This is a genomic window from Mycobacterium sp. E2989 (assembly GCF_001667595.1).
Classification (GTDB): Bacteria; Actinomycetota; Actinomycetes; order Mycobacteriales; family Mycobacteriaceae; genus Mycobacterium.
Map to the genome: position 1 here is coordinate 57150 of NZ_LZJX01000017.1, position 55385 is coordinate 112534.

Here is a 55385-nt window from a genome sequence, read left to right on the forward strand (position 1 = left end):
TCCGCGGTGCCCATCGCCTGGTATCTGGCGGTGACCGCGGCGGTCAGCGCGCTGGCCGTCCTGGCCGCGGCCGAGACGAAGGGCGTCGACCTAGCGGCGATCGACCTCGCCGACGCCGGCCACCGGAAGGCGGGCCCGGAGCCCACCGAACTCGTGGAGGGGGCCGCCTGAACCCCGGCGCCGAACGAGGTTGTGTCCGCATGTTTGTGTACGGCCGTACGGGGCAATGTTCCATGAGAGGCGCACGCGTCGGCCGGCCTTCGCGTTCGCCTAGGTCCCGTCGGTTCAGCCCGAGAGCCGACGGGGCCGCCCTCTTTTTGGCGAACCCTTCCCCGCGACCGCTCGCGGATACGCCTGAACCACGGGGCGATCCAGGAGTACCGTGCGGCGTATGGATGGCTCGTCAGGCGTGTGGATCCTGGGCGGTTGGCAAACCGATTTCGCTCGCAACCTCACCAAGGAGGGCCGCGACTTCGCCGCCCTGACCGCCGAGGTCGTCGAGGGGATGCTCGCCTCGGCGAAGGTGAACGCCGCCGACATCGAGGTGGTGCACGTAGCGAACGCCTTCGGCGAGATGTTCGCGAGCCAGGGCCACCTCGGGGCGATGCCGGCCACGGTGTGCGCCGACCTCTGGGACACGCCGGCGTCCCGGCACGAGGCGGCGTGCGCGTCGGGCAGCGTCGCGACGCTGGCGGCGATGGCCGATCTGCGGTCGGGCGCCTATGGCACGGCACTGGTGGTGGGGATCGAACTCGAGAAGACCGTGCCCGGTGACACCGCCGCCCAACACCTGGGTGCCGCCGCGTGGACGGGACACGAGGGGGCCGGCGCGCGGTACCTGTGGCCGTCGATGTTCGCTGAGGTCGCCGACGAGTACGACCGGCGCTACGGCCTGGACGACGCGCACCTGCGGGCCATCGCGCAGCTGAACTTCGCCAACGCGCGGCGCAACCCCAACGCCCAGACCCGCGCATGGACCGTCCCCGACCGCATCACCGACGACGACGCAACGAACCCCGTCACCGAGGGCCGGCTGCGACGCTACGACTGCAGCCAAATGACCGACGGGGCAGCGGGATTGGTCTTGGTCGGCGATGCCTACCTGCGCGACCATCCCGACGCGCGACCCATCGGCCGCATCGACGGCTGGGGGCACCGCACGGTAGGGCTGGGACTGCGACAGAAACTGGACCGGGCAGCGGACGACCCGTACGTCCTTCCGCATGTGCGGGCGGCGGCGCACGACGCGTTGCGGCGCGCGCGGCTGACCCTCGAGGACCTCGACGGGTACGAGGTGCACGACTGCTTCACCCCCAGCGAGTACCTGGCCATCGACCACATCGGGCTGACCGGCCCCGGCGAGTCCTGGAAGGCCATCGAAAACGGTGAGATCGAGATCGGCGGCCGGCTTCCCATCAACCCCAGCGGCGGACTGATCGGCGGCGGCCACCCGGTCGGGGCCTCGGGCGTGCGCATGCTGCTCGATGCGGCCAAGCAGGTCAGCGGCGCGGCCGGCGACTATCAGGTGGAGGGGGCCAACACGTTCGGCACCCTCAATTTCGGCGGCAGCACCGCCACGACCGTGAGCTTTGTTGTCAGCGCGGCGGAGGGGGCCTGACATGGACGTCGAGATCGTCGGCAAGTTCCTGTCCACGCTGCCCGAGGACGACGACCACCCGTACCGGACCGGGCCCTGGCGCCCGCAGACCACCGAGTGGGACGCCGACGACCTCACCGCCGTGCAGGGCGAACTCCCGCGCGACCTGGACGGCATCTATCTGCGCAACACCGAGAACCCGCTGCACCCGGCGCTGAAGACCTATCACCCTTTCGACGGCGACGCCATGCTGCACATGGTCGGCTTCCGCGACGGAAAAGCCTTCTACCGCAACCGTTTTGTCCGCACGGACGGGTTTCTGGCGGAGAACGAGGCCGGCGAACCGCTGTGGCCGGGGCTGGCCGAGCCGGTGCAACTGGCCAAGCGTGACGAGGGTTGGGGCGCCCGCACCTTGATGAAGGACGCGTCGAGCACCGACGTCATCGTGCACCGCGGCGTCGCGCTGACCAGCTTCTACCAATGCGGCGACCTGTATCGCGTCAACCCATACTCCGGCGAGAACCTGGGCAAGGAGAGCTGGAACGGGCGCTTCCCGACCGATTGGGGGGTGTCCGCGCACCCGAAGGTCGACGGCAAAACCGGCGAATTGCTGTTCTTCAACTACAGCAAGCGGGACCCGTACATGCGCTACGGCGTCGTCGACCAGAACAACGAGCTGGTCCACTACGTCGACATCCCGCTGCCCGGGCCCCGCCTACCGCACGACATGGCGTTCACCGAAAACTACGTGATTCTCAACGACTTTCCGCTGTTCTGGGACCCCAGGCTGCTCGAGCAGGACGTGCACGCGCCGCGCTTCTACCCCGACATCCCGTCCCGTTTCGCGATCCTGCCTCGCCGCGGCGGCACCGCCGACATCCGTTGGTTCGAGGCGGACCCGACGTTCGTGCTGCACTTCGTCAACGCCTACGAGGAGGGCGACGAGATTGTGCTCGACGGTTTCTTCGAGGACGATCCCTCCCCCGCCGACACCGGTGGATCGAAGTGGGACAGGCTGTTTCGCTTCCTCGCGTTGGACCGCCTGCAGTCGCGGCTGCACCGGTGGCGTTTCAACCTCGCCACCGGTGCCGTGCGCGAAGAGCGGTTGTCGGAGTCGATCACCGAATTCGGCACCATCAACCCCGATTACGCCGCCGACGACTACCGCTACGCCTATGCCGCCACCGGCAAGCCGGGCTGGTTCCTGTTCGACGGGTTGGTCAAACACGACCTGCGCACCGGAAGCCAGCAGGCGTTCTCTTTCGGCGACGGGGTCTACGGAAGTGAAACGGCGGTGGCGCCACGCGTCGGCGCCACCGGCGAGGACGACGGTTATCTGGTCACCCTCACCACCGACATGAACGCCGACGCCTCCTACTGCGTGATCTTCGACGCGGCCCGGCTCGAAGACGGGCCGGTGTGCAAACTCCAACTGCCGGAACGCATTTCCAGCGGAACCCATTCGACGTGGGCGCCCGGCGCGCAGCTGCGGCGCTGGGATACCGCGGAGTCGGCGGCGAGCGCGGTGGGGCTGTGATGGACGAGCACCGGCGCCACCGCACGCACTGGCCGGCGCAGCTGGCCTCGATCGGCGGCATCCGTTTCGCGCGCCGGTCGGCCAACTTCAAAGAGACCGTGCGCTTCTACCGTGAGCTCGTTGGGCTGCCGCTGTTCGAGACGTTCGGCGAAAGCTACGGCAGCAACGGCGCGATCTTCGGCCTGCCCAGCTGGAACCTGACGCTGGAGATCGTGGAGTCCACCGAACCCGTCGCGGTGGACCATCACGAACAGCTGTGCCTGTACTTCCCCGACCGGCAGGCGCAGCAGGCGGCGATCGCGCGGCTGCAGGAGGCCGGCCTGGAACCCACCGAGCAGCACCCGTATTGGGAGGCGACGGGCGCGGTCACCTACCGCGACCCCGACGGCCGCGAAATCGTGTTCGCTCCCTTCGTGTTCGGCGTCAACGAGCCAAGCGACAGCGCGGCCTCGGGCACGCACGAGTTCCCGTCGAACTAGCGCCCGGACCGACCCGACACCAGGGCCGCGACGACCGCCGCGATCGAGCACACCACCGCCCCGGCCTCCGCCACCGCGCCCACGTAAAAGCCATACTGCGCCGAGACCGGCGGATTGACGTTGAGCTTGTAGTACCACGCCGTGAGCGCGACAATCAACAGCGAAATCAGAAGTGCGCCAACCGAAGCGAGTCGCACCGACAGGCCACGGCCGACCATCGCCCCGGTCACCAGCAGCGCCGAGGACAGCAAGACGATCAGCTGGCCGGCGCCGAACCCGCGGGGAAGTTCGAGGTTGCCGTGCGCGCCCCCGATGGCGTTGGCCCAACCCCCGCCGTTGACCGCCGTCGTCAACCAGGGCAGCCACGCGCTGGCCGAGATCACCACCGCGAACAGCGCCACCAGCCAACCCGGGCGCAGAGTCATGTAAGCGAGATTAGCCGACCGGGGAGCGGCGATCGCGGCGATCAGTGGCCAACGCCGCCGTGTCCATTCATGCCCGGGTCGGGCCTGGTGAACACCGTGACGAAGTTCTGCAGCGACGCGTCGATGTCGCCGCGCAGCGCGGCCGCGACGATCATGCCGATCGGCCCGAACAGCGCCGGGCCGCCGAGGTGCACGTCGAAGCTGACGATGGAGCCCTCCTGCGCGGGCTGGACTTTGGCCATCAGCTTGACCTTGACGCCACCGACGCCGTCGCCGTTGAGGGTCATGCCCTCCGGCGGCTTGTACCGCACCACCGTCCACTTGATCCGGTTGTACATGCCCTTGACTTCGACGATCGACTCCACGACCGTGCCCTTGTCGATGTCGTCGGGCAGTTTGCTGCGCCACACCCGGTGAATGGTCAGCCAGTCCTTGTACCGGGACAGGTCCGAGGCATGCTTCCAGGCCACCTCGGGGGGCAGCGGGACGTCGATGGATCCGGAGAGTTTCGCCATGAGCTCAGTTCTCGTTGTCGCCTTTTGCGGATTCGGCCGCCTTCTTGACCTCGTCTTGCACTTTGTGGATGGTGTCGGAGTACTTGCCCTGCGTCTTGTCGTCGACGAATTCGCCGGCCTTGTCGATGACCGTCTCGACCTTGTCGGCGTTCTGCGACAGCAGCTCTTTGGCCTTGTCCAGGAATCCCATGTACCCCGTCCTTTCCCCGCCGAAATCCTACTAACCCTTCGGGTCCGCGCTCGCCGGTGGTCAGCGCCACAACCGCGGCTGCACGCCCAGCATCCGGGCCCGGATCCACCACATCGCCTCCACGGCGGCGACGCCCAGCACGCCGATCCCGACGGCGGTTGACGTCACCGCGATGTTCGAGGGGTCCAGCAGGAACGCCTTGCGGGCCAGCGGGATGCTGAAGATCACCACGTAGGCCAGCCCGGAACCGATGACCAGCGCGACCCGCCACCACTGGTAGGGGCGGGCCACCACCGCGAGCACCCACAGCGCGGTCATCAGCAGCGTGATCAGGGCCGCGGTCGACGCCTGCTCCTGTTGCTGGAACGTCGCGTGCCGGCCGTGGTAGGCCAACAGGTACGACGCGAACGTCGCGGTGCCGACAATTAGCCCCGAGGGCAGCGCCGAGCTCAGCACCCGCCGCACGAACCCGGGGTTGGCGCGTTCGTTGTTGGGGGCGAGCGACAAGATGAACGACGGGATCCCGATGGTGAACCACGCCGCGATGGTGACGTGGATCGGCTGGAACGGGTAGAGCAAGGGATCGGCCTTGATCACCTTGGAAAACAGGCATTCGATGCCCACCAGCAGCGCCAGCAGCACCGAGTAGACCGTCTTGGTCAGAAACAGGTTGGCGACCCGCTCGATGTTGCCGATCACCCGCCTGCCCTCCGCGACCACGTACGGCAGGGTGGCAAACCTGTTGTCCAGCAACACGATCTGCGCGACCGCACGCGATGCCGGGCTGCCGGCGCCCATCGCGACGCCGATGTCGGCGTCCTTGAGGGCCAGCACGTCGTTCACGCCGTCGCCGGTCATCGCGACGGTATGCCCGTGCGATTGCAGGGCATGCACGATCGCGCGCTTCTGGTCGGGTCGCACCCGGCCGAAGGTGGTGTAGGCGTCCAGCGCGTCGGCCAGTTGCGGGGGCTCCGACGGTAGGTTGCGCGCGTCCATCGTCTCGCCGCGCAGCCCGAGCTTGTCGGCGACGGCACCGACCGACACCGCGTTGTCGCCGGAGATCACCTTGACCGAAACCCCTTGCTCGGCAAAATAATCCAGTGTTTCCGCCGCGTCCGGACGCACCCGTTGTTCGAGGACCACCAACGCGGCGGGGGTGACGCTGCCCGGGGCGTCCGGGTGGTCGACGGGCACGTCGCCGGTGCCGAGCAACAGGACCCGCAGCCCCTGCGCGCCTATCCGCTCGGCCTGACCGGCGGCCGCCGACGCCGGATCGAGCAGCACGTCGGGCGCCCCGATCACCCAGTTGCCGTGCTCGGCGTAGGACACCCCGCTCCACTTGGTGGACGACTTGAACGGCGCTGTCGCCGTGGCGGTCCAGCCGGGTGGCCGCTGGTAGATCTCGGCGATCGCCTGCATGCTGGCGTTCGGGCGCGGGTCGGCGGCGGCCAGCGCCGCCAGGGCGTCGGCGACGCGGTTGCGCTGTGCCGCTTCGAATTCCTCGACGCCCGCCACGCGCATGCCGTTTTCGGTCAGGGTGCCGGTCTTGTCCGCGCACACCACGTCCACCCGGGCCAGCCCCTCGATGGCGGGCAGCTCCTGGACCAGGCACCGGCGCTGGCCCAGCCGGACCACCCCGACGGCGAACGCGACCGACGTCAGTAGAACCAGGCCTTCGGGCACCATCGGCACCAGGGCGCCCACCGTCCGCAGCACGGATTGCCGCCAGCCCGTGTGCGTGGTGAACAACTGGGTGTAGATCGTCAGCAGACCGGCGGGCACCAACAGGTAGGTGATGAACTGCAGGATGCGGTTGATGCCGTTGCGCAGTTCGGATTTGACGAGGGTGAACTTGCTGGCCTCCTCGGCGAGCTTGGCGGCATACGCCTCCGGCCCGACCTTCGTGGCGCGGTAGGCGCCCGTTCCGGCGACGACGAAGCTGCCCGACATCACGGGGTCGCCGGTGGCCTTGCCGATCGGGTCCGCCTCGCCGGTCAGCAGCGACTCGTCGACCTCCAGGTTCGTCTCCTCGACGACCTGGCCGTCGACGACGATCTGGTCGCCCGGGCCGAGCTCGATGATGTCGTCGAGCACCACCTCGGCGGGCGAGCGGGTGCTGGTCCCGGATTGCCTGCGCACCAACGGTTTCGCCTGCCCGACGATCGCCAGGGCGTCCAGCGTCTGCTTGGCGCGGATTTCCTGGACCATGCCGACGACGCTGTTGGCGACGATGAGCAGGCCGAACATCCCGTTGATCAGCGAACCCGTCGCCAGCACGATCAGCAGCAACACCCCCAGGATCGCGTTGATCCGGGTGAAGACGTTGGCCCGCACGATGTCCGCGATGCTGCGGGTGGCGCGTTCGCGGACCGCGTTGCTCTTGCCCTCGGCGACCCGCTGCGCCACCTCGGCATCGGTCAGGCCGGCGATCATCGGGTGAACGTTCCCAGCTTGTCCGAGTCGTAGTACTCCAGGTTCAGGGTGTTCCCGGCGAACACGGCCTTGGAAATCGTTCCGGGCGGGGCGTTTTCGTCGGTCAGACCGAAGGTGAAGGTGTCGCCGTCCCAGTGCGTCAGGGCGACCGTCCGGTTCTTCGGTCCCATCGCCAGTTGCAGGGCGCCGTCGCGTTCGGTGACGATGGCCGGGCCCCAGTAGTCGCTGGCGTAGACGCCCACGTAGTCGCCCAGCGGTTTGGCCGGGCCGGGGTTGGCGGGTGGCTGCTTGCCCACCAGCGAGCCCTCCGGATTGTTCAGCCAGCCGATCGCCTTCTTGTAGAGGGCGGCCCAATCCTCGCGAATCTGGCCGTATTGCACGAGGTCCATGAACTGGGCGGTCAGGGTTTCCGGGATGCCGTAGGGGGCGCCGTTCGTCAGCGCGACGATGCCCAGGTCTTCGGAGGGCAGCACCACGAAGTTGGTCGCCGCGCCCAAATCGAAAGCGCCGGAATGGCTGTACTCGGTGCGCCCCGAGGAGTCCACCGACGCGTTGAAGCCGTATCCGTAGAAACCCGAGCGCCCCTTGGGCGTCGACGCGGGCGCCGACACCGTCTGCGGGCTGATGGCCGGCAGCAAGGCCTCCGCCGACGCGACCCGCTGTCCGTTGTAGGTTCCGTTGCCCAGCAACATCATCAGCCAACGGGCCATGTCGTTCACCGACGAACTCACGCCCCCGGCCGGCGACTGGGGATCGGGATCGCGCTGGAATCGGGGCTCCCACTTGTCGGCGACCTTGATGTGGTTGACCGCGCGGTTGGGCCGCGCGACGAAGTCGGCGAAGCGCGAACTGGTCGACGTCATTCCCAGCGGGCGGTAGAGCACCTCGTCCGACAGGTCCTCCCACGATTTGCCCGCCGCGGCGGCCACCGCCTCGGCCGCGGCGGTCACGCCGTAGTTGGTGTAGGCGTAGCTGGCCCGAAAAGGGGCGAGCGGCAGGTACTTCAGCCGCTCGAGGGTCTGGCGACGGTCGTAGCCGAGGTCTTCGAGTTTGTCACCGGCGTGATCGGGCAGCCCGGAACGGTGCGAGTACAGGTCGCCGACGGTCACGTGGCCGGTGACGTACGGATCGCTCAGCGCGAACCACGGCAGCCTGGACGTGACCGGGGTGTCCCATGCGACGACGTGGTCGCTGACTTCGTGCGCGACCACCGTAGCGCCGACCGATTTGGAGACCGAGGCCAACTGGAAGACGGTGTCGGCGTCCACCTTGTTGTCCTGCCCCTGCCCCCTGCTGGCGTCTCTGAGTCCGAAACCCTTGGCGTATAGCACTTTCCCGCCGTGGACGATCGCCACGGCCATCCCGGGGACGCCGGTGGCCTTCATCAGGTCGCCGACCAGGCCGTCGACCTTTGCGACGGCGTCGTCGATGCGGCCGGCGGGGATCGCCAGGCCGGACACCTCGTTGGGCGGCGCGTCAGAGAGCGCGGGTGGGCTGGATGCCGGCTGCGCGGGCCCGCATCCGGTCAAGCCGAGCAGCACCGCGGCGGCGGCCGCGGCCGCGCGTTCCGTCATGGCCGAACCTTAGCCTGGGGAGGTCGCCGGGCCCCCGAATCAGAGCCGCCACCAGGGATTCGATTTCACCGCCGCGGGATCGACGCGTTGCCCGGGGGCGGGGACGGCCACATTGACTTGTTCCGTTCCCGCGGCGACGAGCAGGCGTTCCACCGGCTCGGCCCACGGGTGCGGGGCCAGCCGGAAGGTGCCCCAGTGGATCGGGACCAGCAGGCCGGCGTCGGTGAGATCCAGGTGTGCCCGCACCGCCTCCTCGGGGTTCATGTGCACGTCCGGCCACGCCGTGTTGTAGGCACCGATGGGCAGCAGGGTCAGGTCGAACGGTCCGTGCTCTTCGCCGATGTGCGCGAAGCTCTTGGTGTAGCCGGTGTCCCCGCCGAAATACGCCCGATGGTTCGGCCCGGCGAAGGCCCACGACGCCCACAGCGTGGTGTTGCGGTCCAGGAAGCGGCCCGAAAAGTGCCGCGCCGGCATGCAAGTGATGGTCAACTGGTCGACCTGCTGGCTCTGATGCCAGTCAAGCTCGACGATGCGGTGCTCCGGGATGCCCCACGCGCGCAAGTGGGCACCGACGCCGAGCGGCACGAAGAACGGGGCCCGCTGGGTGCGGGCCAGCGCGGCCACCGTATCGATGTCCAGGTGGTCGTAGTGGTCATGGCTGATCACCACCGCATCGACGGCGGGCAGCCCCTCCAGCTGCACCGGCGGCGGATGCAGCCGCTGCGGCCCGACGATGTCCGAGGGCGAGCATCGGTCGCTCCACACCGGGTCGGTGAGCACCCGGTAGCCGTCGATCTCCAGCAGCGCCGTCGAGTGACCGAACCAGCTGACGGCGAGCCGGCCGGGATCACCGTCGAAGATCGCCGGCGCGGCCAACGGGATCGGCGCCGCCGGCCTGCCCACGCTGCGGTTCGCGATCAACTCCCACAGCACCAGCCGCAGTTCCTCGCGGTCCATCGTCGACTCGGAGGCGGGCTCGAGATTGACGAAGACACCGTCGCGGTAGTTCGGTGACGACTCGGTCACCGCCCGGATCGACGCGGGGTGAGCGCCGAGGGCCGCCGGCGCGCCGTGCAGCGCCCGCACCACCCAACCACCGGCCGCCAGCGACGCCGTACCGGCGGCCAGTCGCAGCGCCCCCCGCAGCATGACCGTCAGGCCCCCTGGAACTTCGGCGGCCGCTTCTCGATGCGCGCGACCTGGGCTTCGATGACGTCCTGGCTGCCCCAGGCCCGGTCGAAGAGCTCCTTGTGCTCCGGCGCGGCCTCCTCGATGGCGCCGTCGTCGTTCAGGACCCGCTTGGCGTGCTGGATTGCCAACGGCGCCAGGCCGGCGATCTCGGCGGCCCAGGCCTGGGCGTCGGCCAGCGTCCCGATGCGGTTGGCCATGCCGGTCTGCAGCGCAACGTCGGCGGTGAGCTTCTCCGCGGTCAGCAGCATGGCCCGGGCACGGCCGTGACCGACCAGCGATGACAGGCGCCGGATGCTCCAGTTGTCAAGGGCCAGGCCGTATTTCGATGTGGGGAATTGGAAGAACGCCTCCGGCGCGACGACCCGCAGATCGCATTGCATGGCCAGTTGCAGGCCCGCGCCGATCGCAGGGCCGTTGACGGCGGCGATCACCGGGATCAGCGTCGTGTCCATCACCTTGTGCAGCTCGATGAGCCGGTCGGGATAGTCGGCGGCGAACGCGTCGCCACTCAGGTCGGCGCCGGCGCAGAACGCCGTGCCCTGGCCGGTCAGCACGATGGCCCGGACGGTCCCGTCGCTCGCCTTCTGGAAGGCCTCCCGCAGCTCCTCCACCAGCTGGGAGTTGAGGGCATTGCGGCGTTCGGGCCGCTGCAGCTCAATGGTCAGCACGGCTTCGGCCTGGGTAACACCGATCATGGCAGCCACCCTATATAGCCTCGTCTCGTGAGTCGTATCACGGCTGCTCAGCTGCGGGACGCGGTGCTGGATGAGGGCTCTTTCGTCCGCTGGGACAGCGAGCCGCTCGCCATCCCGGTCAGCGAGGCGTACGCGCGAGAGCTGGCCGACGCGCGTGCGGCCAGCGGCCTGGACGAATCGGTGCTGACCGGCGAGGGCCGGATCTTGGGGCGCCGGGTGGCGGTCGTGGTCTGCGAGTTCGGCTTTCTCGGCGGCTCGATCGGGGTGGCGGCCGCCGAACGGATCACCGCCGCGGTGCAACGGGCGACCGCCGAGGGGCTCCCGCTGCTGGCGTCGCCGAGCTCCGGCGGCACCCGCATGCAGGAGGGCACGGTCGCGTTTCTGCAGATGGTGAAGATCGCCGCCGCCGTCCGCCTGCACACGCTTGCCCACCTGCCCTACCTGGTCTACCTGCGCAACCCGACCACTGGCGGCGTGTTCGCGTCGTGGGGTTCGCTGGGGCACGTCACGGTCGCCGAGCCGGGCGCGCTGATCGGGTTCCTCGGGCCGCGGGTGTACCAGCTGCTCTATGGCGAACCCTTCCCCGAGGGCGTCCAGACGGCGGAAAACCTGCAGCGCCACGGCGTGATCGACGGCGTCGTCCCGGTGGGTGAGCTGCGCCGGATGCTGGACCGCGCGCTGACGGTGATCGCCGACCCGCCCCAGCCCCTGCCGGCGGCGCCGCCGCCCGAGCCGATCCCCGACGTGCCGGCGTGGGACTCGGTGGTGGCCTCCCGCCGCCCGGACCGCCCGGGGGTGGGGCTGCTGCTGCGCCACGGCGCCACCGACCCGGTGTTGCTGTCGGGCACGGAACAGGGCGAGGCGGCGACGACGCTGTTGGCGCTGGCCCGGTTCGCCGGCCAGCCCGCGGTGGTGCTCGGCCAGCAGCGGGTGACGGGCGGGATGGTGGGGCCCGCGTCGCTGCGCGAGGCCCGGCGCGGCATGGCGCTGGCCGCCGAGCTGCGCCTGCCGCTGGTGCTGGTGATCGACACCGCCGGCCCCGCCCTGTCGGCCGAGGCCGAACAGGGCGGGTTGGCCGGGCAGATCGCCCAGTGCCTGGCCGAGCTGGTGACCCTCGACACCCCGACGGTGTCGGTGTTGCTCGGGCAGGGCAGCGGCGGGCCGGCGCTGGCGATGGTGCCCGCCGATCGGGTGCTGTGTGCGTTGCACGGCTGGCTGGCGCCGCTGCCGCCGGAAGGCGCGAGCGCGATCGTCTTCCGTGACACCGACCACGCCGCGGAACTCGCTGCGGCGCAAGGCATCCGGTCGGCCGACCTGCTGGCATCGGGCATCGTCGACGCAGTCGTGCCCGAGCATCCCGACGCGGCCGACGAGCCGGTCGAGTTCTGCCGGCGGCTCTCGCGCGCCATCGCCGCCGAACTGCGGGGGCTGAGCGCGCTCCCCGGCGACGAGCGCCTGTCCGCCCGACTGCGGCGCTACCGCCGCATCGGGCTGCCGTGACGCCCCGACGTCTCGCGACTCAGCCCTCCGGCAGCCCGAGGTAGCGCTGGATCGTCGGGCCCAGCCACTCCACGATCTCGTCTCGGCTCATCTCGACGACCGGCGGCAGTCGTAACACGAAGCGGCACAAGGCCATTCCGAGGATCTGCGTCGCGATCAGCCCGGCCCGCACACCGATGTCGCTCGGCGGCACGAAGGACGCCACCAGCGGTTCGATCTGGCTTCCGAAGATCTCCTGCATCCGTTGCGCCGCTTCGCCATTGGTGGCGCTGGACCGCAACAGGATCACCAGCGCCTCGTCACCCTCCCAGCGTTCGAGAAAGTGCCGGACCAGCGAGCGCCCCACCTGCACCGGGTCGGCCGCGGCCAGGTCGGGAAAGCGCAAGTCGAACTCGGCCGCGGCGGCGAACAGTTTGTCCTTGCTGCCGTAGTACCGCATGACCATCGCGGGATCGATCCCGGCGTCCGCGGCGATCGCCCGAATGGTCGCGCCCTGAAAACCCACGGCGCCGAATCGCTCGCGGGCCGCCGCCAGGATTACCGCCTTCGTCTCGTCCGACGACCTTCTCATGCCAACGACTGTAGGCCAACAACTGTTGACATCGCGCGACCGGCGCGCCAGCATGGAGGTATGTCAACAAGCGTTGACCAACTCACGAGGAGAGGAGCCGGCCATGCAAGACACCGATGTCCTGGTGGTAGGCGCAGGTCCGACCGGTCTGACGCTCGCGGCGGCACTGCTGCGCCGCGGGATCGGGGTGACCGTGGTCGACAAAATGGCGGACGGCGCCCACACGTCGCGCGCCGCCGCCGTCAACGCCCGCACCCTGGAGGTGCTCGAAGAGCTCGACGTGTCCCGGCGGATGGTCAAGGCGGGGCTGATCGCACCGCGATTCACCATGCGGCAGGGCCGGCGCATCCTGATGCCCGTCGACTTCGACCAGCTGCCCTCGGCCCACCCGTACACGCTGATGCTGTCCCAGGCCGACACCGAGCGGCTGTTGCTCGAGCGGCTCCACGAACTCGGCGGCGACGTCGTCCGGCCCAAGGCGCTGAGCCGCATCACCCAGGACGCCGACGGTGTCACGGCGACGTTCGATGACGGCGACACCATCAGGGCGCGTTATGCCGTCGGCACGGACGGCATGCACAGCACCGTGCGCGCGCAAGCCGGAATCGGCTTCCGGGGCGGGGAATTCGCCGAATCATTCACGCTCGCCGACGTCCGGTTGACCGGCGAGGCGCCGCGCAACGAGGTGATCCTGTTCTACGCCAAGGATGGCCTGACGGTGCTGGCGCCGCTGCCCGGCGACATCTTCCGCGTCGTCGCGCCGACGGCCGACGCGCCCGAGCGGCCGTCGGCCGAGTTCGTGCAGGCGCTGCTGGACGCCCGGGGCTTCGGGCCGGGGCGAACGGCGGTCACCGAACTGGTCTGGGGCTCGCGGTTCCACATCCATCACCGCGTCGCCGACAGCTACCGGGCCGGCCGGCTCCTGCTGGCCGGCGACGCGGCCCACGTGCACAGCCCCGCCGGGGGCCAGGGCATGAACCTGGGCATCGCCGACGCGTCGGCGCTGGCCGGGGCGCTCGCCGAGGTCCTGCGCGGCGGCCCGGAGGCGGCGCTGGACGCCTACAGCGCCACCCAGCGCGAGCGCGCCGAGCGTGTGCTGAAACTGACGGGGCGGCTGACCCGGGTCTCGACCCTGCCGCGCCCGTTGCGTCCCCTGCGCAACGCGGGAATGCGGCTGGCCGCACGGTTTCCCGCGGTGCGGCGGCAGCTGGCGCTGCGGTTGAGCGGGCTCGCGGCCCGATAAGCCAACTCCGCATCAGCCCGGCGTGACCCGCCGCATCCGAGCGAATCCCGAAGGCCGGCACCCCATTTCGTCCGCACGCCGATACCAGCGGGCAGTTGCGGCGCAGCGTCGAAACCGTAACCTTTTGGGCACCGGCGGCCCATCCTGGGCGCCGCCGCCGCGAACAATCAGGCAAGATGGGCGGCATGGACACCGGTGGGATCTCACCTCGCGTCTTGGTCGTCGACGACGACTCCGATGTGCTCGCCTCGCTCGAGCGCGGCCTGCGGCTGTCCGGGTTCGAGGTGTCGACCGCGGTCGACGGCGCGGAAGCCCTGCGCAGCGCCACCGAGACCCGGCCGGACGCGATCGTGCTGGACATCAACATGCCCGTCCTGGACGGCGTCAGCGTCGTCACAGCGCTGCGGGCGATGGACAACGACGTCCCGGTCTGCGTGCTCTCCGCCCGCAGCTCGGTCGACGACCGCGTGGCCGGGCTCGAGGCCGGCGCCGACGACTACTTGGTCAAGCCGTTCGTGTTGGCCGAGCTCGTCGCACGGGTCAAGGCGCTGCTGCGCCGCCGCGGCGCGACGGCAACCTCGTCGTCGGAAACCATCACCGTCGGTCCGCTGGAGGTGGACATCCCCGGCCGGCGCGCCAGGGTCAACGGCGTCGACGTCGACCTGACCAAGCGGGAATTCGACCTGCTGGCGGTGCTGGCCGAGCACAAGACCGCGGTGCTGTCCCGCGCGCAGCTGCTGGAGCTGGTGTGGGGTTACGACTTCGCCGCCGACACCAACGTGGTCGACGTGTTCATCGGTTACCTGCGCCGCAAGCTGGAGGCCAACGGCGGTCCCCGGCTGCTGCACACCGTCCGCGGAGTTGGGTTCGTGCTGCGCATGCAGTAACCAGGTCGAGCGACCATGAATTTTCTGTCCCGGATCCTGACCCGTACGCCCTCGCTACGGGCCCGGGTGGTGGTCGCGACGGTCATCGGGGCGGCGATCCCGGTGCTCATCGTCGGCGTCGTCGTCTGGGTGGGCATCACCAACGACCGCAAGGAGCGGCTGGACCGCCGGCTCGACGAGGCGGCGGGCTTCGCGATCCCCTTCCTGCCGCGCGGCCTCGACGAAATTCCCCGCTCCCCCAACGACAACGACGCGATCATGACGGTCCGCCGCGGCGACCTGATCAAGTCGAACACGGACGTGACGCTGCCCAAGCTGGACGTCGACTACGGCGACGCCTACGTCAACGGCGTGCGCTACCGCGTGCGCACGGTCGAGATACCCGCGCCGGAGCCCACATCGCTGGCCGTGGGCGCCACGTATGACGCGACGCTCGCCGAAACCAACAATCTGCACCGACGAGTGCTGTTGATTTGTGGCTTCGCCATCGTCTCGGCGGCGGTGTTCGCCTGGCTGCTGGCCGCGTTCGCGGTGCGGCCGTTCAAACAGCTCGCGCAGCAGACCCGATCGATCGACGCCGGGGACGAGGCCCCGCGGGTGGAAGTGCACGGCGCCACCGAGGCCGTCGAGATAGCCGAAGCCATGCGGGGCATGCTGCAGCGAATCTGGAACGAGCAGAACCGCACCAAGGAGGCGCTCGCGTCGGCGCGCGACTTCGCCGCGGTGTCGTCGCACGAGCTGCGCACCCCGCTGACCGCGATGCGCACCAACCTCGAGGTGCTGTCCACCCTGGACATGTCCGACGATCAACGCAAAGAGGTGCTCGGCGACGTCATCCGCACCCAGTCGCGCATCGAGGCCACCCTGAGCGCCCTCGAACGGCTGGCCCAGGGCGAACTGTCGACGTCCGACGACCACGTGCCGGTCGACATCACCGAGTTGCTCGACCGCGCCGCCCACGACGCGATGCGCATCTACCCCGACCTCGACGTGTCGCTGGTGCCGTCGCCAACGTGCATCATCGTCGGACTGCCCGCCGGATTGCGCCTGGCGGTGGACAACGCGATCGCCAATGCCGTCAAGCACGGCGGCGCGACGCGGGTGCAGCTGTCGGCGGTGAGCTCGCGCGCCGGGGTGGAGATCGCCATCGACGACAACGGCGGCGGCGTTCCCGAAGAGGAACGCAGCGTGGTGTTCGAGCGGTTCTCCCGCGGGTCGACCGCGTCGCATTCGGGGTCCGGGCTGGGGCTGGCGCTGGTCGCCCAACAGGCCCACCTGCACGGCGGGACCGCCGCACTGGAGAGCAGCCCGCTGGGCGGCGCGCGGCTGGTGCTGCGCCTGCCCGGCCCGAGCTAAACGAGTTCGCTTGGGGCGCAAGGCTTTTGACCGGCTCCGCGCCCAGGCCCGCCCGACCGGCGCGGTCCGCGGAGGGTCGGGCACACTGGAGCGATGGGTAACGGCAACAAACCGACCGACAACGACACGCTGGCACACATCCGCGACCTGGTCGCCGAGGAGAAGGCCCTGCGGGCGCAGCTGCAACAGGGCGACATCTCCGAGTCGGAGGAACACGATCGCCTGCGCCGGCTCGAGGTCGAGCTCGACCAATGCTGGGACCTGCTGCGACAGCGCCGGGCGCTGCGCGACACCGGTGGTGACCCGCGGGAGGCGGAAGTGCGTCCGGCCGACGAGGTCGAGGGCTACCTGAACTGAGCGGCGACGCGGCAGACGTCGACGCCGTAGTCATAGGCGGCGGCCACAACGGCCTGGTGGCGGCGGGATACCTGGCGCGGGCGGGTCTTCGGGTGCGGTTGCTGGAGCGGCTGGGGCACGTGGGCGGGGCCGCCGTGTCGGCGCAGGCCTTCGACGGGGTCGGGGTCCGGCTGTCGCGGTACTCCTACCTGGTCAGCCTGCTCCCACCCCGCATCGTCGACGACCTGGGCGCCGCGGTGCGGTTGGCGCGCCGACGTTATTCCTCGTACACGCCGGACCCGGAGACCGGTGGGCGCCGTGGGCTGTTGATCGGCGCGGGCGCCGACACGTTCGCGGCGATCGGCGCCGACACCGACGCGCGCGGGTTCGCCGCGTTCTATCAACGCTGCCGCCTGGTGACCGGGCGGCTCTGGCCGACGCTGCTGGAGCCGTTGCGCACCCGCGAGCAGGCCCGCCGGCACGTCGTGGGCGACCCGGAAACGGCGGCCGCGTGGCACGCCCTGATCGAGGAGCCGATCGGGCATGCCATCACCGCGGCCGTCGACAACGACGTGGTGCGCGGGGTGATCGCGACCGACGCGCTGATCGGAACGTTCGCCCGCCTCGACGACCCGTCGCTGATCCAGAACGTCTGCTTCCTGTATCACGTGCTCGGCGGCGGGACCGGGGACTGGGATGTCCCCGTCGGCGGGATGGGCGCGCTGACCGACGCCCTGGCCAGGGCCGCCGTCGGCCACGGCGCCGAAATCACCACCGGCGCAGAGGTTTACGCAGTCGAACCGGACGGCCTGGTCCGTTATCGCGCCGGGGGCAAGGAGCGACTGATCCGGGCCCGGTTCGTGCTCGCCGGGGTCACGCCGGCCGTGCTCGCCGGGCTGCTCGGCGAACGACCGCCCGCCCCCGTCCAGGGCGCGCAGGTCAAGGTGAACATGGTGCTGCGGCGCCTGCCCCGGTTGCGCGACGGCGGCGTCACACCCGAGCAGGCCTTCGCCGGGACGTTCCACGCGAACGAGACCTGGGCCCAGCTGGACGGCGGGTATGCCGACGCGGCCGCCGGGCAGATCCCGGATCCCCTGCCCTGCGAGGCGTATTGCCATTCCCTGACCGACCCGAGCATCCTGCCGGCCGACCTACGCGAATCGGGCGCGCACACCATGACCGTGTTCGGCCTGCACACCCCCCACTCGCTGTTCGACGGCAGCTACTCCGGCGCCCTGCGCGACCGGCTGACCGAATCGGTGCTGGCGTCGGTGAATTCCGTTCTGGCCGAACCGATTCAGGACGTCATGATGGACGACGCCCAGGGCCGGCCATGCATCGAGACGACGACCACCCTGGACTTGCACCGCACGCTAAGGATGACCGCCGGAAACATCTTCCACGGCGGCCTGGCGTGGCCCTTCGCCGACGACGACGACCCGCTGGACACGCCGGCGCGGCAATGGGGGGTGGCCACCGCGCACGAGCGGATCATGCTGTGCGGCTCCGGCGCCCGCCGCGGCGGCGCGGTGTCGGGCATCGGCGGGCACAACGCCGCGATGGCGGTGCTGGCCTCGCTGACTGGCTAGCGGGCGTCGATCGTCTTGTAGTCGCGCTCGGTGTAGCCGGTGTAGATCTGGCGGGGACGGCCGATCTTGCTGTCGCCCTCGTCGTGCATCTCGCGCCAGTGCGCGATCCAGCCCGGCAGCCGGCCCAACGCGAACAGCACGGTGAACATCCGCACGGGGAAGCCGAGCGCCCGGTAGATCAGCCCGGTGTAGAAGTCGACGTTCGGGTACAGCTTGCGCTCGACGAAGTAGTCGTCGGTCAACGCCGCCTCTTCCAACTCCTTGGCGATCTCCAGCAGTGGGTCGCCGCCGAGCTTGGCCAGGATCTTGTCGGCCTGTTCCTTGACGATGCGGGCGCGGGGGTCGTAGTTCTTGTAGACCCGGTGACCGAAGCCCATCAGCTTGACGCCCTCTTCGCGGTTCTTGACCTTGCGGACGAACTCGCTGACGTCGTCGCCGCTTTCGCGGATCTGCTCGAGCATCTCGAGCACCGCCTGGTTGGCACCGCCGTGCAGCGGCCCCCACAGCGCGTTGATGCCACCGGAGATCGACGTGAACAGGTTGGCCCGCGAGGACCCCACCAGCCGCACCGTCGACGTCGAGCAGTTCTGCTCGTGGTCGGCGTGCAGGATGAGCAGCATGTCGAGAGCCCGGACCACCTCGGGATCTGCCTGGTACGGCTCGGCCGGCAGCCCGAACGTCATCCGCAGGAAGTTCTCCACCAGCGACAGCTTGTTGTCCGGGTAGAGGAACGGCTGCCCGACGGACTTCTTGTAGGCGTACGCGGCGATGGTGGGCAGCTTCGCGAGCAGGCGGATGGTCGACAGCTCGACCTGCCGGTTGTCCATCGGGTCCAGCGCGTCGGGGTAGTAGGCACTCAGCGCGTTCACCACGCTGGACAGCACCGGCATCGGGTGCGCGTTGCGCGGGAAGCCGTCGAAGAACCGCTTCAGGTCCTCGTGCAGCATGGTGTGCAGCTGGATCCGCTTGGTGAATTCCGCGAGCTGATCCTTGTCCGGCAGCTCGCCGTAGATCAGCAGGTAGCTCACCTCGATGAAGGTCGACTTCTCGGCGAGCTGCTCGATCGGGTAGCCGCGGTAACGCAGGATCCCGGCGTCGCCGTCGATGTAGGTGATGGAGCTCTTGCAGGCGGCGGTGTTGACGAAGCCGTTGTCGAAAGTCGTGTGCCCGGTCTTGGACAACAGGGGACCGAGCGCAATCCCGTCGGCACCTTCGGTGGCGCGAACGATCTCAAGGTCGATCTCGCCCCCCGGGTACTTCAGAGTTGCGGTGTCGTCGGTGTCGGCCACGAGAACCCCTTTGCGCTCTGGCTGGTATGGCTGCCCTGACTAGGTGCTTATAGGTGAAGGTAGTCGTTGTCGCGTTCGCGTGCCTGCCCGGGGTCGGGTCTGCGGCGTCGCACCGGCCCCTCGGCTCGGTCAGGGCTGCAGGCGCTCGACCCGGTCGCCGATGACCCGGATCCGGTTATGCAACCGGTTCTCCCGCCCTTGCCAGAATTCGACCTCCTCCGGGGCGAGCAGGTAGCCGCCCCACCCCGGTGGCACCGGAACCTGCTCGCTGTCGGCGAAGCGCGCGGTCACCTCGGCCAGCTGGTCGAGCAGGGCCGCCCGCGAGGCGATCGGACGCGACTGCTGCGACGCCCACGCCCCCAGCTGCGAGCCGCGGGGTCGCTTGGACCAGTAGTCCTCGGTGACCTCTTCAGTGACCTTGCTCACCGCGCCGCGGATGTGCACCTGCCGACCCAGCAGGTACCACGGAAAGGTCACCGACGCGTAGGGCGTCACCGCCAGCTCGGCGCCCTTGGCCGAGTCGTAGTTGGTGAAAAATGTGATCCCCGACTCGTCCACGCTCTTGCACAGCACCGTCCGGCTCGTCGGCCTGCCGTCGGCGACGGTGGCCAGGACCATGGCGTTGGGTTCCGCGACGCCGGAGCGCTCCGCGTCGTCGATCCATTTGCGCAGCAAGGCAACCCAGCCGTCGTCGAGCCAATCCGCGTCGAGATCCGGACTGCCGTCCTTTTCCACCGATCCGTACTCCACGCGCATTCTCTGCAGGTGCTCACGGTCTGGTCCGGCCATCGCGCCAACGCTACCGGGGCTTGCTACCGGCCGGTAGCGTCGGCGCGAACCTGGGGTGCGAGAATTTTCGGTATGACTGTGGTCCCCGAAGACTTTGTCCCCGGCCTCGAAGGCGTGGTCGCTTTCACCACCGAGATCGCCGAGCCGGATAAGGACGGCGGCGCGCTGCGCTACCGCGGCGTCGACATCCAAGACCTGGTGAACCAGCAGGTCACGTTCGGCGAAGTGTGGGCCCTGCTGGTCGACGGAAAGTTCGGTCACGGATTGCCGCCCGCCGAGCCGTTCCCGCTGCCCATCCACACCGGCGACGTGCGCGTCGACGTGCAGGCGGGCCTGGCGATGCTGGCCCCGATCTGGGGCTACCGCCCCCTGCTCGACACCGACGATGCCACCGCCCGCGACCAGCTGGCCCGGGCCTCGGTGATGGCGCTGTCCTACGTCGCCCAGTCCGCGCGCGGCATCTACCAGCCCGCCGTCCCGCAACGCATCATCGACGAATGCTCGACTGTCACAGCCCGTTTCATGACGCGCTGGCAGGGCGAGCCCGACCCGAGGCACGTCGAGGCGATCGACGCCTACTGGGTCTCGGCCGCCGAGCACGGCATGAACGCCTCCACCTTCACCGCGCGGGTGATCGCCTCGACCGGGGCCGACGTCGCGGCGGCACTGTCCGGGGCGATCGGGGCCATGAGCGGGCCGCTGCACGGCGGCGCGCCGGCGCGCGTCCTGCCGATGATCGAAGAGGTCGAGCGCACCGGCGACGCCCGCGGCCTGGTCAAGAAGATCCTGGACAGCGGCGACAAGCTGATGGGCTTCGGGCACCGCGTCTACCGCGCGGAGGACCCGCGGGCGCGGGTGCTGCGCGCGACCGCCGAGCGGCTGGGCGCGCCGCGCCACGAGGTTGCGGTCGCGCTCGAGCAGGCCGCCCTGGCCGAGCTGCGCGAACGCCGTCCGGACCGCGCCATCGAGACCAACGTCGAGTTCTGGGCGGCCGTGATCCTGGACTTCGCCCAGGTACCGCCCAACATGATGCCGGCGATGTTCACCTGCGGGCGCACCGCCGGCTGGTGCGCGCACATCCTCGAACAGAAGCGGCTCGGCAAGCTGGTTCGCCCGTCGGCCATCTACGTGGGTCCCGGCCCGCGTAGCCCCGAGTCCGTCGAGGGTTGGGATCGCAGCCTCACCAACGCCTAGTTGTCGGTGCCCGGCGATTTAATGGGTGTCGCCGCGATGAGTTTGCGTCGCGGGAGCAGTCATAACTCGCGAGCCTGCCCGTCCCGGGCCGGCCTGGGAGACCGACAGCAAGGAGAACGAGAATGGCACCTAACATCGAACCCGCCCTGTCCCCGCACCTGGTGGTGGACGACGCGGCCGCCGCAATCGACTTCTACGTCAAGGCCTTTGGCGCCGAGGAGATAGGGCGGGTGCCTCGCCCGGACGGAAAACTCGTCCACGCGGCGGTGCGCATCAACGGCTTTCTCGTCATGCTCAACGACGACTTCCCCGAGGTCTGCGGCGGCAAGTCGATGACGCCGAAATCCCTGGGCGGCACCCCGGTCACCATCCACCTGACGGTCACCGACGTCGACACCAAGTTCCAGCGGGCGCTGGATGCGGGCGCCACCGTGGTCGCGCCGTTGGACGACCAGTTCTGGGGTGACCGCTACGGCGTAGTCGCCGACCCGTTCGGCCACCACTGGTCGATGGGGCAGCCGGTCCGCGAGGTCCCGTACGAGGAGATCCAGGCCGCGATGGCGGGGCAGGGCGCCGGCTAGCCCAGCAGCCGGTCCAGCAGCCCGCGTCGCTGCGGCGGCGCGGGCTCGGCGGCGGCAGCGGCGGCGAGCATGTCGGCGACGTCGGTGAACTTGTTGCGCGGGCGGCCGTCGGCGCCGCCGCGGGCGATCTCGGCGGCGTCGATGGCCCGCCAACCGCGCGCGTCGAGGGCGTCGGGCTGCCGGGCCAAGACCAGCTTGTCCAGCGCCCCCGGCCCGGCCGCCGGATGGCCGAGCTTGCCGGCGTTGAAGTCCTCGACCAGGGCATGAACGGTTTGCAGCGAGCACGATTTGTTCGTGCCGATGAACCCGCTCGGGCCCCGCTTGATCCAGCCGGCGACGTACGCCCCGGGCACCGGCGCCCCGGAGTCGGGGTCGACCACGCGCCCGCCGTCGTTGGGCACGACGGCCGCCGACCCGTCGAACGGCAGATCGCGAATCGGCTTGCCGCGGTAGCCAATTGAGGTCAGCACCAGGCCCGCCCCCAGTTGGCGCCGCTCGTCGGTGCCCGTGACGGCGAATTCGACGCCGGTGGCGCGTTGGTCACCCGACACCCGATTCGGGGTGAGCTGGTAGGCGAGTCTGATGCGCGGCGCCTGGGACTTATGGGCCGGAGCCGAATCGTCGCCGAGCTTGCTCAGTATTTCCAGCTTGCGCCTGGTCAAGCCGTCCCTGGCGGTGGCGAGATCGGCCGCGACCAACTCGTGATCGGCCGCGCTGAGCACGACATCGGACGAGCCCGTGAGCCCGATCAGTTCGGGCAGGGTGAATGCCGACTGCGCGGGACCGCGCCGGGCGGCGACCACCACCTCGCGGACCGCGGAGCCACGAAACGCCGCCAGCGCGCGGTCGGAGATGTCGGTCCGGGCCAGGTCGTCGGGATTGGCCGTGAGCACGCGGGCGACGTCGAGGGCGACGTTTCCGTTGCCGACGATCACCACCCGCTCGTGGCCGAGATCGACTGGCAGATCGGCGAACTCGGGATGCCCGTTGACCCACGCGACGAATTCGGTGGCGGTGCCGGTGCCCGGCAGGCCCATGCCCTCGACCTCCAGGCGACGGTCGTCGGGGGCGCCCACGGCGTACAACACGGCGTGATGGTGGGCGAGCAGTTCGGCGTGGCTCAAGTGCCTGCCGACCTCGACGTTGAGGTAGAACCGGAAGCGGCGGTGACCGGCGACGCGGTCGAACAGCCGGGTCACCCGCTTGGTGTTCTGGTGATCGGGCGCCACGCCGGCGCGCACCAACCCGTACGGCGTGGGCAGCTTCTCAAAGACGTTGACGCGCACGCCATGCTGGGTGAGCAGCTCGTCGGCGGCGTACATCGCCGCCGGCCCGGACCCCACGATGGCCACGGTCAGCGGCCGCCGGCTCGCGCGCACCTCGGCCGCCGGCAGCACGGGCGCCAGCTTCGAGGTCGGCGGCAACTTCTCGCCCTTTGGCAGCTCCGGGTAGAAGGACGCGTTGATCTCGACGAACGGCAGCTGCTTGGCATCCAGGCGGGTGTCAGGGGCGATCGCGCCGACCGGGCAGGCGCTCACGCACGCCCCGCAGTCCACGCACGCCACCGGATCGATGTAGAGCATCTCCGAGGTGGCGAAGCCGGGCTCGTCGGGCGTGGGGTGGATGCAGTTCACCGGGCAGGCGAAAACGCAGGACCCGTCGTTACAGCACGACTGGGTAATAACGTGCGGCATAGGCGATTACCCGTGCGGCCCTAGGCGGCCGGCGCCGCGGCCAGGTGCTGGCGTTGCGGCTCGCTGCGGTAGCGCGACGGCTTGCCGTCGATCTTGCAGAGCCGCCACATGAGCCGCGCCGAGCGCGTCTCCATCAGCCCGGTGTCGTGGGCCAGCATCCGGACGTCACCGAACATGTCGCTCAGCCACTTTCGCGATTCCGGCGAGCGGAAGAACAGCTCCCGCTTCACCTCGCGGGGGATGTCGAACTCCTGCCAGAACGCCTTCGGCGGCACCACGATCGCCCGGCACAGGACCTTCATCGTCAGCGGCAGGTACAGCGCCGTCCAGAACCGCTGGCGGCGCGTCAACTGCGGCACCCGCCGGCGCAGGAACTCATGGGCGAAGGAGATGTGCCGCGCCTCCTCGGCCACGTGGATGGCCATCACCCGCTCCATGATCGGATGCAGCGACTTGCCTTCGCGCAGAACGTTTTTCTGCGTGTGGTCGATCGGCTCCTCGCCGGCGAGCACGCCGATGAAGAATGCCACCGGCAAGGGACCGGCTACCAGGGGAACCAGCGGCGAGAGCCACTTGAGCAGCCGCGGCATGCCCGGAACGTCGGCGCCGACGCGGTTGACCATCTCCTGGAACATCATCGTGTGGTTGCACTCTTCGACCGATTCGTGCAGGCAGTAGCGGTATTCCGGGGACCCGTTGGGCACCCAGAACGTGTAGTTCATCAGGCCGCGGATCAGGATCGACTCGAAGTGCAAACCGACCTTGGCCACGTTGGCCTGGCGCCACATGCCGATCTTGATCTTGCGCTCGTCCGACTGCGCCCGATACCACGGGTGGCGACCCAGGGGGTCGGTCTCGGGCAGGATCCACCGCGGGTCGTTCTCGGTGACGGCGAATTCGGGTGAATCCCAATCGATGTCGGTATACGGGTTGAAGTTTCGCCGCACCGACCCCTCGGACAGTGTGGCAAGCGTGTTGACGTATTCGGTGTCGTCGCGCACTTCCATATTGCGGCGCCAGCGCCGAACCATGCGTGTCCTGGCCATATCCAAGCCTCCCCAACGAGGTTTACATTTGGACGTGCTGTGTCCAGACAGTACCGCAGGTACCGCATATCTTCCAGACCCCCTGGCGGCACTGTGGGCTGACCAGTGGTCAGGGTTTTAGTGTGCCCTGCGTCACAGGCGCGAAACGCCGAGCGTTCGCGGCCAGCGCTTTCGCCGCGGCCGGGGGCGCCCGCGATCGGACCGCCGCGTGGCCGGTCAGGTCCGCTCACTACCCTGTTGAGCATGGCTGACCAGCTCGAGGTTCCCGCTGACATCAAACCCCGCGACGGCCGCTTCGGATGCGGCCCTTCCAAGGTCCGGCCCGAACAGTTGGAGGCGCTGACCACCACCGCGGCCCCGCTGTTCGGCACGTCGCACCGGCAGGCGCCCGTCAAGAACCTGGTGGGCCGGGTCCGGTCGGGAGTCGCCGAACTGTTCTCGGTGCCGGACGGTTACGAGGTCATCCTCGGCAATGGCGGCGCGACGGCGTTCTGGGACGCCGCGGCGTTCGGGTTGGTCGACAAGCGCTCGTTGCACCTGTCCTTCGGCGAGTTCAGCTCGAAATTCGCCTCGGCGGTCGCGGGCAATCCGTTCGTCGGCGACCCGATCGTCATCAAGGCGGACGCGGGCAGCGCCCCCGAGCCGCAGGGCGATCCCTCGGTCGACGCGATCGCCTGGGCGCACAACGAGACCTCGACCGGGGTGGCGGTGCCCGTGCGCCGTCCCGACGACGCCGGGGACGCCCTGGTTCTCATCGACGCGACCTCCGGCGCCGGCGGCCTGCCGGTCGAGATCGGCGACACCGACGCCTACTACTTCTCCCCGCAGAAGAATTTCGCCAGCGACGGCGGGCTGTGGCTGGCGATCATGAGCCCGGCGGCGCTGGCGCGGGTCGAATCCATCGCGGGGTCCGGCCGCTGGGTGCCCGACTTCCTGTCGCTGCCGATCGCGGTGGACAACAGCCTGAAGAACCAGACCTACAACACCCCGGCGATCGGCACCCTGGCGCTGATGGCCGAGCAGCTGGACTGGATGCTCGGCAACGGCGGGCTGGAGTGGGCGGTCAAGCGCACCGCCGACTCGTCGCAGCGGTTGTACTCCTGGGCCGAGGAGCGGTCGTACACCACGCCGTTCGTGGTCGACCCCGCCTTGCGGTCCCAGGTCGTCGGCACCATCGACTTCGTCGACGACGTCGACGCCTCGGCCGTCGCGAAGGTTTTGCGGGCGAACGGCATCGTCGACGTCGAGCCCTACCGCAAACTCGGGCGCAACCAGTTGCGGGTCGGGATGTTCCCGGCGGTCGACCCCGACGACGTCAGCGCCCTGACGCAATGCATCGACTGGGTGGTCGAGCACCTGTAACCACCTCGCAATCAGCGCGCAACCGCCCAGCGTGTCACCACAGGTTAAGGGCGTTAGCTGCACTAGAGTGCGCACGAGACGGGTCCGTCGACCTGCACGGAGCCTGCGAGGAGAAACCATGCGGGAACTCAAAATGGTTGGGATCGGCGCCGACGGCAAACACGTCATCTGCGAGGCCGGCAACCCGGAGGAGCAATTCAAACTGGCGGTCGACGATCAGCTGAAGGCCGCGGTGCGCGGCGAGACCATGCCGACCGAGCAACCGCAGCTCGACATCCAGGTGACAAACATGCTGAGCCCCAAGGAGATTCAGGCCAAGATCCGGGCCGGCGCGTCCGTCGAGCAGGTGGCCGCGGCGTCGGGCTCCGACATCTCGCGGGTCCGCCGGTTCGCGCACCCCGTGTTGCTGGAACGCGCCCGCGCGGCGGAGTTGGCCACGGCCGCGCATCCGGTGCTCGCCGACGGCCCCGCGGTGCTCACCCTGCTGGACACCGTGAGCGCGGCCCTGGTGACGCGCGGTCTGGAACACGACCGGCTCAGCTGGGACGCCTGGCGCAACGAGGACAGCCGCTGGACCGTGCAGCTTGCCTGGAAGGCCGGCCGGTCCGACAACATCGCGCACTTCTCCTTCGCCCCCGGCGCGCACGGCGGAACGGTCACGGCCATCGACGATGCGGCCAAGGAGCTGATCGATCCGAACTTCGACCGCCCGCTGCGGCCGCTCGCGCGGGTGTCGCACGTCGACTTCGAGGAGCCGGCCAAACCCGCCCCGGCCCCCGCGCAAGCCGCGCAAGAGGAGCCCGCCCGGCCCGAGCAGCCGGTGCACACCCGGCGGGGTAAGCCCGTCATCCCGGCTTGGGAGGATGTGCTGCTCGGCGTGCGCTCGGGCGGACAGCGCTAGCTCCAACGCGGCGACCCGCAGCGCCCGGCTACGCCGCGCTCGCGATCGCCGCCAGCCCTTTTTTGGCGTTACCGCGCCACCATCAAAGCGAGCAGCGTCAGCCACGCCCCGGCGACCCCGATTCCCGCGCCCAGCAAAAACCACCGCAGCACCAGCTTGTGGCGCCATCCCCACAGCGTCGGCGCCAACCCGCCCGCCGCCACGAGGTTGAGCGCGACCGCGAGCACCGGATGCACCCGGACCAGTCCCAGGCTGAGCACCACGATGGCGGCCCCGGTCACTGCGGCCACGAACCCCGCGACCGTCAAACCCGTTGCCCAGGGCACGGAATCGTCGGTCACGAGCCGAGCCTAGCCCGTTCGTAGAACGCCAAAGCCGCCGCAGTGGCGACGTTGAGCGAGTCGGTGCCGCGCGACATCGGGATGCGCACGCGGACGTCGCTCATGCGCAGGGTCGCCGGCGTCAGGCCAGGCCCCTCGGCACCCACCAACACCGCGACGCGTTCGTCGCGCGCGGCCGCCATGGCCTCGGGCAGGGCGCAGGCCTTGGCGCCCGGGGTCATCGCCAGCAGCCGGAATCCCTTCTCCTTGAGCGTGGCCAGCTCGGCGGGCCAGTCCGTCGCTCGGGCGTACGGGACCAGCAGCGCGTGGCCCATCGAGACGCGAACCGCGCGACGGTACAGCGGGTCGGCGCAACCGCCGCCGAACACCACCGCGTCCACGCCGAGGCCGGCCGCGTTGCGAAAGATCGAGCCCAGGTTCTCGTGATCGTTGACGCCCTCGAGCACCGCGACGGTCCGGGCATGGTCGAGCAATTCGGCGACGCCGGGTTCCGGCACCCGGCGGGCGGCGGCCAGCACACCGCGATTGAGGTGGAAGCCCACCACTTGCGCCATGACGTCGGCGGAGGCCCGGTAGAACGGCGCAGCATTGCCGGCGAGGTCGGCGGCGAGCTCGCCGAGCCGGCGCTCGGTGCCCAGCAGGGCGTGCGGGGTGAACCGGGAGGCCAGCATGCGCTGCACCACCAGCACGCCTTCGGCGATCACCAGGCCCTTGCCCGACGGCAGGTCGGGACGACGATCGACGCTGTTCAGGTCGCGGAAATCGTCGAGGCGCGGGTCGTCCGGATCGTCGACGTCCTGAACGTTCAGGCCATCGTGACTCACGGGCCTTCGTCGACCAGGGCCAGCATCAGGTCGGCCGCGCTGCGCAGGGTGTCGCGTTGCTCGCTGTCCAGCGTCGCCAGCCGCTTGGCCAGCCACTCCTGGCGGGCGCGGCGGGTGGCCTTCACCAACTCGGCGCCGGACTGGGATACCGAGACCAGCACCTGCCGGCCGTCGATCGGATGCGGGGCGCGATCCACCAGGCCCATGTCGGCCAGCGAGGCGATCACGCGCGTCATCGACGGCGGCCGGACCCGCTCGCGAATCGCCAGCGCGCCGGGCGTCATCGGGCCCTCGTTGGCCAGCGTGGCCAGCGCCGACAGCTGCGACAACGACACCGGGGACGACGGGTTTCGGAACCGGAGTTGGCGGGCCAGCCGCATGACCGCCAGCGACAGGTCGCTGGCCAGCCGCGCATCGCTGTCAGGCATGGCGCGAGGTTACACGCAACGTCGAGGAATCGGGATACGAACCCGTGAACGTCGGATGTTGTGCTCAGCGCCGCCGACGGCGGGTCGCCGAAGCGCTTGCCCCGGCGCGTAACCCGCGCTTTTCGCCCGGCCGCACCACCGTCCCGCGGCCCGCACCCGCGGCGGGCTATGTTGATCGCGATGTCTGTTGAACCCGGCGGGGCCCGCGAAGCACCGCCGCTGCCGCCCGCGCTACTCAACGCGTGGCCGTTCGTCGCCCTCGGCGCGCTCGGCTGGCTGGCCGCGCTGGCCGCCGCGTTTCTCGTGCCCTCGCTGGAGAGCTGGCGCCCGGTCACCCTGGCCGGGCTCGGCGTCGGGGCGCTCGGCACCGGCATCTTCGTGTTACAGCTCGCCGAGGCCCGCCGCGGCGCGCGCGGCGCACAGGCCGGGCTCGAAACCTACTTCGAGCACGACTAACCCGCACTCGACACCAACCCGGGAGGATCGATGGTAGCCCCGCTGCTGCAAGCCCAAATCGATATCGACGCACCGGTTTCCAAGGTGTGGGGGTTGATATCCGACCTTCGCCGGATGCCGGAGTGGAGCCCGCAATGCCGCTGGATGAAGAGCTTCGGCCCGCTGCGCCAGGGCACGCGCACCCTGAACCTCAATCGCCGTAACCGGATGTTCTGGCCGACCACGTGCACCATCGTCGAGGTCATCCCCGAGACGAAGCTGGCCTTCCGGGTGCGGACCAACGGCACGATCTGGAGCTACGAACTCGAACCCACCGGCGCGGGCACCCGCGTGACCGAAAGCCGGCACGCCGAAAACGGCGTCACCGCGTTTTCGAATCTGTCGGTGAACGCGCTGTTCGGCGGCACCACCAACTTCGAACGCGAACTGGTCGACGGGATGAACACGTCGCTGGCCAGAATCAAGGCCGCCGCCGAAAAGGTCTAGTCCGCCTGCGGCTGCTCGGGCTCCGGCGTTTCGGGTGCCTCGGGCTGGGGCTCGGGGGTCTCGGGCGTCTCGGGCGTCAACGCCGTCGGCTCCGGTTGGGGCTCCCCGCCACCGTCCGGCGCAGCCTCCTCGGTGCGGGCCTCCACCGGCTCGGGCGCCGCGGGCGGCGCCTCCGCGACATCGAGCACGCCGTCGTCGTACGGCTCGTAGGCGGGCGACCCGGTGCCCGCCGGGGCCGGGGTGTCCGAATGCGCCCCGCATCCGTACTGCTTGTCGACGATCTGCCCGTCGGCCGACAGCTCGTTGCCGCACACCCCGAACATCGCGCCGAGCGATCCCGCCAGCGGCAGGAAGAAACCGCAGTCGCGGCACACCCGTTTGGTGGAGCGCGCCATCGGTGAGTCGGGGCCGTGATCACCGGTGTGCCATCGTTCGGCCGCCTCGGCGCGGCCCCAGGCACTCATCACCCAACGCCGGCCCAGCCCGACCTCGGCGGCGGTCTCGTCGACCTGCGGGTCACCGCTGGCGGTGTAGCCGGGGACCAGTCGCGGATCGTCGGCCGCGGGCGCCAGCAGGTCCCCAGGGCTCAGGTCCCCCGGGCGCACCCGCTGATCCCAGGGCACCCACTCGGGCGCCAGCAAGGCCGTCGGTCCCGGGATGAGCACCACCTCGCTGACGGTGGCGTGGTCGGCGCCGGGGTGCGCGGCGACGACGACGGCCCATTGCCAGCCCTGGTAACCGGGCAGATGCGCCAGGAATCGGTGGGTGGCGGCGGCCGAATCCTCGTAGCTGACGCCCAGGTAGTCGCCCACCGCCTCGGCGCCGCTGAACTCCACGACGGCGGCCCTGGCCTGGTCCACCGCGCCCGTGAGTAGGTCCGCCAGGCCCTCGGGCCACTCGGCCACGGTCGCCACGGCGGATTCCTCGATCGGCCCGGTCACGCTGTCCCCTTCCTGCATTGCGGTTCCAATACTAGGTTGGCGAGCCACACCCCGTACCTGCAGACGCATGTCGTCGACATAGGGGAGAATCTCCAACGTGTCTGGACGGCGGCGTGACGATCCGGGCCGCGTGGCCTCCAACCCGGGGCGCCGGCCCCGCAATGGGGCCCACAATCAGCATCCGGGCACGGCCAACTACCCCGCCGGCGAAGGCGCCGACCGGCGGACCCGCCGGCCCCCGCCGATGCCGAGCGCCAACCGCTACCTGCCGCCCATCGGCCAGGAGTCGGAGCCGGATCCCATCGACAGCCCGCCGCCGCGGGGCGCCGCGGCCGGCGAACGTATCACCGTCACCCGCGCCGCCGCGCTGCGCAGCCGCGAGATGGGTTCGCGGATGTACTGGATGGTGCAGCGCGCCGCCACCGCCGACGGCGCCGACAAGTCGGGTCTGACCGCGCTGACGTGGCCGGTGGTGGCCAACTTCGCGGTGGACGCCGCGATGGCGGTGGCCCTGGCCAACACCCTGTTCTTCGCGGCGGCCACCGGGGAGAGCAAGGGCCGGGTGGCGTTGTACCTGCTGATCACCATCGCGCCGTTCGCGGTCATCGCGCCGCTCATCGGCCCCGCGCTGGACCGGTTGCAGCACGGCCGCCGCGTCGCTCTGGCCGCGTCGTTCGTCCTGCGGACGGCGTTGGCGCTGGTGCTGATCATGAACTACGACGGTGCCACCGGGAGTTACCCGTCCTGGGTGCTCTATCCGTGCGCACTGGCCATGATGGTGTTTTCCAAGTCGTTCAGCGTGTTGCGCAGCGCGGTGACCCCGCGCGTCATGCCGCCCACCATCGACCTGGTGCGGGTGAACTCGCGGCTCACCGTGTTCGGTCTGCTCGGCGGCACCATCGCCGGCGGCGCCATCGCGGCCGGGGTCGAGTTCGTGTGCACCCACCTGTTCAAGCTGCCGGGCGCGTTGTTCGTCGTCATCGCGGTGACGGTCGCCGGCGCCTCGCTGTCCATGCGGATCCCCCGTTGGGTCGAGGTGACGGCGGGTGAGGTGCCCGCCACATTGAGCTACCGCCAGCAGAGCGAACCGCAGCGGCGAAGCTGGCACAAAGAAGTCAAGAGGGTCGGCGGAACGCTGCGACAACCGTTGGGCCGCAACATCATCACCTCGTTGTGGGGCAACTGCACCATCAAAGTCATGGTGGGCTTCCTGTTCTTGTACCCGGCGTTCGTCGCCAAGGCGCACCAAGCGAACGGCTGGGTTCAGCTGGGCATGCTCGGCATGATCGGCGCGGCCGCAGGCATCGGCAATTTCGCCGGCAACTTCGCCGCCGCGCGCCTGCGGCTGGGCCGGCCGGCCGTGCTGGTGGTGCGCTGCACGCTGGCGGTCTCGGCGGTCGCGCTGGCGGCGTCGGTGGCGGGGACCCTGGCGGCGGCCGTGATCGCCACGCTGGTCACGTCGGGCTCGAGCGCCATCGCGAAGGCCTCGCTGGACGCCTCCCTACAAAACGATCTGCCGGAGGAATCGCGGGCGTCGGGGTTCGGGCGCTCGGAGTCGACGCTGCAGCTGGCCTGGGTGCTGGGCGGCGCCGTCGGCGTCTTGGTCTACACCGAACTGTGGGTCGGCTTCACCGCGGTCACGGCGATACTCATCCTCGGGTTGGCGCAGACACTTGTGAGCTTCCAAGGGAATTCGTTGATCCCCGGCCTCGGGGGCAACCGGCCCGTCATGGTCGAGCAGGAGGGCGCGCGCCGCGGCAGCCCGGCGGTGGTGCCCGAGTGAAACGCGGCATGGCCGTGCTGCTCGCCGGCCTGATGACGGTGGTGTGCGTGGCCGTCGGTGTCGGCACCTGGCTGCTGGTGCGCCCGTCCGGTGCGCAACGCCCGGAGATCAGCGCGTACTCGCACGGCCACCTCACCAGGGTGGGGCCGTACCTGTACTGCAGCGTGCTCAACCTCGACGACTGTGACACGCCGCAAGCCCAGGGCGAACTGAAGGTCAGCGAGCGCTATCCGGTCCAGCTCTCGGTGCCCGACGCGATCTACCGGGCACCGTGGCGGTTGCTGCAGGTCTATGAGGATCCAACCAACACCACCAGCACCATCTTTCGGCCGGCCACCCGGTTCGCGGTCACCATCCCGCCGGTCGACCCGCAGCGCGGGCGCCTGGTGGGGATCGTCGTCCAGTTGCTGACGCTCGTGATGGATCCCGCCGGCCAGCTGCGTGACGTCCCGCACGCGGAATGGTCTGTGCGCCTGACCTATTGAGCGCCGAGCTCGCCGAACGTCGAGTTGTTGGGCGGATTCAGGCTTTGCTGGCCCAACAATCCGACGTTCGGCCGACCTGTCGGTGTGGTCGGGCAATGTGTCGGCATGCACAACCTGGGGTGGCCATTCAGAGGAACCGAAGCGTTGGCAGCCGGCATGCTCACGCCGCATCAATTGCGGACCCGCTTCGAGATGGTCTACCGCAATGTGTATGTCCCACGCGGCCAGAAGTTGACGCCCGTGACCCGAGCTGTAGCGGCTTGGCTGTGGTCGGACCGTACCGCGACGGTGGCGGGTCTATCCGCGGCAGCATTGCTTCGAACGAAGTGGATCGACGACTGGTCGCCGGCCGAGCTCAACCGGACCAGCCGCGATAAGGCTAGGAATATCGTCCTCCACAGCGACACTCTGGACGATGGCGAAACCTGTGTACGCGATGGCATCCGCCTTACCACGCCGGCGCGCACGGCGTTTGACTTAGGAAGACGAAAAGGTCTCACTGCAGCGGTAATTCGGGTGGATGCGCTTATGCATGCGACAGAGCTGAAGTCGGCTGACGTCGAGCTGCTGGTCGAGCGTCATCGCGGGGCGCGCGGCTTGGTGCAGTTGCGGCGGGTGTTGTTGCTTGCCGACGCCGGCGCCGAGTCACCGTGGGAGTCCAAGACCCGCCTGGTAATCATCGGTGCCGGCTTACCGCGGCCGCAGACCCAAATAGAAGTACTCAACGAATGGGGAGCGGTGATTGCGCGCATAGATATGGGCTGGGAAGAATTCAAGGTCGGCGTGGAATTCGACGGTGCGCAGCACTGGACGGACCCCGCGCAGCGAACTCGAGACATCGATCGGCTGGCCGAACTAGAAGCGCGGGGGTGGACGATTGTCCGAGTCAGCGCCGACCTGCTGCGCTATCGTCCAGATGTCGTCGTGTCCCGCGTGCGCAACGCCCTGCTCGTCGCGGGATGCCGGCTTTAATCGATGCCCAACGTCGGCTTTCTGCGACGAATCTGACCCATTCCGCCCGAAAAGTCGACATTCGCGCGAGGGGCAAAACCTATGCACCGTGGCCGGCGGGCACCCGCTCCCCCTCGACCGGCGGCCCCGGCGGGGTGCCGTCCCCGAAAGGCTTGCCGCCCAACACCTCCCGGCCATGCGGCGAGAGCCAGCCCGTCAGGTCCGGCCCCTTGGGCACGATCCCGGTGGGGTTGATGTCGGCGTGCACGATGTAGTAGTGCTGCTTGATCTGGACGAAGTCGACGGTGTCGCCGAACCCGGGTGTCTGGAACAGGTCGCGCGCATACGCCCACAACACTGGCACCTCGGACAGCTTGCTGCGGTTGCATTTGAAATGCCCGTGGTAGACCGGGTCGAAGCGGGCCAGCGTGGTGAACAGCCGAACATCGGCCTCGGTTATGGTGTCGCCCACCAGATATCGCTGATTGGCCAGGCGCTCACTCACCCAATCCAGCGCCGCGAACAGCCGGTCGTAGGCCGCGTCGTACGCCTCCTGCGAGCCGGCGAAGCCGCACCGATACACCCCGTTGTTGATCTCGGTGTAAACCCGCTTGTTGACCTCGTCGATCTCGGCGCGCAGCGGCTCGGGATAGAGCTGCGGTGCGCCGTCGCGGTGGTAGGCCGTCCATTCGGTCGAGAAGTCCAGTGTCATCTGCGCGAAGTCGTTGGTGACGACCGCGCCCGACGGCACGTCGACGAGCGCGGGCACCGTGATGCCCTTCGGGTAGTCGGGGAAGCGCTTGAAGTAGGCGTCCTGCAGCCGGGGGATTTGCAGCACGGGGTCGACGCCGCCCCGGTCGAGGTCGAACGTCCAACTGCGTTCGTCGTGGGTGGGCCCGCAAAACCCAATGGACATAACATCTTCCAGGCCGAGTAAACGCCGGACGATGATGGCGCGGTTGGCCCAGGGACACGCCCGGGCAACGATCAGCCGGTACCTGCCCGGCTCCACGGGGTAGCCGTCGCGCCCGTCGGCGGTGACGCGGGTGGTGATGTACTTGGTGTCACGAGTGAATTCACCCGTCCCGGCAACATAGGTGGCCATATCTCCCGCGTTTCGCTCGAATGTCGGTCAGGAACTCAGAAATCGCCGAGCCAGATTCGTCTCGGTTGATGCGCCCTGCTCCCAGTGGGCGATCCACGGCCCGGTGCCCTCCGACTGGTCGATGATGCCCTGCTCGAGCCAGGCGTAACGGCCCTGGAGCACCTCGCGGGTCAGCCGGACGTCGCAGCCGTCGGTATTGCTCCACAACGCATCGAACAGCGCATCGACCCGCAGGGTGGCCTGCCGGCAAAACGTATCGGCCAGCTCGTAGGCCTGTTGACCGACCGCCGGGTCCACGGCCCTCTGCGCCTCGGCCCGCACACAGGCCGCCGACATCGCGAACAGCTCGGCACCGATGTCCACGATCCGCCCGAGGAACCCCTGGCGCTGCTCCAATTTGGCCTGCCAGCGGGCCATCCCGTAGAAGGTGTTGCGGGCCAGCTTGCGGCTGGAGCGTTCCACGAACCGCAGGTGCGACGCCAGCGGTCCGAATTCGCTGTAAGCGCTGGGGCGTTGTCCTTCTCCAAAAACCAGCTGGGGCAACCACTTTGCGTAGAAACCAGTGGCGCCTACCGCTGCCGTCGCCTTTTGCCGCAGACCCGCGTCGGGCTTCGCGAGGTCACCGGCCGCCGACAAGTGGGCATCGACCGCCTCCCGGGCGATTAGCAGCCTCATGATCTCGCTGGATCCTTCGAAGATGCGATTGATCCGCAAGTCCCGCGCTACCTGTTCGACCGGCACCGCCCGTTCGCCGCGCGCCGCCAGGGACTCCGCCGTCTCGTAGCCCCGCCCACCGCGGATCTGCATGACCTCGTCGGCGATGATGCACGCCATCTCGCTCGACCACAGCTTGGCCAACGCCGCCTCGATCCGGATGTCGTTGCGGCCTTCGTCGGCCATCTGCCCGGACAGCTCGAGCACCGCGTCCAGCGCATAGTTGGTCGCCGCGATGAACGAGATCTTGCGTGCCACCGCTTCGTGCTCGGCCAGCGGCTTGCCCCACTGGACACGCTCCCCCGACCACTCGCGCGCCACCTTCAGACCCCACTTCGACGAACCCGTCGCGATCGCGGGAATCGACAAGCGCCCGGCATTGAGCGTTGTCAGCGCGATCTTCAACCCGTCGCCCTCGCGGCCGATCAGGTTTTCGCCGGGCACCCGGACGCGGTGCAGCCTGGTCACCCCATTCTCGATGCCGCGCAGCCCCATGAACTTGTTGCGTCGCTCCACGGTGATTCCGGGTGAATCGGCCTCGACGACGAAAGCGCTGATGCCGCCCCGGTGCCCATCGCCGCGGGGCACCCGGGCCATGACGACGAGCAGTTCGGCGACCACGCCGTTGGTCGTCCACAACTTCACGCCGTCGAGCTCGTAGGCCCCGTCTTCGACGGGTGTTGCCGTCGAAGCCAGCCGGGCCGGATCCGAACCCACATCCGGCTCGGTCAGCAGGAACGCCGATATGGCGCCCGCGGCGCACCGGGGCAAGAATCTCTTCTTCTGCTCCGGGGTTCCCGCAAGTTTCAGCGGCTCCGGCACCCCGATCGATTGGTGGGCCGACAACAGCGCACCCAGGCTGGGATGAACGGAGGAAACCATCATCAGCGCCCGGTTGTAGGCCACCTGCGACATGTTCAGGCCGCCGTATTCCGACGGAATCTTCATGCCGAAACAGCCCAGTTCGGCCAGGCCCTTCACATACTCGTCAGGAATTTGCGCATCGCGTTCGATGACGCTGCCATCAACGCCGCGAAGGAAGTCGCGCAACGTGTCGAGAAACGCGCGGGTGCGCGCCTCGTCGGCATCCGACGGTTTGGGGAAAGGGTGGATGAGCTCCAACGGAAAGCGACCGAGGAACAGTTCCTTTGCGAAAGATGGTTTATCCCAACCGGTTTCGCGAGACTCCTCGGCCAGTGCCCTGGCCTGCTCCTCCGTGACCTGTGCTTGCTGTGCCATCGCAGCCTCCTTGCTCGACGACCGTGGCGAGGTGGGAGTACCCCCTGACCGGCACTTCCTCACCCCTTACGCGCAAGCGGGCGGCACCCGGCGCCGACGAGCTAGGCGTCGAGCTCCCGGGCGACCGCCCGAACCACCTCGGACACCCGGCGAGCGGTCTTGCGGTCCGGGTAGCGCCCCTTACGTAGCTCGGGCTGAACGGCGCTCTCCAGCAGCGTGATCATGTCCTCGACCATGCCGTGCAGTTCGTCGGGGCTGTGCTTGTGCTCGGCGGGCGTCTCGCGGCGGCCCTGAGCCTTGGTGAGGCTGGGCGGCGGCTCAATCAGCTTGAGGCTCAGCGCCTGAGGCCCGCGCCGCCCGGAGGCGATGCCGAACTCCACGCGCTGGCCCGCTTTGAGCCCCTCGACGCCAGCGGGCAACGCCGACGAGCGGACGTACACGTCTTCGCCGTCCTCTTGCGACAGGAAGCCAAACCCCTTGTCGGCGTCGTACCACTTAACCTTGCCGGTCGGCACTGGTCTCACCTGCTTGTCTAACGGATCAATAGAATGGCCAACACAATAAGCGTCCCGCCTGCGCAGGACGCCGTTTGGTCCTTGATCCTACTCGGGTGCCCGCCCGACAAGCACCCCCGTTATTGCCCACTCGGTACGCTGGGCGGTACCGGTGGAGGAGATATGCGCCTGATCCTGAACATCATCTGGCTCGTGTTCGGCGGCCTATGGATGGCCGTCGGATACGTCGTCGCGGCGCTCATCAGCTTCCTGCTGATCATCACCATCCCATTTGGTTTCGCGTCGTTGCGCATCGCCTCGTACGCGTTGTGGCCGTTCGGTCGCACGATCGTCGACAAGCCGACCGCCGGGACCGGCGCGTTGATCGGCAACGTGATCTGGGTGGTGTTATTCGGAATCTGGCTGGCGATCGGTCACCTGATCAGTGCGGCGGCCATGGCGATCACCATCGTCGGCATTCCGCTTGCCCTGGCGAACCTCAAGCTGATCCCGGTGTCGCTGATGCCGTTGGGCAAGCAGATCGTTCCGGTCGACTCCCCGCCCCGATACTCCGCGGTGGCCGCATGACGCTGACCGCCCTCGGGGTTCCCTCGGTGCCGGGACGCACCGACGGCGTGCCCGACGCGCCGACCACCGGCCCGCTGGTCGACACCTATGGACGGGTGGCCACCGACCTACGCGTCTCGCTGACCGACCGCTGCAACCTGCGGTGCAACTACTGCATGCCGGCCGAGGGCCTGGACTGGCTACCCGGGGAGCGGCTGCTGCGCGCCGACGAGCTGGCGCGGCTGTTGCACATCGCGGTCACCCGGCTGGGCGTGACCAGCGTCCGGTTCACCGGAGGCGAGCCACTCCTGGCGCGACACCTCGAGGAGGTGGTCGCGGCGGCGGCGGCCCTGCGACCGCGGCCGGAGATCTCGCTGACCACCAACGGCGTTGGGCTGGCGCGGCAGGCCGCCGCGCTCGCCCGGGCGGGCCTGGATCGGGTCAACGTGTCCCTGGACAGCGTGGACCGCGACCACTTCGCGGCGATCACGCGCCGCGACCGGCTCGGCGACGTGCTGGCCGGCCTTCGGGCCGCCCACACCGCGGGGTTGGCGCCGGTCAAGGTGAACGCCGTGCTCGACCCGGTCACCGGGCGCGAGGACGTCGTGAAGCTGTTGCGCTTCTGCCTCGAGCACGGCTACCAGTTGCGGGTCATCGAGCAGATGCCGCTCGATGCCGGCCACCAGTGGCGGCGCGGCGCCGCGTTGAGCGCCGACGACGTGCTCGACGCCCTGCGCCCGCACTTCCGGCTGCGCCCCGACCCCGCGCCGCGGGGATCGGCGCCCGCCGAGCTCTGGCTGGTGGACACCGGCCCGGACACGCCGAGTGGCAAGTTCGGTGTCATCGCGTCGGTATCGCACGCGTTCTGCTCGGCCTGTGATCGCACCCGCCTGACGGCCGACGGCCAGGTCCGCAGCTGCCTGTTCTCCGCCGAGGAGACCGACCTTCGGACCCTGCTGCGCACCGGCGCGTCCGACGACGCGATCGAACGCGCGTGGCGCGTCGCGATGTGGGGCAAGCCCGCCGGTCACGGCATCAACGACCCGAACTTCATCCAGCCCGCCCGTCCGATGAGCGCGATCGGTGGCTAGCCCGATGGGTGAGGCCGCCGTCGAGCAAGACGGGATTGCGGTGACGGTGCGCTACTTCGCGGCCGCGCGGGCGGCGGCGGGGGCCGAGGCGGAAACGATGGTGGTGCGTCCCGGCACCACCGTGGGCGGTCTGGTCGAGCGCCTGGCCGTGCGGGGCTCTCGGCTCGCGTTGGTGCTGAGCCGGTGCTCCTACCTCTGCGACGGGGTCGCCGTACGCGACGAGACCGCGCCGTTACGCAGCGGCAACACGATCGACGTTCTACCCCCCTTCGCCGGGGGCTGAAACTGTGAAATATCTCACGTAACGGAACGATAACGACGCAATCACGCTCCGATATCGAGTGCTATGACCTGCGTGAATGGCGTGTGTTCCTTGGCTTTTCGCAGGTGGCCGAGAGGGAAACGCCGGGTTTCGCAGAACGTGACGGGACCAACAGAAACCGCTACGTTTCTCCGAAGGCTCGCCAAGACAACCGAATTGGCGAACCTCCCCTCCCTATCGCGCCGAGCTCCATCCAATAGGCGGGGGCCCACCGAACCTACGTGGATGGAGACGGGGGACCCACCGGTCCACCGTGATCGGACTGGGGCCGCGTGCGGCCCCTTGGGGTGAAGCCGACATCGTTTCGCAGAAGCGATGACGGCCGGGTGGCCTCTCCAACCCGAACCCGACAGCTGACCTCGCAGGCGCGTGACGAGAGAGGATTTTTCACGGCCTATGAGTGGACGTCACCGTAAGCCCAGCACGTCGAACATCAGCGTCGCCAAGATCGCCGTCACCGGCGCGGTCCTCGGCGGCGGTAGCATCGCCCTGGCCGGCCAAGCGGCCGCGGCCACCGATGGCGAGTGGGACCAGGTAGCCCGTTGCGAGTCGGGCGGCAACTGGGCGATCAACACCGGCAACGGCTACCACGGTGGCGTGCAGTTCAGCGCGAGCACCTGGGCCTCGCACGGCGGCGGCCAGTACGCCCCGTCGGCCGAGTTGGCCACCAAGGAACAGCAGATCGCCGTCGCCGAGCGCGTGCTGGCCAGCCAGGGCCGCGGCGCGTGGCCGGTGTGCGGTGGCCCGCTGTCGGGCCCGACGCCGCGTGAGATCCCCGCGCCCGCGGGCCTGGACGCGCCGCTGGATGCGCCCGGCCTGAACGGTCAGCCGGCTCCTCCGCCGGCGCCCGCGCCGGTGCAGTTGACGTCCTTCGGCCAGGCCGCACCCCCGGCGGACCTGCCCCCGGCACCCCCGGCGGGCGGCGCGCCGGTGGACACCGACTTCCACGGTTTCGTCCCGGCCAACATGCCGCAGGACGTTTCCTCGGCCGGCTACACGAAGCAGCTGTGGGACGCCATTCGGGCGCAGGACATCCAGGGCAACGACGCGCTCGACGCGATCGCCCAGCCGGCCCCCACCACCTAGGGCCCCCCCCAGACTGCCCGGCACGCCTCGAACGTTTCCGCTTCGGGGCGTGCCGGCATTCCAAGCGTCACGGGGTTAGGCGGAACCCACCCATTCTTCGGTTCCGTCGTCGAAGAACTGGTGCTTCCACACCGGCAACCGCGCCTTAATAATGTCCACCAGAAGCGCGCAGGTGGTGAACGCCGCCTGACGATGGTCGGCCGCGACCGCGGCCACCAGCGCCGCCTCCCCGATGTGCAGGGCACCGATGCGGTGGCTGGCCGCGATGGCGCGCACCCCTCCGGAATGTTCGGCGACCTCGGCGACGACCTCCGCGATGACCTCCGCGGCCGACGGGTGCGCGGAATACTCCAGCCGCACCACCCGGCGCCCGCCGTCGTGGTCGCGAATCATGCCGACGAAGCCGACAACGGCCCCGGCCGACTGATGGCCCACCAGTTCCTCGTGCTCGGCGAGGGAAATCGGCTGGTCGGTCATGGCGGCGCGCAGGACGCGCGTCATCGCTGGTGGTCTCCGCCGGCGATTTGGTCGAGCGCGTGGTCGAGCACGTCGGCGAGCACCCCGAGCCCGTCGCGCACCCCACCGGGCGACCCCGGCAGGTTGACGATCAGCGTCCGCCCCGCCACACCGCACACCCCGCGGGACAGCACCGACGTGGGCACCTTGGGCAGCCCCGACCGCCGGATCGCGTCCGCCAGCCCCGGGATCATGTAGTCCAGCACCGCGACCGTCTGGTCGGGCGTGCTGTCGCTGGGCGAGATGCCGGTGCCCCCGGAGGTGATGACGACGTCGACGTCGTCGTCGATCGCCTTGCGCAGGGCTTCGCCGACCGGCTTGCCGTCGGCGACCACCTCCGGGTCGGGCAACGAAAACTCCCGCTCACCAAGCCATTCGGAGATGATCGGCCCGCACTTGTCGTCGTAAACGCCGGTCGAGGCGCGGGTGGAGGCGATGATGACGCGCGCGGTCCGGGCGCTCATCAGCGCACCCACGTCCCGGTCTTGCCGCCTTCCTTGCGCAACACCCGAATGTCATCGAGGCGCGCGGCGGGGTCCACCGCCTTGATCATGTCGTAGAGCGTCAGACCGGCCACGCTGACCGCGGTCAGCGCCTCCATCTCCACGCCCGTGCGGTCGGTGCTGCGTACCGTCGCGATGATCTCGATCACGGACTCCCCCACGGTGAAATCGACGTCGACTCCGGTGAGCGCCAGCTGGTGGCACAGCGGAATCAGGTCACTGGTGCGCTTCGCCGCCAGAATGCCCGCCACCCGGGCGGTGGCCAACGCGTCGCCCTTCGGCAGGCCGCCGGCCGAGATCAGCTCGACCACGCGCGGCGAAGTATGCAGGGCTCCCGCGGCCACCGCGGTCCGCTTGGTGGCTCCCTTACCGGTGACGTCGACCATGTGCGCGGCCCCCCGCTCGTCCAGGTGCGACAGCGCACCCGAGGGGGATTCTCCCGACGCCCAGGTCGCCGCGGGCTTGGCGGCCTCGGAGGCCCTAGCCATCGTGGCGCCTACCGGTTAACGACGGTGACCGGGTGCAGGTAGGGCAGGTCAGTGGAGGGCAGCGGGAACACCAGCTCGCCGAAGGGCGACAACGCTCCCGTCCGGTCGGTCACGAGTTCGCTCACCGCGTGGTCGTCGGGGTCCGTCGTCGGCCACCCGTTGTCGACATACCTGGTTTTGCGGGCTTTGCCCTCAGCAGTGTCAGCCACGTCGTCCATTCTGACAGGTCGCTCCTGCGCCCGTCCTGCAAGACCGTCAGTTCGACCGGGAAGCTGCCGACATTCGCGGCCTACGTGGGACCCGCCGACTGTTTTACGCTGGTCAGCAATGACCGACAACACCCCGGATATCCCGCTGGGGTCGTGGCTGGCCGACTTGCCCGACGAGCGGCTGATCCGACTGCTAGAGCTGCGGCCGGACCTCGCCCAGCCGCCGCCCGGCAGCATCGCCGCGCTGGCCGCGCGCGCCCAGGCCCGCCAGTCGGTCAAGGCCGCCACCGACGAACTCGACTTCCTGCGGCTGGCGGTGCTCGACGCGCTGTTGGTGCTGCAGGCGGATGCGACGCCGGTGCCGACCGCGAAACTGCTGGCGCTGATCGGTGAGCGCGCACCCGAGGCCGACGTCGTGGGGGCGCTGGACGATCTGCGGGAGCGCGCTCTGGTGTGGGGCGATGCGGCGCTGCGCGTGGCGCCCGACGCCGGCACGGCGCTGCCATGGCACCCGGGCCAGGTCACGCTCGAGGACGCCTCCCGCAGCGGCGAACAGATCGCCGCGCTCATCGACGGCCTGGACCGGGCCCAACTCGACGTGCTGGAGAAGCTGCTCGAGGGTTCCCCGATGGGCCGCACCCGCGACGCCGCACCCGGCGCCCCCGTGGACCGGCCGGTGCCCCAGCTGCTCGCGTCGGGCCTGCTGCGCCGCATCGACGCCGAGACGGTGATCCTGCCCCGCCACGTCGGGCAGGTGTTGCGCGGCGAACAGCCCGGCCCCATGCAATTGACGGCACCCGACCCGGTGGTGTCGACCACCACCGTCGACGACGTCGACGCGGCAGCCGCCGGTGCCACCATCGACCTGCTGCGGGAACTCGACGTCCTCATCGAAACCCTGGCGGCCGCACCGGTTTCCGAACTGCGCAGCGGTGGCCTGGGGATTCGCGACGTCAAACGGCTCAGCAAGACGGCCGGCATCGACGAGTCGCGGCTGGGCCTGATCCTCGAGGTGGCGGTCGCGGCCGGGTTGATCGCCAGCGGGATGCCCGATCCCGAGCCCGCCACCGGCGACGGGCCGTACTGGGCGCCGACGGTGGCCACCGACCGGTTCACGGCGCTGTCCACCGCGGAACGCTGGCACCTGCTGGCCACCAGCTGGCTGGACCTGCCGAGCCGGCCGGCCCTGATCGGGACCCGGAGCCCCGACGCCAAACCCTATGGCGCCCTTACGGATGCGCTGTATTCGACGGCCGCGCCGCTGGATCGCCGGCTGCTGCTGAGCATGTTGGCCCAATTGCCCCCGGGCGCGTGCGTGAACGCGGTCGAGGCGTCGGCGGCACTGATCTGGCGGCGACCCCGCTGGGCCAAGCGGCTGCAACCCGGCCCGGTGGGTGACCTGCTGGCCGAGAGCCACGCGCTGGGCCTGGTCGGTCGCGGGGCGCTCAGCTCCGCGGGCCGTACCCTGCTCGACGACGGCGCCGACGCCCAGGCCGCGATTGACGCGATGGCGCGTGCCCTGCCCAAACCGATCGACTACTTCCTGGTCCAGGCCGACCTGACCGTGGTGGTGCCGGGCCCGCTGCAACGCGACCTCGCCGAGCAACTCGCCGCCGTGGCCACCGTCGAATCGGCCGGCACGGCGATGGTGTATCGCATCAGCGAGCAGTCGATCCGGCACGCGTTGGACGTGGGTAAGACCCGCGACTGGATGCACGCCCTGTTCGCCAAGCACTCCAAAACACCTGTGCCACAGGGCCTTAGCTACCTCATCGACGATGTCGCGCGTCGGCACGGCCAGCTGCGGATCGGCATGGCGGCATCGTTCGTGCGGTGCGAGGACCCCGCGCTCCTGGCGCAGGCCGTGGCCGCGCCCGCGACCGAAGGGGTGCAACTGCGCGCCCTGGCACCGACGGTTGCGGTGTCCCCGGCACCGATCGGCGAGGTGCTGGTCGCGCTGCGGGCGGCGGGCTTCGCCCCGGCGGCCGAGGACTCCACGGGCGCCATCGTCGACGTCCGGCCACGCGGGGCGCGGGTGCCCACGCCGCAGCAGCGCCGGCCCTATCGCCCGATGCCGCGCCCCAACAACGAGAGCCTGAACGCGGTGGTGGCGGTGCTGAGGAAGGTGACCGCCGCGCCGTTCGGCAACGTTCGCATCGATCCGGCGATCACCATGTCGCTTTTGCAGCGCGCCGCCAAGGAACAAGAGACGTTGGTGATCGGTTATTTGGATGCCGCCGGCGTCGCCACCCAGCGGGTGGTGTCACCGATCAGCGTTCGGGGCGGTCAGCTGACCGCATTCGACTCGGCGTCGGGGCGGTTGCGCGACTTTGCCATCCACCGCATCACGTCGGTGGTGTCGGCCAACGGCCGATAATGGGTTTCGATGACTCGCGAGAGGATGAGGAGGAGCGGCGCCATTGACTGACGGCCCGTTGATTGTGCAGTCCGACAAGACGGTGCTGCTCGAGGTCGACCACGAGCAGGCCGGAGCGGCGCGCGCCGCCATCGCGCCGTTCGCCGAGCTGGAACGCGCGCCCGAGCACGTGCACACCTACCGCATCACACCGCTGGCGCTGTGGAATGCCCGCGCGGCCGGCCACGACGCCGAACAGGTCGTCGACGCCCTGGTCAGCTTCTCCCGCTACGCGGTGCCCCAGCCGCTGCTGGTCGACATCGTCGACACCATGGCCCGCTACGGCCGCCTGCAGTTGGTCAAGCATCCGGCGCACGGCCTGACGCTGGTAAGCCTGGACCGCGCGGTGCTCGAGGAAGTGCTGCGCAACAAGAAGATCGCGCCCATGCTCGGCGCCCGCATCGACGACGACACCGTCGTCGTCCACCCCAGCGAGCGCGGCCGCGTCAAGCAGATGCTCCTCAAAATCGGTTGGCCCGCAGAGGATCTCGCCGGTTACGTGGACGGCGAGGCCCACCCCATCAGCCTGGCGCAGGACGGCTGGCACCTGCGCGACTACCAGCAGATGGCCACGGATTCGTTCTGGTCCGGCGGGTCGGGAGTGGTGGTGCTTCCGTGCGGGGCCGGCAAGACGCTGGTCGGCGCCGCCGCGATGGCCAAGGCCAGCGCGACCACGCTGATCCTGGTGACCAACATCGTCGCGGCACGGCAATGGAAGCGCGAGCTGATCGCGCGCACCTCGCTCACCGAGGAGGAGATCGGCGAATACTCCGGAGAGCGCAAGGAGATTCGGCCCGTCACCATCTCGACGTATCAGATGATCACCCGGCGCACCAAGGGCGAATACCGGCATCTGGAGCTCTTCGACAGCCGCGACTGGGGGCTGATCATCTACGACGAGGTCCACCTGCTGCCGGCGCCCGTGTTCCGCATGACCGCCGACCTGCAATCCAAGCGACGCCTGGGCCTGACCGCCACCCTGGTCCGCGAAGACGGCCGCGAGGGTGACGTGTTCTCCCTGATCGGCCCCAAGCGTTACGACGCGCCGTGGAAGGACATCGAGGCCCAGGGCTGGATCGCGCCGGCCGAGTGCGTCGAAGTGCGGGTCACCATGACCGACAACGAGCGAATGCTGTACGCCACCGCGGAACCCGAAGAGCGCTACAAGGTGTGCTCGACGGCGCATTCGAAGATCGCCGTCGTCAAGTCGGTGCTCAGCCGGCATCCCGGCGAGCAGACGCTGGTGATCGGCGCCTACCTCGACCAGCTCGACGAGCTGGGTGCCGAGTTGAACGCCCCGGTGATCCAAGGGTCGACGCGGACCAAGGAACGCGAGGAGCTGTTCGACGCGTTCCGCCGCGGAGAGGTGTCGACGTTGGTGGTGTCCAAGGTCGCCAACTTCTCCATCGACCTGCCGGAAGCCTCTGTGGCGGTGCAGGTTTCGGGGACCTTCGGCTCGCGCCAGGAGGAGGCCCAACGGCTGGGCCGGTTGCTGCGGCCCAAGTCCGATGGGGGCGGCGCAATCTTCTATTCCATCGTGGCCCGCGACAGCCTGGACGCCGAATACGCCGCGCACCGGCAGCGCTTCCTCGCCGAACAGGGTTACGGGTACATCATCCGCGACGCCGACGACCTGCTCGGACCGGCAATCTGACCTTCGTCGAGAAGACATGCCCGGCCAGGCTCACGAGAGCTGCGCCGACTCCCCCGATATAGGCCTTGGCCATATCGCGGTCGGACACGTCGGCGCGTGCCGGTAACGAGGCCAGCCATCTGACGGCGTCATCGCATTCGTCGTTGTCGTACAGCCGAAGTGGGCATGGCATCCAGGGGCCGATTGCGCGGCTTGGCGCCCGAATCCAGCCGATATCAGTTACGACTGCGCACCCGTCGAGCAACCGCACATACCCCGCTCCGAGGCGCGCGTCCGCCCACAACGCTCCCGCGGTGATGCGCTCAAAGCCCGGGCCGAACTGATACAACAGCCGCATCCGACCGCCTGCGCGCTCCGCCCGTTCGATCATCGGCGCAAAGACCCGTTCGTAATCGGCTGCCGTCACCAGCCCAACGGCCTCCAGCGCCTGAACGCCCGCGGGCATGCCCGAAAGTTCCTTCAGCACAGCCGTCCCCTCTCTGGTGCCGACGGGAACGCCAATGTGCATTTTATTGCCTATTGCAACTATTGCATAGTGCTATGATAATGGAGACGTCACCCCGCAAAGGAGGTACGTACATGAGAATCGGCATCGTCGGCGCCGGCATCGCCGGCCCAACGCTCGCGTATTGGCTGGCCCGCTACGGCCACGAGCCAACCCTGATCGAGAAGGCGCCGCGCCTGCGCACCGGCGGCTATGTGGTGGACTTCTGGGGTGGCGGCTACGCCGTCGCTGAACGCATGGGGCTCACGACCGACCTGCACGCCGAGGGATACCAGGTGCGCGAAGTGCGACTCGTGAACCGGAATTCGCAACGGGTGGGCGGCTTTTCGACTGAACCGTTCCGGCGCAACCTCGATGGCCGATTCACCACTGTGCCGCGTGGCGACCTGGCGGCCATGATCTATCACTCCATCGAGAACCATGCTGAAACGCTGTTCGGTGAAAGCGTTTCGGCCGTCGAGCAACACGACTCGGGCGTGTCGGTCACCCTGGAGGGCGGCGGGTCAAGGCACTTCGACCTGCTGATCGGCGCGGGCGGCATCCATTCTCCCGTGCGGGGCTTGGTGTTCGGACCCCAAAACAGATTCGAGACGGATCTGGGCTATCGAGTCGCGGCATTCGAAGCCCAGGGCTACCAGCCGCGTGACGAACTCGTCTACCTCGCCTACACCATGCCGGGACGCATGGTCGCCCGATTCTCGATGCGCGACGAAAAGACCATGTTTCTCTTCGTTTTCACCGCCGAGAAGATGAGCGGTCCCGATCCGCAGGGTGTGTCAGAGGCCAAGGCGACCCTGCGTCGGGTGTTCGGCGACGCGGGCTGGGAATGCCCGGAGATCCTGCTCCACCTCGACCGGGCGTCCGAGGTTTACTTCGACCGCACCAGCCAAATCGTCATGGACCGTTGGTCGGACGGGCGGGTGGCGCTGATCGGGGACGCCGCGGCCGCGGTCTCCCTGCTCGCGGGTGAGGGGACGGGCCTGGCGATGGTGCAGGCGTACACGCTGGCGGGGGAGCTCAATCGCGCGGGGGACGACCACCAGGACGCCTTTCGTCGTTATGAGCGCACACTGCGTCCGATTGTCGAGGCCAGGCAGCGCTCGGCGCGCGCATTCGCGGCGACATTCGCACCAAAGACGGCCCTGGGTCTGTTGACCCGCAATCAGGCGTCCAAACTGCTCAACATCCCGCGACTGGCCGACTGGGTCGTGCGCAGCGAATTCCGTGACGACATAGCGATACCGGAATACGCCGCATAGCCGGCACCGGCCGCCTAGAGCGACAGGATGGTCGCCGATGCGGTGCCGGGTGCGCCATACACCTGGGCCAAGCCCACGCGCGGGTTGCCGGGCACCTGACGCTCGCCCGCCTCACCGCGCAGCTGGCGCACCAGCTCGTGCATCTGCCGCAGTCCCGACGCGCCGATCGGCTCGCCGTTGGCGATCAACCCGCCGTCGGTGTTCACGGGCATCGAACCGTGGATCTCGGTGGCGCCGTCGGCCAGCAGCTTCTCCTGCTCGCCGTCGGCGCACAGGCCGGTCTCGGCCATGTGGATGACCTCGTTGCCGGCGTCGGTGTCCTGCAGCTGCGCGACGTCGACGTCCTCGGGCCCGATGCCGGCGGCCTCGTAGGCCGCCTTGGACGCGTACACCGTCGGTGAGACGTCCTCATCCAGCGGAGCGAAGGTGGCGTGCACCTCGTAGGCGCCATAGCGGCGGGTGCGAATCTCGCAGGCCCGCACGTACACCGGCTTGTCGGTGTACTTGTGCGCGAGGTCGGCCCGGCACATGATCACCGCGGCGGCGCCCTCGTCGGGCGCGCAGAACATGTACTGCGTCAGCGGGTAGTTGAGCACGGGCGAGTTGAGGATCTCCTCCTCGGGAATCGGCTTGCGGCGGAACGCGTTCGGGTTCAGCGCGCCGTTGCGGAAGTTCTTGGCCGCCACCTTCGCCAACGTGGCCTGCGAAATGTTGTGGTCGTGCAGGTACTTGTTGGCCTTCATCCCGAAGAACTTGGTGGTGACGAACTGACCGTTCTGCGCGTACCACTGCGGCAGCGCCAGCTTGGCGGGGTCGTCGGTGAACGCGCCGCGCGGGTGCTTGTCCAGGCCGATGGCGATGCCGATGTCGTACTTGCCCAGCCGAATGGTGTCCGCCGTTTGCTGGATCGCGCTGGCGGCGGTGGCGCAGGCGTTGAAGACGTTGGTGAAGGTGATGCCGGTCAGCCCCACCAGGCGGGTCACCGCGTCGGGGTTGGACACCTCGTGGCTACCGCCGAAGCCGAACTGGATGTCCTTCCAGTCCACCCCGGCGTCGGCCAGCGCGGACTGGATGGCCTCGGCGCCCATCTGCATCGCGGTCTTATCGAACCTGCCGAACGGGTGCAGGCCCACGCCGATGATGGCGACATCGTTGGTCATCTCAGGTCTCCTTATACCGGCTGGAACGCGAAGGTGACGATCTCGTTGCCGTCGCCGTCGGTGGTAAACGGCACCATGGTCAGCTCGACCTCCTGACCGAACTGCAGCTTGGCCGGGTCGTTCTCGGTCAACCGGCCCTCGACGCGGATCACGTCGTCGAGCTGCACGAGGCCGACGCCGAACGGGACGAAGTCCTTGCCGGTGGGCCCGGCGTACGGGGCCCCGGGCGGGAAGCCCTGGGTGGTCCACGCGACCAGGGTTCCGCGGCGCGGCAGCAGCACGTCGGTCATCTCGCCGAGGCTGCAGCGCGGGCACCACTGTTGCACCGGAAAGGTGGTCGCGCCGCAGCTGCCGCACCGGCTGCCGATCAGCTGTGGGCTCTCGTCGGGCCAGGTAGAGATCTCGGGGGCAAGGGCCTTTTGCATCGGGGGTCCTCCAGCGGCGCCGAACAGAATGTTGCTCACGCAACCGTATAACAGCTTTCCGAAAAGTGGAAACCGCATTCTCATTAGTTGCGCCCGATGCCGCGCGGCCGGGCACCGCGGATATCTTGAGACCATGCCAGTCACGGTGATACTCGAACTGAAGTTCAAGCCCGATGCGGTGCCGCAGGCGCGCGACGTCATGGGCCGGGCGCTACGGGACACCCGCGCGTTCGCCGGGAACGTCCAGACCGACGTGCTCGTCGACGAGGACGACGAAGCCCACTGGCTGATCTACGAACTGTGGGACTCAGTCGAGCATGACGAGGCCTACCGTGCGTTCCGCGCCGGCGAAGGGAAACTGACCGAGCTGCCCCCACTGCTGGCCGCGCCCCCCGTCAAGAAGCGGTACACGACCACCACCGACATCTAGCTCAGCGCGGGAATCACCTCGCGCTCGAACAACTCGATGCCGGATGGGTCGTACGCCGCCTCCGGGAAGTAGCAGATGGCGTACTCGCATCCGAGGTCGCGCAGCCCGGCGAGCCGCTCGATCACCTGTTCCGGGGTGCCCGTCGCCGAATCGGGTCCGCTGCCCGCGGCGAGCATCGCGTCGGCGGCGGCCTCGGGCACGTAGCGCACGATACGGTCGCGCACCCGCTGCAGCCGGTCCTTGACGTCGGCGTCCGACGTGCCGACGACCGCGTTGACGTTGGCCGAGCGCACGATGGCATCGAAGTCGGTGCCCACCTGCTCGCAGTGCCGCGCGAGCACCTCCGACTTGTGGGCGAACGCCTCGGGTTCCGGCGCGAAGTTGGTGTACTGCGCGTACTTCGCCGCGATGCGCAGGGTGACCTTCTCGCCACCGCCGGCGATCCACAGCGGAATCCCATTGTCCTGCAGGGGTTTCGGTGACACGATAGCGCCGTCGACCTGGTAGTGCTTGCCGTCGAAGCTGACCCTGCCGTCGCGCCAGGCGTCACGCATGATCTGCACACCCTCGTCCAGCCGGCCCAGCCGCACACCCGCCGAGGGGAAGCCGTAACCGTAAGCGCGCCATTCGTGTTCGTACCAGCCACCACCGATGCCCATCTGGATCCGCCCACCGGAGATGACGTCGGCGGTCGCCGCGACCTTGGCCAGATACACCGGGTTGCGGTAGCTCATCGCGGTGCACATCTGGCCGAGCTTGATCCGCGACGTGACCGCCGCGTACGCGGCCATCAGCGACCACGCCTCGTGGGTGGCTTCGTCCGTCGGCATCGGGACGGTGTGGAAGTGGTCGTACACCCACAGCGAGTCCCAGGCGCTGTTGTCGGCGTAGGTGGCCAGGTCGCGCATCACCGCCCAGTGCCGCTCCGGTTCGATGTCGACCAGATCCATTCGCCAACCTTGCGGGATGAAGAGACCGAAGCGCATAGCAACGGACTCTAGCCCGATCGTTCGGCGGGGTCCGCCGCTAGGCTTGTCCATCGTCAGGCAAGCGGGAGGTCGTCGTGCGGGTCCTCGTCTCGGGCGCCAGCATCGCCGGCCCCGTGCTGGCCTACTGGCTGGCCCGCCGCGGCTTCGACGTCACCGTCGTCGAGCGGGCGCCCGCCCTGCGCAAGAGCGGCGGCCACGCCGTCGACCTGTTCCGCCCCGCGATGGAGATCTCGGCGAGCATGGGCGTCCTGCCCCAGATCGAGGCGCTCGCCACCGGAACGAACCGGATGACCATGCACCGCGAAGGCCGGTCGCGGCCCTTCGAGATCGACCTCACGAAGATCTATGCCGCCACGTCGGACCGGCACGTGGAGATCATGCGCGACGACCTCAGCGAGATTTATTACACCGCCGGCCGCGACGACGTCGAGTACCTGTTCGGCGACTCGATCACCGCGATCGACCATGACGGCGACGTGACGTTCGAGCGGGCCCCCGCCCGCCGATTCGACGTCATCGTCGGCGCCGACGGCCTGCACTCCAACGTCCGGCAGCTGACGTTCGGCGACGAAGCCGGCCTCACCCGGTTCCTCGGCGGTTACCTGGCGGTGGCGTCGGCACCGAAGGCACTGGCCAGCGCCGGCGAGATGACCTGCCACGTCGGCGCGGGCCGCCTCGCCGGCATCTACACCGCTGAGCACTTGGCCGACGCGCGGGTGGTCTTCCTGTTCCGCAGCGAGCGGGAACTCGACTACGACCATCGGGATGCGTTGCGGCAGAAGGAATTCGTGCGCGACGAGTTCGCGCGCATGCACGAGCAGGTGGACGGCTGGCTGGGCGAAATCGACCGCACGCCCGCGTTCTACTTCGACGCGATCAGCCAGCTGCGGCTGGACAGGTGGTCGCGGCGGCGGGTCACCCTCGTCGGCGACGCGGGGTACTGCCCCGGGCCCGCGGTCGGCGGCAGCACCAGCCTCGCGGTGCTCGGCGCCTACGTGCTGGCCGGGGAACTGGCCCGGGCGGACGGCGATCACCTGCGCGCGTTCGCCGCCTACGAACTGCAGATGCGCGAACCGGTGCACCGCAGCCGGGCCTTCGCGCGCGGCGCCGCCAAGGGCATCATTCCCGGCTCGCGACTGGGGGTGTGGGCCTTGACCCGCGGCGCCCAGCTGGTGTCGCGGCTGCCCGGGACCCTGTCCCGGTCGCTGGCGAAGCTGAACACCAGCGGCGTCCGGATGCACGATTCGATGCCGGTACCCGATTACGGCGAAGACGACGAGAGGAAGGACGCCCCATGGAACTGACCGGTGTCGGAATCTGGAGCAGCCAACTGCGTTACGGCGACCCGTCCGAATCCGCCGAGGCCGCAGCGGAATTGGACGAGTTGGGCTTCCCAGCGCTGTGGATCCCCGACGTCGGCGGACCGGTGTTCGACGCGGTCGGCAATCTGCTCGCCGCGACCAAGCGGACCGTGATCGCCACCGGGATCCTCAACCTGTGGATGCATTCGCCCGGCGACGTCGCCGATTCGTACGCGGCGCTCACCGACGAGCATGGGGACCGCTTCCTGCTCGGGATCGGGGTCAGCCACGCACCGCTGATCGACGCCGGCCAGCCCGGGCGCTACCGCAAGCCGCTGGCGGCGACGGCATCGTTCCTGGACGGGCTGGACGCCGCGCCGCGGCCCGTCCCCACCGGGCGACGGGTCCTCGCCGCGCTCGGGCCAAAGATGCTGACCCTGTCCGCCACCCGCGCCGCCGGGGCGCACCCCTACCTGGTCACCCCGGAGCACACCGCCTCCGCGCGTTCGACGCTGGGCGAGGGCCCGCTGCTGCTGCCCGAGCAGACGGTGATCCTCACCGACAGCGCCGACGAGGCGCACCGCCTCGGAACGGATTGGCTGCGTTCGTATTTGGCGCTGCCCAACTACGCCAACAACCTGCTGCGCAGCGGCTTCTCCGAAGACGAGGTGGCGCAGGTCAGCGACCGGCTCTTCGACGCCATCATCGCGTGGGGGGACGAGGACGCGATCATGCGCAGGGTCGCCGACCACCGCGCGGCCGGCGCCGACCACGTTTGCGTGCAAGTGCTGCGGGCGGATCCGAAGGCCTTTCCGCGCGAGGAATGGCGCCGGATCGCCGCGGCCCTCAAGGGGTGACCCCTCCGACCGCTCCGACCGCTCCGACCGCGAGCAGACGCAGAATCGCACGCGGAGGCCCCGCGTTACGCGATTCTGCGTCTGCTCGGCAGAACTACGTCAGCGAGTCCGGCGGCAGGAAGCGGTCGCCGTACTTGGCGGCCAGCTCGCGGGCGCGGGCCACGAAGGCCTCCTTGCCGATGCCGCCCGGCCCCTGGTAACCGACGATGAACTGCGCGCTACCACCGGTGTACGGCGGGAAGCCGATGCCCATGATCGAGCCGATGTTGGCGTCGGCGGTCGACGTCAGCACGCCCTCATCGAGGCACTTCTGGGTTTCCAGCGCCTCGGCGAACAGCATGCGATCAATCATGTCCTGCAACGGAATCTCAGCGCTGCCCGACTTGAACGTCTCGCGCAGGCCCGGCCAGAGGCCGGTGCGCTTGCCGTCGACGTACTCGTAGAAGCCGGCGCCCTTCAACCGCGAGGGGCGGCCGAGCTCGATCATCTTCTCCACCACGGCTTCTGCCGGGTGCGGCTCGTAGGTGCCACCGGCGTCCTCCACGCCCTTGCGGGTGGCGGTGGCGATCTTGTGCATCAGCTCCAAGTTGAGCTCGTCGGACAGCTGCAGCGGCGGCGCCGGGTAGCCGGCCTGCGAGCCGGCGTGCTCGATGCTGGCCGGCTCGACACCCTCGCCGAGCATCGCGAGCGCCTCGTTGACGAAGGTGCCGATGACGCGGCTGGTGAAGAAACCGCGGCTGTCGTTGACCACGATCGGGGTCTTGCCGATGGCCAGCGTGTAGTCGAACACGCGGGCCAGCGCCTCGTCGGAAGTCTTCTCGCCCTTGATGATTTCGACCAGCGGCATCTTGTCGACCGGCGAGAAGAAGTGGATCCCGATGAAGTCCTCCTGCCGCTTGACGCCGGTCGCCAGGCCGGTGATCGGCAGCGTGGAGGTGTTGGACCCGAGCAGCGCGTTGGGTTCGACGATGTCCTCGATCTCCTGGAACACCTTGTGCTTGAGTTCCTGGTTCTCGAACACCGCCTCGATCACGAAGTCGACGCCCTTGAAGTCTGCGGGGTCGGCCGACGGCGTGATGCGGTCCAGCAGCGCCTTACTCTTCTCCTCGGTGGTCTTGCCGCGCTGAAGCGCTTTGGCCTCAAGCTTTTCCGAGTAGCCCTTGCCCTTCTGCGCGGCCTCGAGGCTGACGTCCTTGAGCACCACGTCGTAGCCGGCCTTGGCCGACACGTAGGCGATGCCGGCGCCCATCATGCCCGCGCCGAGCACGCCGATCTTGTTGATCTTGACCGGCGCGATGCCGTCCGGCCGCGAACCGCCACCGTTGATGTGCTGCAGGTCGAAGAAGAACGCCTGGATCATGTTCTTGGCGACCTGGCCGGTGACCAGCTCGGTGAAGTAGCGGCTCTCGATGCGGGTGGCGGTGTCGAAGTCCACCTGCGTGCCCTCGACGGCCGCGGCCAGGATGGCCCGCGGCGCCGGCATCGGCGCGCCCTTGAGCTGCTTGCGCAGCAGCGACGGGAACGACGGCAGGATGGCCGCCAGCGCCGGTGACGACGGCGTGCCGCCGGGAATCTTGTAGCCCTTGACGTCCCACGGCTGGGTGTGCGACTCGGGGTTGGCCTTGATCCACGCCTTTGCCGCCGGCACCAATTCGTCGACGCTGCCGACGATCTCGTCGACGAGGCCGTTGTCCTTGGCCGCGGCCGGCTTGAACCGGGTGCCCTGGCTCAGCACGTTGAGGAAGCCGTTCTGGATGCCGAGCATCCGTGTCACCCGGGTGACGCCACCGCCGCCGGGCAGCAGGCCCAACGTGACCTCGGGCAGACCCAGCTGGACGCCCTTGACGTCGGCGACGATGCGGTGGTGGCAGGCGAGCGCGATCTCCAGACCGCCGCCGAGCGCCGCGCCGTTGATGGCGGCCACCACCGGCTTGCCCAGGGTCTCCAGGGTGCGAAGGTCGCGCTTGATGTCCTCGACCTCGGCGAAGACCTCACCGGCGTTCTCGGGTCCGGCGGTGATCATGCTCTTGAGGTCACCGCCGGCGAAGAACGTCTTCTTGGCGCTGGTGATCACCACACCGGTGATCGAATCCTTTTCGGCGACAAGGCGTTCGACGGCCTTGTGCATCGATTCCTTGTAATGCTCGTTCATCACGTTGGCCGACCCGGTCGGGTCGTCCAACGTCAGCGTGACGATGCCGTCGGCGTCCTTGTCCCACTGGATGGTGTTCTCTGCCATGGTCTTAAACCCTCTCGATGATGGTGGCGACACCCATGCCGCCGCCGATGCACAGCGTGATCAGCGCGCGCCGGGCGCCGCGGCGCTCGAGCTCGTCGACCATGGTGCCCAGGATCATGGCGCCGGTGGCGCCCAGCGGGTGGCCCA

58 protein-coding genes and 1 riboswitch (2 of these 59 cut by a window edge) are annotated in these 55385 nt (G+C 69.2%); of the genes, 29 read left to right on the plus strand and 29 right to left on the minus strand.

Annotation, left to right across the window (positions count from 1 at the left end; all coding sequences use genetic code 11):
• The 4 genes from A5680_RS03745 to A5680_RS03760 all read left to right on the plus strand — a co-directional run.
• A protein-coding gene (locus A5680_RS03745) for an MFS transporter (RefSeq protein ID WP_067816304.1) crosses the window boundary here: on the plus strand, nucleotides 1-171 show its end. The gene continues 1215 nt to the left of window position 1, outside the view; only the last 171 of its 1386 coding nucleotides appear in the window; its start codon lies beyond the left edge, outside the window; its stop codon occupies nucleotides 169-171.
• A 220-nt stretch (nucleotides 172-391) separates the two neighbouring features.
• A complete protein-coding gene (locus A5680_RS03750; protein WP_067816307.1) occupies nucleotides 392-1618 on the plus strand; it encodes an acetyl-CoA acetyltransferase in 1227 nt (408 codons plus the stop codon).
• Nucleotide 1619: 1 nt separating this feature from the next.
• Nucleotides 1620-3134 (plus strand): carotenoid oxygenase family protein, encoded by a 1515-nt coding sequence (locus A5680_RS03755; RefSeq protein ID WP_067816310.1) that lies wholly within the window; start codon nucleotides 1620-1622, stop codon nucleotides 3132-3134.
• The gene (locus A5680_RS03760) at nucleotides 3134-3613 is read left to right on the plus strand and encodes a VOC family protein (RefSeq protein WP_055404152.1); all 480 of its coding nucleotides are present in this window, start codon (nucleotides 3134-3136) and stop codon (nucleotides 3611-3613) included. Before A5680_RS03755 ends, A5680_RS03760 begins: the two co-directional genes overlap by 1 nt.
• Here the strand turns inward: A5680_RS03760 and A5680_RS03765 are convergent.
• From A5680_RS03765 to A5680_RS03795, 7 genes are read right to left on the minus strand one after another with little or no spacing between them, the layout of a single operon-like run.
• Nucleotides 3610-4038, minus strand: a complete 429-nt coding sequence (locus A5680_RS03765; RefSeq protein WP_067816313.1) for a hypothetical protein — start codon at nucleotides 4036-4038, stop codon at nucleotides 3610-3612. The genes A5680_RS03760 and A5680_RS03765 overlap by 4 nt on opposite strands.
• Before the next feature lie 41 nt (nucleotides 4039-4079).
• Nucleotides 4080-4553 (minus strand): SRPBCC family protein, encoded by a 474-nt coding sequence (locus A5680_RS03770; RefSeq protein ID WP_055404150.1) that lies wholly within the window; start codon nucleotides 4551-4553, stop codon nucleotides 4080-4082.
• A 4-nt stretch (nucleotides 4554-4557) separates the two neighbouring features.
• On the minus strand, nucleotides 4558-4743 hold the full coding sequence (locus A5680_RS03775; protein ID WP_055404149.1) for an antitoxin: 186 nt from the start codon (nucleotides 4741-4743) through the stop codon (nucleotides 4558-4560).
• 60 nt (nucleotides 4744-4803) lie between these two features.
• Nucleotides 4804-7176, minus strand: a complete 2373-nt coding sequence (locus A5680_RS03780; protein ID WP_067816316.1) for an HAD-IC family P-type ATPase — start codon at nucleotides 7174-7176, stop codon at nucleotides 4804-4806.
• The gene (locus A5680_RS03785; RefSeq protein ID WP_067816319.1) at nucleotides 7173-8750 is read right to left on the minus strand and encodes a serine hydrolase; all 1578 of its coding nucleotides are present in this window, start codon (nucleotides 8748-8750) and stop codon (nucleotides 7173-7175) included. The genes A5680_RS03780 and A5680_RS03785 overlap by 4 nt, the downstream gene beginning before the upstream one ends.
• Before the next feature lie 39 nt (nucleotides 8751-8789).
• Complete coding sequence (locus A5680_RS03790; protein ID WP_156349629.1) at nucleotides 8790-9899, minus strand: MBL fold metallo-hydrolase; 1110 nt, start codon at nucleotides 9897-9899, stop codon at nucleotides 8790-8792.
• Nucleotides 9900-9904: 5 nt separating this feature from the next.
• Nucleotides 9905-10636 (minus strand): enoyl-CoA hydratase, encoded by a 732-nt coding sequence (locus A5680_RS03795; RefSeq protein ID WP_055404146.1) that lies wholly within the window; start codon nucleotides 10634-10636, stop codon nucleotides 9905-9907.
• Between the two features lie 27 nt (nucleotides 10637-10663).
• Here A5680_RS03795 and A5680_RS03800 point away from each other — a divergent pair, with 27 nt between their 5' ends.
• Nucleotides 10664-12136 (plus strand): carboxyl transferase domain-containing protein, encoded by a 1473-nt coding sequence (locus A5680_RS03800; protein WP_067816322.1) that lies wholly within the window; start codon nucleotides 10664-10666, stop codon nucleotides 12134-12136.
• Nucleotides 12137-12155: 19 nt separating this feature from the next.
• On the opposite strand, the gene A5680_RS03805 is transcribed toward A5680_RS03800, so the two are convergent.
• Entirely contained in the window at nucleotides 12156-12707 is a 552-nt protein-coding gene (locus tag A5680_RS03805) for a TetR/AcrR family transcriptional regulator (RefSeq protein ID WP_067816324.1), read from the minus strand.
• A gap of 103 nt (nucleotides 12708-12810) precedes the next feature.
• Between A5680_RS03805 and A5680_RS03810 the strand changes: the two genes are divergently transcribed.
• The 5 genes from A5680_RS03810 to A5680_RS03830 all read left to right on the plus strand — a co-directional run bounded on the left by A5680_RS03810 (nucleotide 12811) and on the right by A5680_RS03830 (nucleotide 18118).
• Nucleotides 12811-13950 carry an FAD-dependent oxidoreductase gene (locus A5680_RS03810; protein ID WP_067816327.1) on the plus strand — a complete coding sequence of 380 codons (1140 nt, stop codon included), beginning with the start codon at nucleotides 12811-12813 and terminating at the stop codon, nucleotides 13948-13950.
• A 176-nt stretch (nucleotides 13951-14126) separates the two neighbouring features.
• The gene (gene prrA / locus A5680_RS03815; RefSeq protein ID WP_156349628.1) at nucleotides 14127-14837 is read left to right on the plus strand and encodes a two-component system response regulator PrrA; all 711 of its coding nucleotides are present in this window, start codon (nucleotides 14127-14129) and stop codon (nucleotides 14835-14837) included.
• A gap of 15 nt (nucleotides 14838-14852) precedes the next feature.
• Nucleotides 14853-16193: a HAMP domain-containing sensor histidine kinase gene (locus A5680_RS03820; RefSeq protein ID WP_067816329.1), complete on the plus strand. Its 1341-nt coding sequence runs from the start codon at nucleotides 14853-14855 to the stop codon at nucleotides 16191-16193.
• 93 nt (nucleotides 16194-16286) lie between these two features.
• Complete coding sequence (locus A5680_RS03825; protein WP_055404141.1) at nucleotides 16287-16550, plus strand: DUF2630 family protein; 264 nt, start codon at nucleotides 16287-16289, stop codon at nucleotides 16548-16550.
• Entirely contained in the window at nucleotides 16547-18118 is a 1572-nt protein-coding gene (locus A5680_RS03830; protein ID WP_067816332.1) for an NAD(P)/FAD-dependent oxidoreductase, read from the plus strand. Before A5680_RS03825 ends, A5680_RS03830 begins: the two co-directional genes overlap by 4 nt.
• Here A5680_RS03830 and A5680_RS03835 read toward each other — a convergent pair.
• Entirely contained in the window at nucleotides 18115-19407 is a 1293-nt protein-coding gene (locus tag A5680_RS03835) for a citrate synthase (protein ID WP_055400196.1), read from the minus strand. The genes A5680_RS03830 and A5680_RS03835 overlap by 4 nt on opposite strands.
• A 129-nt stretch (nucleotides 19408-19536) precedes the next feature.
• On the minus strand, nucleotides 19537-20196 hold the full coding sequence (pdxH, locus tag A5680_RS03840; protein WP_067816334.1) for a pyridoxamine 5'-phosphate oxidase: 660 nt from the start codon (nucleotides 20194-20196) through the stop codon (nucleotides 19537-19539).
• 72 nt (nucleotides 20197-20268) lie between these two features.
• On the opposite strand from pdxH, the gene A5680_RS03845 reads away from it, so the two are divergent.
• Nucleotides 20269-21390, plus strand: a complete 1122-nt coding sequence (locus A5680_RS03845) for a citrate synthase 2 (protein WP_055400201.1) — start codon at nucleotides 20269-20271, stop codon at nucleotides 21388-21390.
• Between the two features lie 122 nt (nucleotides 21391-21512).
• On the plus strand, nucleotides 21513-21971 hold the full coding sequence (locus A5680_RS03850) for a VOC family protein (protein ID WP_067816337.1): 459 nt from the start codon (nucleotides 21513-21515) through the stop codon (nucleotides 21969-21971).
• Here the strand turns inward: A5680_RS03850 and A5680_RS03855 are convergent.
• Nucleotides 21968-23665: an FAD-dependent oxidoreductase gene (locus A5680_RS03855; RefSeq protein WP_067816340.1), complete on the minus strand. Its 1698-nt coding sequence runs from the start codon at nucleotides 23663-23665 to the stop codon at nucleotides 21968-21970. The genes A5680_RS03850 and A5680_RS03855 overlap by 4 nt on opposite strands.
• A gap of 20 nt (nucleotides 23666-23685) precedes the next feature.
• On the minus strand, nucleotides 23686-24711 hold the full coding sequence (locus A5680_RS03860) for a diiron oxygenase (protein ID WP_055400207.1): 1026 nt from the start codon (nucleotides 24709-24711) through the stop codon (nucleotides 23686-23688).
• Between the two features lie 243 nt (nucleotides 24712-24954).
• Between A5680_RS03860 and serC the strand changes: the two genes are divergently transcribed.
• Both serC and sepH read left to right on the plus strand, forming a co-directional pair.
• Nucleotides 24955-26073, plus strand: a complete 1119-nt coding sequence (gene serC, locus A5680_RS03865) for a phosphoserine transaminase (RefSeq protein ID WP_067816343.1) — start codon at nucleotides 24955-24957, stop codon at nucleotides 26071-26073.
• A gap of 118 nt (nucleotides 26074-26191) precedes the next feature.
• Nucleotides 26192-26974 (plus strand): septation protein SepH, encoded by a 783-nt coding sequence (gene sepH / locus A5680_RS03870; protein ID WP_067816346.1) that lies wholly within the window; start codon nucleotides 26192-26194, stop codon nucleotides 26972-26974.
• Between the two features lie 68 nt (nucleotides 26975-27042).
• Here the strand turns inward: sepH and A5680_RS03875 are convergent, their stop codons facing one another.
• Genes A5680_RS03875 through A5680_RS03885 form a run of 3 tightly spaced genes read right to left on the minus strand, consistent with a single transcriptional unit; the run spans nucleotide 27043 to nucleotide 28567 of the window.
• Nucleotides 27043-27315 carry a DUF2537 domain-containing protein gene (locus A5680_RS03875; protein WP_067816349.1) on the minus strand — a complete coding sequence of 91 codons (273 nt, stop codon included), beginning with the start codon at nucleotides 27313-27315 and terminating at the stop codon, nucleotides 27043-27045.
• Entirely contained in the window at nucleotides 27312-28139 is an 828-nt protein-coding gene (locus tag A5680_RS03880) for an RNA methyltransferase (RefSeq protein ID WP_055400216.1), read from the minus strand. The genes A5680_RS03875 and A5680_RS03880 overlap by 4 nt, the downstream gene beginning before the upstream one ends.
• Entirely contained in the window at nucleotides 28136-28567 is a 432-nt protein-coding gene (locus A5680_RS03885) for a MarR family transcriptional regulator (protein ID WP_055400218.1), read from the minus strand. Before A5680_RS03885 ends, A5680_RS03880 begins: the two co-directional genes overlap by 4 nt.
• A 180-nt stretch (nucleotides 28568-28747) precedes the next feature.
• On the opposite strand from A5680_RS03885, the gene A5680_RS03890 reads away from it, so the two are divergent.
• Entirely contained in the window at nucleotides 28748-29023 is a 276-nt protein-coding gene (locus A5680_RS03890) for a DUF2530 domain-containing protein (protein WP_055400322.1), read from the plus strand.
• A gap of 30 nt (nucleotides 29024-29053) precedes the next feature.
• Nucleotides 29054-29509 carry an SRPBCC family protein gene (locus A5680_RS03895; protein WP_055400220.1) on the plus strand — a complete coding sequence of 152 codons (456 nt, stop codon included), beginning with the start codon at nucleotides 29054-29056 and terminating at the stop codon, nucleotides 29507-29509.
• Here the strand turns inward: A5680_RS03895 and A5680_RS03900 are convergent.
• Nucleotides 29506-30450, minus strand: coding sequence for a DUF3027 domain-containing protein (locus tag A5680_RS03900; RefSeq protein WP_156674997.1), 945 nt, complete (start codon nucleotides 30448-30450; stop codon nucleotides 29506-29508). The genes A5680_RS03895 and A5680_RS03900 overlap by 4 nt on opposite strands.
• 130 nt (nucleotides 30451-30580) lie before the next feature.
• Here A5680_RS03900 and A5680_RS03905 point away from each other — a divergent pair, with 130 nt between their 5' ends.
• The 3 genes from A5680_RS03905 to A5680_RS03915 all read left to right on the plus strand — a co-directional run bounded on the left by A5680_RS03905 (nucleotide 30581) and on the right by A5680_RS03915 (nucleotide 33690).
• Entirely contained in the window at nucleotides 30581-32233 is a 1653-nt protein-coding gene (locus A5680_RS03905; protein WP_055400224.1) for an MFS transporter, read from the plus strand.
• Complete coding sequence (locus A5680_RS03910; RefSeq protein ID WP_156349437.1) at nucleotides 32230-32718, plus strand: DUF2771 domain-containing protein; 489 nt, start codon at nucleotides 32230-32232, stop codon at nucleotides 32716-32718. The genes A5680_RS03905 and A5680_RS03910 overlap by 4 nt, the downstream gene beginning before the upstream one ends.
• Before the next feature lie 105 nt (nucleotides 32719-32823).
• Nucleotides 32824-33690 carry an endonuclease domain-containing protein gene (locus A5680_RS03915; protein WP_067816354.1) on the plus strand — a complete coding sequence of 289 codons (867 nt, stop codon included), beginning with the start codon at nucleotides 32824-32826 and terminating at the stop codon, nucleotides 33688-33690.
• A gap of 79 nt (nucleotides 33691-33769) precedes the next feature.
• Here the strand turns inward: A5680_RS03915 and A5680_RS03920 are convergent, their stop codons facing one another.
• The 3 genes from A5680_RS03920 to A5680_RS03930 all read right to left on the minus strand — a co-directional run bounded on the left by A5680_RS03920 (nucleotide 33770) and on the right by A5680_RS03930 (nucleotide 37242).
• The gene (locus tag A5680_RS03920) at nucleotides 33770-34774 is read right to left on the minus strand and encodes a glutathione S-transferase family protein (protein WP_067816357.1); all 1005 of its coding nucleotides are present in this window, start codon (nucleotides 34772-34774) and stop codon (nucleotides 33770-33772) included.
• A gap of 27 nt (nucleotides 34775-34801) precedes the next feature.
• Nucleotides 34802-36727 carry an acyl-CoA dehydrogenase family protein gene (locus A5680_RS03925; protein ID WP_067816360.1) on the minus strand — a complete coding sequence of 642 codons (1926 nt, stop codon included), beginning with the start codon at nucleotides 36725-36727 and terminating at the stop codon, nucleotides 34802-34804.
• Nucleotides 36728-36828: 101 nt separating this feature from the next.
• Nucleotides 36829-37242 (minus strand): cold-shock protein, encoded by a 414-nt coding sequence (locus A5680_RS03930; RefSeq protein ID WP_067273548.1) that lies wholly within the window; start codon nucleotides 37240-37242, stop codon nucleotides 36829-36831.
• A gap of 162 nt (nucleotides 37243-37404) precedes the next feature.
• Here A5680_RS03930 and A5680_RS03935 point away from each other — a divergent pair, with 162 nt between their 5' ends.
• From A5680_RS03935 to A5680_RS03950, 4 genes are all read left to right on the plus strand, one after another.
• Entirely contained in the window at nucleotides 37405-37809 is a 405-nt protein-coding gene (locus A5680_RS03935) for a YccF domain-containing protein (RefSeq protein WP_055400236.1), read from the plus strand.
• Complete coding sequence (moaA, locus tag A5680_RS03940) at nucleotides 37806-38879, plus strand: GTP 3',8-cyclase MoaA (RefSeq protein ID WP_067816363.1); 1074 nt, start codon at nucleotides 37806-37808, stop codon at nucleotides 38877-38879. The genes A5680_RS03935 and moaA overlap by 4 nt, the downstream gene beginning before the upstream one ends.
• 4 nt (nucleotides 38880-38883) lie before the next feature.
• On the plus strand, nucleotides 38884-39162 hold the full coding sequence (locus A5680_RS03945; RefSeq protein ID WP_067816366.1) for a MoaD/ThiS family protein: 279 nt from the start codon (nucleotides 38884-38886) through the stop codon (nucleotides 39160-39162).
• Nucleotides 39163-39371: 209 nt separating this feature from the next.
• A riboswitch (cyclic di-AMP (ydaO/yuaA leader) is annotated at nucleotides 39372-39585 on the plus strand.
• 12 nt (nucleotides 39586-39597) lie between these two features.
• Nucleotides 39598-40287, plus strand: a complete 690-nt coding sequence (locus A5680_RS03950; RefSeq protein ID WP_067816369.1) for a transglycosylase family protein — start codon at nucleotides 39598-39600, stop codon at nucleotides 40285-40287.
• 75 nt (nucleotides 40288-40362) lie between these two features.
• Here the strand turns inward: A5680_RS03950 and A5680_RS03955 are convergent, their stop codons facing one another.
• Genes A5680_RS03955 through A5680_RS03970 form a run of 4 tightly spaced genes read right to left on the minus strand, consistent with a single transcriptional unit; the run spans nucleotide 40363 to nucleotide 42003 of the window.
• A complete protein-coding gene (locus A5680_RS03955) occupies nucleotides 40363-40788 on the minus strand; it encodes a molybdenum cofactor biosynthesis protein MoaE (protein ID WP_067816372.1) in 426 nt (141 codons plus the stop codon).
• Nucleotides 40785-41267 carry a molybdenum cofactor biosynthesis protein B gene (locus tag A5680_RS03960; RefSeq protein WP_055400325.1) on the minus strand — a complete coding sequence of 161 codons (483 nt, stop codon included), beginning with the start codon at nucleotides 41265-41267 and terminating at the stop codon, nucleotides 40785-40787. The genes A5680_RS03955 and A5680_RS03960 overlap by 4 nt, the downstream gene beginning before the upstream one ends.
• Nucleotides 41267-41794, minus strand: coding sequence for a cyclic pyranopterin monophosphate synthase MoaC (moaC, locus tag A5680_RS03965; RefSeq protein ID WP_067816375.1), 528 nt, complete (start codon nucleotides 41792-41794; stop codon nucleotides 41267-41269). Before moaC ends, A5680_RS03960 begins: the two co-directional genes overlap by 1 nt.
• An 8-nt stretch (nucleotides 41795-41802) precedes the next feature.
• Nucleotides 41803-42003 (minus strand): hypothetical protein, encoded by a 201-nt coding sequence (locus A5680_RS03970; RefSeq protein WP_139273158.1) that lies wholly within the window; start codon nucleotides 42001-42003, stop codon nucleotides 41803-41805.
• Between the two features lie 118 nt (nucleotides 42004-42121).
• Between A5680_RS03970 and A5680_RS03975 the strand changes: the two genes are divergently transcribed.
• Entirely contained in the window at nucleotides 42122-44380 is a 2259-nt protein-coding gene (locus tag A5680_RS03975) for a helicase-associated domain-containing protein (protein WP_067816378.1), read from the plus strand.
• A 43-nt stretch (nucleotides 44381-44423) separates the two neighbouring features.
• Nucleotides 44424-46073, plus strand: a complete 1650-nt coding sequence (locus A5680_RS03980; RefSeq protein WP_067816381.1) for a DNA repair helicase XPB — start codon at nucleotides 44424-44426, stop codon at nucleotides 46071-46073.
• Here A5680_RS03980 and A5680_RS25000 read toward each other — a convergent pair.
• Nucleotides 46033-46539, minus strand: coding sequence for an STAS/SEC14 domain-containing protein (locus A5680_RS25000; RefSeq protein WP_068222832.1), 507 nt, complete (start codon nucleotides 46537-46539; stop codon nucleotides 46033-46035). The genes A5680_RS03980 and A5680_RS25000 overlap by 41 nt on opposite strands.
• A 113-nt stretch (nucleotides 46540-46652) precedes the next feature.
• Here A5680_RS25000 and A5680_RS03985 point away from each other — a divergent pair, with 113 nt between their 5' ends.
• The gene (locus A5680_RS03985) at nucleotides 46653-47837 is read left to right on the plus strand and encodes an FAD-binding domain (protein WP_067816397.1); all 1185 of its coding nucleotides are present in this window, start codon (nucleotides 46653-46655) and stop codon (nucleotides 47835-47837) included.
• 14 nt (nucleotides 47838-47851) lie between these two features.
• Here A5680_RS03985 and A5680_RS03990 read toward each other — a convergent pair whose 3' ends face one another.
• Together A5680_RS03990 and A5680_RS03995 are read right to left on the minus strand one after the other, a co-directional pair.
• On the minus strand, nucleotides 47852-48997 hold the full coding sequence (locus tag A5680_RS03990; RefSeq protein ID WP_055400255.1) for a thiolase family protein: 1146 nt from the start codon (nucleotides 48995-48997) through the stop codon (nucleotides 47852-47854).
• Nucleotides 48998-49008: 11 nt separating this feature from the next.
• A complete protein-coding gene (locus A5680_RS03995) occupies nucleotides 49009-49422 on the minus strand; it encodes a Zn-ribbon domain-containing OB-fold protein (RefSeq protein ID WP_055400257.1) in 414 nt (137 codons plus the stop codon).
• A gap of 133 nt (nucleotides 49423-49555) precedes the next feature.
• Here A5680_RS03995 and A5680_RS04000 point away from each other — a divergent pair, with 133 nt between their 5' ends.
• On the plus strand, nucleotides 49556-49852 hold the full coding sequence (locus A5680_RS04000) for a putative quinol monooxygenase (protein WP_067816400.1): 297 nt from the start codon (nucleotides 49556-49558) through the stop codon (nucleotides 49850-49852).
• Here the strand turns inward: A5680_RS04000 and A5680_RS04005 are convergent.
• Complete coding sequence (locus A5680_RS04005; RefSeq protein WP_067816403.1) at nucleotides 49849-50838, minus strand: LLM class F420-dependent oxidoreductase; 990 nt, start codon at nucleotides 50836-50838, stop codon at nucleotides 49849-49851. The two genes, A5680_RS04000 and A5680_RS04005, sit on opposite strands and share 4 nt — an antisense overlap.
• A gap of 77 nt (nucleotides 50839-50915) precedes the next feature.
• Between A5680_RS04005 and A5680_RS04010 the strand changes: the two genes are divergently transcribed.
• Together A5680_RS04010 and A5680_RS04015 are read left to right on the plus strand one after the other, a co-directional pair.
• On the plus strand, nucleotides 50916-52145 hold the full coding sequence (locus A5680_RS04010; protein ID WP_067816406.1) for an FAD-dependent monooxygenase: 1230 nt from the start codon (nucleotides 50916-50918) through the stop codon (nucleotides 52143-52145).
• Nucleotides 52136-52999, plus strand: a complete 864-nt coding sequence (locus A5680_RS04015; protein WP_067816409.1) for an LLM class F420-dependent oxidoreductase — start codon at nucleotides 52136-52138, stop codon at nucleotides 52997-52999. The genes A5680_RS04010 and A5680_RS04015 overlap by 10 nt, the downstream gene beginning before the upstream one ends.
• Before the next feature lie 94 nt (nucleotides 53000-53093).
• Here A5680_RS04015 and A5680_RS04020 read toward each other — a convergent pair whose 3' ends face one another.
• Both A5680_RS04020 and A5680_RS04025 read right to left on the minus strand, forming a co-directional pair.
• On the minus strand, nucleotides 53094-55238 hold the full coding sequence (locus A5680_RS04020) for a 3-hydroxyacyl-CoA dehydrogenase NAD-binding domain-containing protein (RefSeq protein ID WP_055400267.1): 2145 nt from the start codon (nucleotides 55236-55238) through the stop codon (nucleotides 53094-53096).
• A gap of 4 nt (nucleotides 55239-55242) precedes the next feature.
• Nucleotides 55243-55385, minus strand: the 3' end of a protein-coding gene (locus A5680_RS04025; protein WP_055400269.1) for an acetyl-CoA C-acetyltransferase. 1069 nt of this gene lie beyond the right edge of the window; the window shows 143 of its 1212 coding nt (coding positions 1070-1212); the start codon falls outside the window, past its right edge; it ends in the stop codon at nucleotides 55243-55245.

Bases quoted from the DNA above. Each gene is read 5' to 3' on its own strand.
- A5680_RS03805 (WP_067816324.1), bottom strand. From the start codon at position 12,707: ATGAGAAGGTCGTCGGACGAGACGAAGGCGGTAATCCTGGCGGCGGCC.
- pdxH (WP_067816334.1), bottom strand. From the start codon at position 20,196: ATGGCCGGACCAGACCGTGAGCACCTGCAGAGAATGCGCGTGGAGTAC.
- A5680_RS03795 (WP_055404146.1), bottom strand. From the start codon at position 10,636: ATGATCGGTGTTACCCAGGCCGAAGCCGTGCTGACCATTGAGCTGCAG.
- A5680_RS03985 (WP_067816397.1), top strand. From the start codon at position 46,653: ATGAGAATCGGCATCGTCGGCGCCGGCATCGCCGGCCCAACGCTCGCG.
- A5680_RS03770 (WP_055404150.1), bottom strand. From the start codon at position 4,553: ATGGCGAAACTCTCCGGATCCATCGACGTCCCGCTGCCCCCCGAGGTG.
- A5680_RS04005 (WP_067816403.1), bottom strand. From the start codon at position 50,838: ATGCGCTTCGGTCTCTTCATCCCGCAAGGTTGGCGAATGGATCTGGTC.
- serC (WP_067816343.1), top strand. From the start codon at position 24,955: ATGGCTGACCAGCTCGAGGTTCCCGCTGACATCAAACCCCGCGACGGC.
- A5680_RS03935 (WP_055400236.1), top strand. From the start codon at position 37,405: ATGCGCCTGATCCTGAACATCATCTGGCTCGTGTTCGGCGGCCTATGG.
- A5680_RS04015 (WP_067816409.1), top strand. From the start codon at position 52,136: ATGGAACTGACCGGTGTCGGAATCTGGAGCAGCCAACTGCGTTACGGC.
- A5680_RS03780 (WP_067816316.1), bottom strand. From the start codon at position 7,176: ATGATCGCCGGCCTGACCGATGCCGAGGTGGCGCAGCGGGTCGCCGAG.
- A5680_RS03845 (WP_055400201.1), top strand. From the start codon at position 20,269: ATGACTGTGGTCCCCGAAGACTTTGTCCCCGGCCTCGAAGGCGTGGTC.
- A5680_RS03775 (WP_055404149.1), bottom strand. From the start codon at position 4,743: ATGGGATTCCTGGACAAGGCCAAAGAGCTGCTGTCGCAGAACGCCGAC.
- moaC (WP_067816375.1), bottom strand. From the start codon at position 41,794: ATGGCTAGGGCCTCCGAGGCCGCCAAGCCCGCGGCGACCTGGGCGTCG.
- A5680_RS03810 (WP_067816327.1), top strand. From the start codon at position 12,811: ATGCAAGACACCGATGTCCTGGTGGTAGGCGCAGGTCCGACCGGTCTG.
- A5680_RS03855 (WP_067816340.1), bottom strand. From the start codon at position 23,665: ATGCCGCACGTTATTACCCAGTCGTGCTGTAACGACGGGTCCTGCGTT.
- A5680_RS03765 (WP_067816313.1), bottom strand. From the start codon at position 4,038: ATGACTCTGCGCCCGGGTTGGCTGGTGGCGCTGTTCGCGGTGGTGATC.
- A5680_RS03995 (WP_055400257.1), bottom strand. From the start codon at position 49,422: ATGCAAAAGGCCCTTGCCCCCGAGATCTCTACCTGGCCCGACGAGAGC.
- A5680_RS04020 (WP_055400267.1), bottom strand. From the start codon at position 55,238: ATGGCAGAGAACACCATCCAGTGGGACAAGGACGCCGACGGCATCGTC.
- A5680_RS03990 (WP_055400255.1), bottom strand. From the start codon at position 48,997: ATGACCAACGATGTCGCCATCATCGGCGTGGGCCTGCACCCGTTCGGC.
- A5680_RS04000 (WP_067816400.1), top strand. From the start codon at position 49,556: ATGCCAGTCACGGTGATACTCGAACTGAAGTTCAAGCCCGATGCGGTG.
- prrA (WP_156349628.1), top strand. From the start codon at position 14,127: ATGGGCGGCATGGACACCGGTGGGATCTCACCTCGCGTCTTGGTCGTC.
- A5680_RS03750 (WP_067816307.1), top strand. From the start codon at position 392: ATGGATGGCTCGTCAGGCGTGTGGATCCTGGGCGGTTGGCAAACCGAT.
- moaA (WP_067816363.1), top strand. From the start codon at position 37,806: ATGACGCTGACCGCCCTCGGGGTTCCCTCGGTGCCGGGACGCACCGAC.
- sepH (WP_067816346.1), top strand. From the start codon at position 26,192: ATGCGGGAACTCAAAATGGTTGGGATCGGCGCCGACGGCAAACACGTC.
- A5680_RS03790 (WP_156349629.1), bottom strand. From the start codon at position 9,899: ATGCTGCGGGGGGCGCTGCGACTGGCCGCCGGTACGGCGTCGCTGGCG.
- A5680_RS03890 (WP_055400322.1), top strand. From the start codon at position 28,748: ATGTCTGTTGAACCCGGCGGGGCCCGCGAAGCACCGCCGCTGCCGCCC.
- A5680_RS03945 (WP_067816366.1), top strand. From the start codon at position 38,884: ATGGGTGAGGCCGCCGTCGAGCAAGACGGGATTGCGGTGACGGTGCGC.
- A5680_RS03755 (WP_067816310.1), top strand. From the start codon at position 1,620: ATGGACGTCGAGATCGTCGGCAAGTTCCTGTCCACGCTGCCCGAGGAC.
- A5680_RS03955 (WP_067816372.1), bottom strand. From the start codon at position 40,788: ATGACGCGCGTCCTGCGCGCCGCCATGACCGACCAGCCGATTTCCCTC.
- A5680_RS03820 (WP_067816329.1), top strand. From the start codon at position 14,853: ATGAATTTTCTGTCCCGGATCCTGACCCGTACGCCCTCGCTACGGGCC.
- A5680_RS03895 (WP_055400220.1), top strand. From the start codon at position 29,054: ATGGTAGCCCCGCTGCTGCAAGCCCAAATCGATATCGACGCACCGGTT.
- A5680_RS03850 (WP_067816337.1), top strand. From the start codon at position 21,513: ATGGCACCTAACATCGAACCCGCCCTGTCCCCGCACCTGGTGGTGGAC.
- A5680_RS03860 (WP_055400207.1), bottom strand. From the start codon at position 24,711: ATGGCCAGGACACGCATGGTTCGGCGCTGGCGCCGCAATATGGAAGTG.
- A5680_RS03960 (WP_055400325.1), bottom strand. From the start codon at position 41,267: ATGAGCGCCCGGACCGCGCGCGTCATCATCGCCTCCACCCGCGCCTCG.
- A5680_RS03925 (WP_067816360.1), bottom strand. From the start codon at position 36,727: ATGGCACAGCAAGCACAGGTCACGGAGGAGCAGGCCAGGGCACTGGCC.
- A5680_RS03885 (WP_055400218.1), bottom strand. From the start codon at position 28,567: ATGCCTGACAGCGATGCGCGGCTGGCCAGCGACCTGTCGCTGGCGGTC.
- A5680_RS03825 (WP_055404141.1), top strand. From the start codon at position 16,287: ATGGGTAACGGCAACAAACCGACCGACAACGACACGCTGGCACACATC.
- A5680_RS03915 (WP_067816354.1), top strand. From the start codon at position 32,824: ATGCACAACCTGGGGTGGCCATTCAGAGGAACCGAAGCGTTGGCAGCC.
- A5680_RS03950 (WP_067816369.1), top strand. From the start codon at position 39,598: ATGAGTGGACGTCACCGTAAGCCCAGCACGTCGAACATCAGCGTCGCC.
- A5680_RS03975 (WP_067816378.1), top strand. From the start codon at position 42,122: ATGACCGACAACACCCCGGATATCCCGCTGGGGTCGTGGCTGGCCGAC.
- A5680_RS03920 (WP_067816357.1), bottom strand. From the start codon at position 34,774: ATGGCCACCTATGTTGCCGGGACGGGTGAATTCACTCGTGACACCAAG.
- A5680_RS03785 (WP_067816319.1), bottom strand. From the start codon at position 8,750: ATGACGGAACGCGCGGCCGCGGCCGCCGCCGCGGTGCTGCTCGGCTTG.
- A5680_RS03760 (WP_055404152.1), top strand. From the start codon at position 3,134: ATGGACGAGCACCGGCGCCACCGCACGCACTGGCCGGCGCAGCTGGCC.